The 52,504-nt window shown below is 73.5% G+C and carries 67 protein-coding genes (2 of these 67 only partly in view); 37 read left to right on the top strand and 30 right to left on the bottom strand.

All coding sequences use genetic code 11. The features are described from left to right. Positions 1-1,839, bottom strand: the 5' portion of a protein-coding gene (locus ACIRNI_RS15500; protein WP_403551840.1) for a phage holin family protein. It extends 288 nt beyond the left edge of the window; 1,839 of the gene's 2,127 nt are visible here — the first part of the coding sequence; its start codon is at positions 1,837-1,839; its stop codon lies beyond the left edge, outside the window. A gap of 71 nt (positions 1,840-1,910) precedes the next feature. Beyond that, a complete protein-coding gene (locus ACIRNI_RS15495; protein ID WP_355367802.1) occupies positions 1,911-2,315 on the bottom strand; it encodes a hypothetical protein in 405 nt (134 codons plus the stop codon). A gap of 105 nt (positions 2,316-2,420) precedes the next feature. Here ACIRNI_RS15495 and ACIRNI_RS15490 point away from each other — a divergent pair, with 105 nt between their 5' ends. Then, the gene (locus ACIRNI_RS15490) at positions 2,421-3,188 is read left to right on the top strand and encodes an MBL fold metallo-hydrolase (protein ID WP_403551837.1); all 768 of its coding nucleotides are present in this window, start codon (positions 2,421-2,423) and stop codon (positions 3,186-3,188) included. Next, positions 3,185-3,826 (top strand): DedA family protein, encoded by a 642-nt coding sequence (locus tag ACIRNI_RS15485; RefSeq protein ID WP_403551835.1) that lies wholly within the window; start codon positions 3,185-3,187, stop codon positions 3,824-3,826. The genes ACIRNI_RS15490 and ACIRNI_RS15485 overlap by 4 nt, the downstream gene beginning before the upstream one ends. Here ACIRNI_RS15485 and ACIRNI_RS15480 read toward each other — a convergent pair. The 3 genes from ACIRNI_RS15480 to ACIRNI_RS15470 form a co-directional block, all read right to left on the bottom strand. Further along, positions 3,806-4,870, bottom strand: a complete 1,065-nt coding sequence (locus ACIRNI_RS15480; RefSeq protein WP_403551833.1) for an MBL fold metallo-hydrolase — start codon at positions 4,868-4,870, stop codon at positions 3,806-3,808. The two genes, ACIRNI_RS15485 and ACIRNI_RS15480, sit on opposite strands and share 21 nt — an antisense overlap. Before the next feature lie 13 nt (positions 4,871-4,883). Beyond that, on the bottom strand, positions 4,884-6,137 hold the full coding sequence (locus tag ACIRNI_RS15475; protein WP_403551832.1) for an aminotransferase class I/II-fold pyridoxal phosphate-dependent enzyme: 1,254 nt from the start codon (positions 6,135-6,137) through the stop codon (positions 4,884-4,886). Between the two features lie 104 nt (positions 6,138-6,241). Further along, positions 6,242-6,991, bottom strand: coding sequence for an ANTAR domain-containing response regulator (locus ACIRNI_RS15470; protein ID WP_403551830.1), 750 nt, complete (start codon positions 6,989-6,991; stop codon positions 6,242-6,244). Positions 6,992-7,091: 100 nt separating this feature from the next. On the opposite strand from ACIRNI_RS15470, the gene ACIRNI_RS15465 reads away from it, so the two are divergent. After that, positions 7,092-8,291: a PAS domain-containing protein gene (locus ACIRNI_RS15465; protein WP_403551829.1), complete on the top strand. Its 1,200-nt coding sequence runs from the start codon at positions 7,092-7,094 to the stop codon at positions 8,289-8,291. Here ACIRNI_RS15465 and ACIRNI_RS15460 read toward each other — a convergent pair. Then, positions 8,269-9,063, bottom strand: coding sequence for an RNA polymerase sigma factor SigF (locus tag ACIRNI_RS15460; protein ID WP_403551827.1), 795 nt, complete (start codon positions 9,061-9,063; stop codon positions 8,269-8,271). The two genes, ACIRNI_RS15465 and ACIRNI_RS15460, sit on opposite strands and share 23 nt — an antisense overlap. 290 nt (positions 9,064-9,353) lie before the next feature. Here ACIRNI_RS15460 and ACIRNI_RS15455 point away from each other — a divergent pair, with 290 nt between their 5' ends. The 7 genes from ACIRNI_RS15455 (at position 9,354) to ACIRNI_RS15425 (ending at position 16,336) form a co-directional block, all read left to right on the top strand. After that, positions 9,354-11,144 (top strand): thiamine pyrophosphate-requiring protein, encoded by a 1,791-nt coding sequence (locus ACIRNI_RS15455; RefSeq protein ID WP_403551825.1) that lies wholly within the window; start codon positions 9,354-9,356, stop codon positions 11,142-11,144. Between the two features lie 194 nt (positions 11,145-11,338). Further along, positions 11,339-11,701, top strand: a complete 363-nt coding sequence (locus ACIRNI_RS15450) for a DUF2795 domain-containing protein (RefSeq protein ID WP_403551823.1) — start codon at positions 11,339-11,341, stop codon at positions 11,699-11,701. Between the two features lie 84 nt (positions 11,702-11,785). Further along, the gene (locus tag ACIRNI_RS15445; protein WP_403551821.1) at positions 11,786-12,214 is read left to right on the top strand and encodes a CBS domain-containing protein; all 429 of its coding nucleotides are present in this window, start codon (positions 11,786-11,788) and stop codon (positions 12,212-12,214) included. Between the two features lie 67 nt (positions 12,215-12,281). Beyond that, positions 12,282-12,827: a type 1 glutamine amidotransferase domain-containing protein gene (locus ACIRNI_RS15440; protein WP_403551819.1), complete on the top strand. Its 546-nt coding sequence runs from the start codon at positions 12,282-12,284 to the stop codon at positions 12,825-12,827. A 115-nt stretch (positions 12,828-12,942) separates the two neighbouring features. Then, complete coding sequence (locus ACIRNI_RS15435) at positions 12,943-13,515, top strand: TIGR03086 family metal-binding protein (RefSeq protein ID WP_403551817.1); 573 nt, start codon at positions 12,943-12,945, stop codon at positions 13,513-13,515. 51 nt (positions 13,516-13,566) lie between these two features. Further along, positions 13,567-14,730 (top strand): Vms1/Ankzf1 family peptidyl-tRNA hydrolase, encoded by a 1,164-nt coding sequence (locus tag ACIRNI_RS15430; RefSeq protein WP_403551815.1) that lies wholly within the window; start codon positions 13,567-13,569, stop codon positions 14,728-14,730. A 79-nt stretch (positions 14,731-14,809) separates the two neighbouring features. Beyond that, complete coding sequence (locus tag ACIRNI_RS15425; protein WP_403551813.1) at positions 14,810-16,336, top strand: bifunctional phosphatase PAP2/diacylglycerol kinase family protein; 1,527 nt, start codon at positions 14,810-14,812, stop codon at positions 16,334-16,336. Positions 16,337-16,355: 19 nt separating this feature from the next. On the opposite strand, the gene ACIRNI_RS15420 is transcribed toward ACIRNI_RS15425, so the two are convergent. The 13 genes from ACIRNI_RS15420 to ACIRNI_RS15360 form a co-directional block, all read right to left on the bottom strand. Beyond that, positions 16,356-17,108, bottom strand: coding sequence for a hypothetical protein (locus ACIRNI_RS15420; protein ID WP_403552199.1), 753 nt, complete (start codon positions 17,106-17,108; stop codon positions 16,356-16,358). 189 nt (positions 17,109-17,297) lie between these two features. Next, positions 17,298-17,573: a gas vesicle protein K gene (locus ACIRNI_RS15415; protein ID WP_355363134.1), complete on the bottom strand. Its 276-nt coding sequence runs from the start codon at positions 17,571-17,573 to the stop codon at positions 17,298-17,300. Beyond that, entirely contained in the window at positions 17,570-17,806 is a 237-nt protein-coding gene (locus ACIRNI_RS15410) for a gas vesicle protein (protein ID WP_403551811.1), read from the bottom strand. Before ACIRNI_RS15410 ends, ACIRNI_RS15415 begins: the two co-directional genes overlap by 4 nt. After that, complete coding sequence (locus ACIRNI_RS15405) at positions 17,806-18,612, bottom strand: GvpL/GvpF family gas vesicle protein (RefSeq protein WP_403551809.1); 807 nt, start codon at positions 18,610-18,612, stop codon at positions 17,806-17,808. Before ACIRNI_RS15405 ends, ACIRNI_RS15410 begins: the two co-directional genes overlap by 1 nt. Beyond that, a complete protein-coding gene (locus ACIRNI_RS15400; protein WP_355363140.1) occupies positions 18,609-18,926 on the bottom strand; it encodes a gas vesicle protein in 318 nt (105 codons plus the stop codon). The genes ACIRNI_RS15405 and ACIRNI_RS15400 overlap by 4 nt, the downstream gene beginning before the upstream one ends. Beyond that, on the bottom strand, positions 18,923-19,159 hold the full coding sequence (locus tag ACIRNI_RS15395; protein ID WP_403551806.1) for a gas vesicle protein GvpG: 237 nt from the start codon (positions 19,157-19,159) through the stop codon (positions 18,923-18,925). The genes ACIRNI_RS15400 and ACIRNI_RS15395 overlap by 4 nt, the downstream gene beginning before the upstream one ends. A 17-nt stretch (positions 19,160-19,176) precedes the next feature. Continuing rightward, complete coding sequence (locus ACIRNI_RS15390) at positions 19,177-19,893, bottom strand: GvpL/GvpF family gas vesicle protein (protein WP_403551804.1); 717 nt, start codon at positions 19,891-19,893, stop codon at positions 19,177-19,179. After that, the gene (locus ACIRNI_RS15385) at positions 19,890-20,291 is read right to left on the bottom strand and encodes a gas vesicle structural protein GvpA (protein WP_355363146.1); all 402 of its coding nucleotides are present in this window, start codon (positions 20,289-20,291) and stop codon (positions 19,890-19,892) included. The genes ACIRNI_RS15390 and ACIRNI_RS15385 overlap by 4 nt, the downstream gene beginning before the upstream one ends. 26 nt (positions 20,292-20,317) lie before the next feature. Continuing rightward, positions 20,318-20,617, bottom strand: coding sequence for a gas vesicle protein (locus ACIRNI_RS15380; protein WP_403551801.1), 300 nt, complete (start codon positions 20,615-20,617; stop codon positions 20,318-20,320). 43 nt (positions 20,618-20,660) lie between these two features. Then, positions 20,661-21,578, bottom strand: a complete 918-nt coding sequence (ligD, locus tag ACIRNI_RS15375; RefSeq protein WP_403551799.1) for a non-homologous end-joining DNA ligase — start codon at positions 21,576-21,578, stop codon at positions 20,661-20,663. Between the two features lie 104 nt (positions 21,579-21,682). Beyond that, positions 21,683-23,530 (bottom strand): transketolase, encoded by a 1,848-nt coding sequence (locus ACIRNI_RS15370; RefSeq protein ID WP_403551797.1) that lies wholly within the window; start codon positions 23,528-23,530, stop codon positions 21,683-21,685. A gap of 1 nt (position 23,531) precedes the next feature. Further along, positions 23,532-24,929: an NAD(P)/FAD-dependent oxidoreductase gene (locus ACIRNI_RS15365; RefSeq protein ID WP_403551795.1), complete on the bottom strand. Its 1,398-nt coding sequence runs from the start codon at positions 24,927-24,929 to the stop codon at positions 23,532-23,534. A 100-nt stretch (positions 24,930-25,029) separates the two neighbouring features. Further along, positions 25,030-26,205: an SDR family oxidoreductase gene (locus tag ACIRNI_RS15360; protein WP_403551794.1), complete on the bottom strand. Its 1,176-nt coding sequence runs from the start codon at positions 26,203-26,205 to the stop codon at positions 25,030-25,032. A 54-nt stretch (positions 26,206-26,259) separates the two neighbouring features. Here ACIRNI_RS15360 and ACIRNI_RS15355 point away from each other — a divergent pair, with 54 nt between their 5' ends. The 6 genes from ACIRNI_RS15355 to ACIRNI_RS15330 all read left to right on the top strand — a co-directional run bounded on the left by ACIRNI_RS15355 (position 26,260) and on the right by ACIRNI_RS15330 (position 29,715). Further along, a complete protein-coding gene (locus ACIRNI_RS15355) occupies positions 26,260-26,757 on the top strand; it encodes a hemerythrin domain-containing protein (RefSeq protein ID WP_403551793.1) in 498 nt (165 codons plus the stop codon). Positions 26,758-26,811: 54 nt separating this feature from the next. Further along, positions 26,812-27,615: a methyltransferase domain-containing protein gene (locus ACIRNI_RS15350; RefSeq protein WP_403551792.1), complete on the top strand. Its 804-nt coding sequence runs from the start codon at positions 26,812-26,814 to the stop codon at positions 27,613-27,615. Between the two features lie 57 nt (positions 27,616-27,672). Then, on the top strand, positions 27,673-28,032 hold the full coding sequence (locus ACIRNI_RS15345; RefSeq protein WP_403551791.1) for a VOC family protein: 360 nt from the start codon (positions 27,673-27,675) through the stop codon (positions 28,030-28,032). 139 nt (positions 28,033-28,171) lie between these two features. Next, a complete protein-coding gene (locus ACIRNI_RS15340; protein ID WP_403551790.1) occupies positions 28,172-28,531 on the top strand; it encodes a gas vesicle protein in 360 nt (119 codons plus the stop codon). Between the two features lie 9 nt (positions 28,532-28,540). Further along, positions 28,541-28,996, top strand: coding sequence for a gas vesicle protein GvpJ (gene gvpJ, locus ACIRNI_RS15335; RefSeq protein WP_403551788.1), 456 nt, complete (start codon positions 28,541-28,543; stop codon positions 28,994-28,996). Between the two features lie 5 nt (positions 28,997-29,001). Next, positions 29,002-29,715 (top strand): GvpL/GvpF family gas vesicle protein, encoded by a 714-nt coding sequence (locus tag ACIRNI_RS15330; protein WP_403551786.1) that lies wholly within the window; start codon positions 29,002-29,004, stop codon positions 29,713-29,715. A gap of 71 nt (positions 29,716-29,786) precedes the next feature. On the opposite strand, the gene ACIRNI_RS15325 is transcribed toward ACIRNI_RS15330, so the two are convergent. The 3 genes from ACIRNI_RS15325 to ACIRNI_RS15315 all read right to left on the bottom strand — a co-directional run bounded on the left by ACIRNI_RS15325 (position 29,787) and on the right by ACIRNI_RS15315 (position 31,375). Next, positions 29,787-29,960: a hypothetical protein gene (locus ACIRNI_RS15325; protein WP_403551784.1), complete on the bottom strand. Its 174-nt coding sequence runs from the start codon at positions 29,958-29,960 to the stop codon at positions 29,787-29,789. A 171-nt stretch (positions 29,961-30,131) separates the two neighbouring features. Further along, positions 30,132-30,338 (bottom strand): cold-shock protein, encoded by a 207-nt coding sequence (locus ACIRNI_RS15320; protein WP_403551782.1) that lies wholly within the window; start codon positions 30,336-30,338, stop codon positions 30,132-30,134. 272 nt (positions 30,339-30,610) lie between these two features. Further along, a complete protein-coding gene (locus ACIRNI_RS15315) occupies positions 30,611-31,375 on the bottom strand; it encodes a hypothetical protein (protein ID WP_403551780.1) in 765 nt (254 codons plus the stop codon). A gap of 203 nt (positions 31,376-31,578) precedes the next feature. On the opposite strand from ACIRNI_RS15315, the gene ACIRNI_RS15310 reads away from it, so the two are divergent. From ACIRNI_RS15310 to ACIRNI_RS15240, 15 genes are all read left to right on the top strand, one after another. After that, positions 31,579-32,010: an Asp23/Gls24 family envelope stress response protein gene (locus tag ACIRNI_RS15310; RefSeq protein ID WP_403551778.1), complete on the top strand. Its 432-nt coding sequence runs from the start codon at positions 31,579-31,581 to the stop codon at positions 32,008-32,010. A gap of 37 nt (positions 32,011-32,047) precedes the next feature. Continuing rightward, positions 32,048-32,275 carry a hypothetical protein gene (locus tag ACIRNI_RS15305; protein WP_403551775.1) on the top strand — a complete coding sequence of 76 codons (228 nt, stop codon included), beginning with the start codon at positions 32,048-32,050 and terminating at the stop codon, positions 32,273-32,275. Continuing rightward, positions 32,272-32,718 (top strand): Asp23/Gls24 family envelope stress response protein, encoded by a 447-nt coding sequence (locus ACIRNI_RS15300; RefSeq protein ID WP_403551773.1) that lies wholly within the window; start codon positions 32,272-32,274, stop codon positions 32,716-32,718. Before ACIRNI_RS15305 ends, ACIRNI_RS15300 begins: the two co-directional genes overlap by 4 nt. Then, positions 32,715-33,386, top strand: a complete 672-nt coding sequence (locus tag ACIRNI_RS15295) for a DUF6286 domain-containing protein (protein ID WP_403551770.1) — start codon at positions 32,715-32,717, stop codon at positions 33,384-33,386. The genes ACIRNI_RS15300 and ACIRNI_RS15295 overlap by 4 nt, the downstream gene beginning before the upstream one ends. Before the next feature lie 10 nt (positions 33,387-33,396). Beyond that, positions 33,397-33,990, top strand: a complete 594-nt coding sequence (gene amaP, locus ACIRNI_RS15290; RefSeq protein WP_403551768.1) for an alkaline shock response membrane anchor protein AmaP — start codon at positions 33,397-33,399, stop codon at positions 33,988-33,990. Positions 33,991-34,297: 307 nt separating this feature from the next. Continuing rightward, the gene (locus tag ACIRNI_RS15285) at positions 34,298-34,510 is read left to right on the top strand and encodes a hypothetical protein (RefSeq protein ID WP_403551766.1); all 213 of its coding nucleotides are present in this window, start codon (positions 34,298-34,300) and stop codon (positions 34,508-34,510) included. A 3-nt stretch (positions 34,511-34,513) separates the two neighbouring features. Continuing rightward, entirely contained in the window at positions 34,514-34,930 is a 417-nt protein-coding gene (locus ACIRNI_RS15280; protein ID WP_403551764.1) for a GvpL/GvpF family gas vesicle protein, read from the top strand. A 35-nt stretch (positions 34,931-34,965) separates the two neighbouring features. Next, the gene (locus tag ACIRNI_RS15275; RefSeq protein WP_403551762.1) at positions 34,966-35,217 is read left to right on the top strand and encodes a gas vesicle protein GvpG; all 252 of its coding nucleotides are present in this window, start codon (positions 34,966-34,968) and stop codon (positions 35,215-35,217) included. Positions 35,218-35,239: 22 nt separating this feature from the next. Beyond that, positions 35,240-35,854 (top strand): hypothetical protein, encoded by a 615-nt coding sequence (locus ACIRNI_RS15270; RefSeq protein ID WP_403551760.1) that lies wholly within the window; start codon positions 35,240-35,242, stop codon positions 35,852-35,854. Continuing rightward, the gene (locus ACIRNI_RS15265) at positions 35,851-36,957 is read left to right on the top strand and encodes an SRPBCC family protein (protein ID WP_403551758.1); all 1,107 of its coding nucleotides are present in this window, start codon (positions 35,851-35,853) and stop codon (positions 36,955-36,957) included. The genes ACIRNI_RS15270 and ACIRNI_RS15265 overlap by 4 nt, the downstream gene beginning before the upstream one ends. Before the next feature lie 27 nt (positions 36,958-36,984). After that, complete coding sequence (locus tag ACIRNI_RS15260; protein WP_403551756.1) at positions 36,985-37,452, top strand: gas vesicle protein; 468 nt, start codon at positions 36,985-36,987, stop codon at positions 37,450-37,452. Beyond that, positions 37,452-38,276: a GvpL/GvpF family gas vesicle protein gene (locus ACIRNI_RS15255; protein ID WP_403551753.1), complete on the top strand. Its 825-nt coding sequence runs from the start codon at positions 37,452-37,454 to the stop codon at positions 38,274-38,276. The genes ACIRNI_RS15260 and ACIRNI_RS15255 overlap by 1 nt, the downstream gene beginning before the upstream one ends. Next, on the top strand, positions 38,273-38,551 hold the full coding sequence (locus ACIRNI_RS15250; RefSeq protein WP_403551751.1) for a gas vesicle protein: 279 nt from the start codon (positions 38,273-38,275) through the stop codon (positions 38,549-38,551). Before ACIRNI_RS15255 ends, ACIRNI_RS15250 begins: the two co-directional genes overlap by 4 nt. Then, positions 38,541-38,972, top strand: a complete 432-nt coding sequence (locus tag ACIRNI_RS15245; RefSeq protein WP_403551749.1) for a gas vesicle protein K — start codon at positions 38,541-38,543, stop codon at positions 38,970-38,972. Before ACIRNI_RS15250 ends, ACIRNI_RS15245 begins: the two co-directional genes overlap by 11 nt. Before the next feature lie 51 nt (positions 38,973-39,023). Beyond that, positions 39,024-39,197, top strand: coding sequence for a CsbD family protein (locus tag ACIRNI_RS15240; RefSeq protein ID WP_355363182.1), 174 nt, complete (start codon positions 39,024-39,026; stop codon positions 39,195-39,197). Positions 39,198-39,274: 77 nt separating this feature from the next. Here ACIRNI_RS15240 and ACIRNI_RS15235 read toward each other — a convergent pair whose 3' ends face one another. Beyond that, on the bottom strand, positions 39,275-39,841 hold the full coding sequence (locus ACIRNI_RS15235) for a GNAT family N-acetyltransferase (protein WP_403551746.1): 567 nt from the start codon (positions 39,839-39,841) through the stop codon (positions 39,275-39,277). A gap of 102 nt (positions 39,842-39,943) precedes the next feature. Here ACIRNI_RS15235 and ACIRNI_RS15230 point away from each other — a divergent pair, with 102 nt between their 5' ends. Further along, a complete protein-coding gene (locus tag ACIRNI_RS15230; protein WP_403551744.1) occupies positions 39,944-40,183 on the top strand; it encodes a DUF2283 domain-containing protein in 240 nt (79 codons plus the stop codon). Between the two features lie 81 nt (positions 40,184-40,264). Here ACIRNI_RS15230 and ACIRNI_RS15225 read toward each other — a convergent pair whose 3' ends face one another. Next, on the bottom strand, positions 40,265-41,737 hold the full coding sequence (locus ACIRNI_RS15225; protein WP_403551741.1) for an MFS transporter: 1,473 nt from the start codon (positions 41,735-41,737) through the stop codon (positions 40,265-40,267). A 233-nt stretch (positions 41,738-41,970) separates the two neighbouring features. On the opposite strand from ACIRNI_RS15225, the gene ACIRNI_RS15220 reads away from it, so the two are divergent. Both ACIRNI_RS15220 and ACIRNI_RS15215 read left to right on the top strand, forming a co-directional pair. Further along, the gene (locus ACIRNI_RS15220; protein ID WP_361415800.1) at positions 41,971-42,720 is read left to right on the top strand and encodes a GntR family transcriptional regulator; all 750 of its coding nucleotides are present in this window, start codon (positions 41,971-41,973) and stop codon (positions 42,718-42,720) included. Positions 42,721-42,816: 96 nt separating this feature from the next. Further along, positions 42,817-43,914, top strand: a complete 1,098-nt coding sequence (locus ACIRNI_RS15215; RefSeq protein ID WP_403551739.1) for an adenosine deaminase — start codon at positions 42,817-42,819, stop codon at positions 43,912-43,914. A gap of 22 nt (positions 43,915-43,936) precedes the next feature. Here ACIRNI_RS15215 and ACIRNI_RS15210 read toward each other — a convergent pair whose 3' ends face one another. The 5 genes from ACIRNI_RS15210 to ACIRNI_RS15190 all read right to left on the bottom strand — a co-directional run bounded on the left by ACIRNI_RS15210 (position 43,937) and on the right by ACIRNI_RS15190 (position 49,447). After that, entirely contained in the window at positions 43,937-44,221 is a 285-nt protein-coding gene (locus ACIRNI_RS15210) for a hypothetical protein (protein WP_361415804.1), read from the bottom strand. Between the two features lie 80 nt (positions 44,222-44,301). Further along, positions 44,302-45,231: an LD-carboxypeptidase gene (locus tag ACIRNI_RS15205; protein ID WP_403551737.1), complete on the bottom strand. Its 930-nt coding sequence runs from the start codon at positions 45,229-45,231 to the stop codon at positions 44,302-44,304. Beyond that, positions 45,228-47,207 carry a prolyl oligopeptidase family serine peptidase gene (locus tag ACIRNI_RS15200; RefSeq protein ID WP_403551735.1) on the bottom strand — a complete coding sequence of 660 codons (1,980 nt, stop codon included), beginning with the start codon at positions 47,205-47,207 and terminating at the stop codon, positions 45,228-45,230. Before ACIRNI_RS15200 ends, ACIRNI_RS15205 begins: the two co-directional genes overlap by 4 nt. Positions 47,208-47,259: 52 nt before the next feature. Further along, complete coding sequence (locus tag ACIRNI_RS15195; protein WP_403551733.1) at positions 47,260-48,621, bottom strand: M20/M25/M40 family metallo-hydrolase; 1,362 nt, start codon at positions 48,619-48,621, stop codon at positions 47,260-47,262. Further along, positions 48,614-49,447, bottom strand: coding sequence for a M55 family metallopeptidase (locus ACIRNI_RS15190; protein WP_403551730.1), 834 nt, complete (start codon positions 49,445-49,447; stop codon positions 48,614-48,616). The genes ACIRNI_RS15195 and ACIRNI_RS15190 overlap by 8 nt, the downstream gene beginning before the upstream one ends. Positions 49,448-49,700: 253 nt before the next feature. Between ACIRNI_RS15190 and ACIRNI_RS15185 the strand changes: the two genes are divergently transcribed. Genes ACIRNI_RS15185 through ACIRNI_RS15175 form a run of 3 tightly spaced genes read left to right on the top strand, consistent with a single transcriptional unit; the run spans position 49,701 to position 51,817 of the window. Then, a complete protein-coding gene (locus tag ACIRNI_RS15185; protein WP_403551729.1) occupies positions 49,701-50,378 on the top strand; it encodes a dienelactone hydrolase family protein in 678 nt (225 codons plus the stop codon). A 16-nt stretch (positions 50,379-50,394) separates the two neighbouring features. Next, the gene (locus ACIRNI_RS15180; protein WP_403551727.1) at positions 50,395-51,075 is read left to right on the top strand and encodes a phosphoribosyltransferase; all 681 of its coding nucleotides are present in this window, start codon (positions 50,395-50,397) and stop codon (positions 51,073-51,075) included. Then, on the top strand, positions 51,068-51,817 hold the full coding sequence (locus ACIRNI_RS15175; protein WP_403551725.1) for a 2OG-Fe dioxygenase family protein: 750 nt from the start codon (positions 51,068-51,070) through the stop codon (positions 51,815-51,817). Before ACIRNI_RS15180 ends, ACIRNI_RS15175 begins: the two co-directional genes overlap by 8 nt. A gap of 24 nt (positions 51,818-51,841) precedes the next feature. Here the strand turns inward: ACIRNI_RS15175 and ACIRNI_RS15170 are convergent, their stop codons facing one another. Beyond that, positions 51,842-52,504, bottom strand: the 3' portion of a protein-coding gene (locus tag ACIRNI_RS15170) for a glutamate--cysteine ligase (protein WP_403551723.1). Its footprint extends 474 nt past the window's final position; 663 of the gene's 1,137 nt are visible here — the last part of the coding sequence; the start codon falls outside the window, past its right edge — the gene reads right to left on this strand; the stop codon is at positions 51,842-51,844.

Raw genomic sequence — 52,504 nt, 5'->3', positions numbered from 1 at the left:
CGGCTCGTACATCGAGTTGACCATGATGTCCGCGACGTGCGGGAACGAGTCCGTGCGCCGCACGGCGTCGGCCGCGCCGGGGCCGAAGGCCGCGAGCGGGCCGGCGTCGTCGTCGGTGAGGTCGTCGAGCGGCGCCTCCTCGCCGTCCGGGCCGATCACCACCGAGCCGTGCTCCTCGCTGCGCACGAGCAGGAAACCGATGCCGGGGTGGCGGGCCAGGGTCTGCAGCAGGGCGGGGTGGCGCCGGTCGATCTCCTCGCGCGACAGCCGGTACGGCCGGTCCGGGAAGGAGATGAGCCCGAGGTTCCCGGAGGCGAGCACCACCGGGTCCGAGCCGCGCGGCGGACGCACCTCGGCCGGCTCCTCCACCGGGCGGTGCAGGGCGCTGCGCAGCGCGCCCCGCGCCTCCGCGCCGGTCTGCGTGCGCCGGGCGCGGCGCGGGACGGGCAGCCCGCAGGCGACGCGGACCAGGTCCTTCAGCGTCAGCCCGTACCTGCTCCGGAAGGTCTCGCCGGGGCTCTGGCCGTGGTCGGAGAGCAGCACGATCCGGTACGGGCGCGGCGCGTGCTGCGCGACCTCGGCGATGAGCGCGATCGCCCGGTCCAGCCGCTGGAGCACCTTGGCGGCGTCGCGGCTGTACGGCCCCGAGTGGTGGGCGACCTCGTCGTAGGCGACGAGGTCGGCGTAGACGGCGGGGCGGCCGGCGAGCACGTCGCCCATGACGGCCGCGACGACGACGTCCCGTTCGACGACGGTGGCGAACGCGCGGATGAAGGGGTAGAGCCCGCCGCGGCGGACCCGGGGGGTCTCCCGGCGGATACGGGCCCGGGTGGACTGGCCGATCTCGCGCGCCACCTCGGCGACGAAGGAGAGGGCGGTGCGGACGGCGTTGGCCGGGTCGCTGAAGTACGCGAAGTAGCCCGCGCGGGAGCGGTTTCCGCGGCCGCGGCGCGCGGCGACGGAGAGGACCAGGGCGAGTTGGCCGGCGCCGCCGCTGAAGAGGTTGCCGCGGCTGGCTCCGCCCGGGGCCAGCAGGCCGGGGTCACCGGTGCGCGCGACGGCGCGGCGCTGGAGTTCGGCGGCGCTGGCGGGCCGGTTGCTCACCATCAGCTGGCCGGTGTCCTTCTCGTACCAGCGGAAGGCCGGGACGTCGTGGTTGGAGCCGTGCAGCAGGGCGAGCTGGCTGGACCCCGTCTGACTGGACCAGTCGGTGCGCCACGGGGCGAGCCGGTGGCCGGCGCCCGGGCCGTGGAGCCAGGACGCCACCGTGGGCATCAGACCGTCCTGGGTCGCGCGGAGCAGTACGTCGTGGCCGACGCCGTCCAGTTGCAGGAAGACCACGCCCGGCGAGGAGGCGCCGGCGCCGCGCGCGGAGCGGGGGCGGCGCCGGTCGGTGAGCCGGTACAGCCTGCGGCGGTAGGCGTCGTCGTCGCGTACGGCGACGGCGGTGGAGGTCGCGGAGGCGACGGCGGACATCACGGCGGCGACCACGACGGCGTTCTCGGGGTCGGCCTCGCCGCGGCCGTCGGGGATCAGCCGGAGCGCGAGGAGCAGCAGGGAGCCGTTGAGGAAGAAGACGAGCAGCCCGAGGACGAAGGCCGGGACGAGCAGCAGGGCGCGTACGACGAGGGGCCACACGAGCGCGCTCAGCAGGCCGAAGACCCCGGCGCCCCAGGCGGCGGTGACGGCGGTCCGGGTGATGGTGTCGCCGTCGTCGGACTGGAGCCGGAAGTCGGGGAGCAGCGCGGCGAGCGCCAGCATGGTGAGGCTGGACACCGCCCAGACCGCGACGACCCGCACGCCGGCGCCGCCGGCCCTCCGCCATCGCCTCTCCGCCACGCCGCCAGCCTTTCCGCCGAGCCTGGATCCAGCGTGGCACACGGGAGGTGGACGCCGTCCGGCGAGGAAGGTCAGCGGCCGTCGTAGCCGGCGGTCGGCATGGACAGCCTGCGGTGCACGTGGGCCTTCATCGCCGCGTCGTACGCCGGCTCGTCGAGCCCGGCCGTCTCCAGGCGTACGCCCCGGCGTTCGCACTCGGCGGAGAAGGCCCGCGCCGAGGTGACCGCCCGTTCCAGCACCCGCTCGTTGGGGGCGACGAACAGGTCAACGGCGCCCGCCTCGATGTCCGCCCACAGCATCCGGTGGTCGGGGCGCAGCCCGTAGAGCAGCAGCTGCCGGCTGACGACATAGCCCTTGTCGGCGGCCCATCGCTCACACATCGCGTGCTGGCTGCGCGTATCCACCAGGAACGGGTCGTGCTCGAGCTCCTCGAGCGGCGTCAGACTGGCGATCGCCGCCACGCGTACGTCGTCCATGGGCCGACCCTACTCCGATCTCCTCCGCGTGAGGAGGCGCGGACTTACGCTCTAGGAAGCGTTCCGGTGAACGAGGACGAGCGACGAGGAGGAGGTGGCGGGCCGGTGGAGGTCACCTGGTGGGGTCATGCCACCTGCACGGTCGAGGACTCCGGTGTGCGGGTGCTCACCGACCCGTTGTTCGTGCGCCGGCTCGCCCATCTGCGCCGTCGGCGGGGCGCGTTGCCGCCGCGCGAGGCCGCGCGCGCCGACGCGGTGGTGGTCTCGCACCTGCACGCCGACCATCTGCACCTGCCGTCGCTGGCCCGGCTCGCGCCCGGCACCTCGCTGATCGTGCCGCGCGGCGCGACCCGCGCCGTGCCGGGACTGCGCAGGCTCGGCGGGCTGCGGATCACCGAGGTCGGGCCCGGCGACGAGGTGGTGGTGGGGCACCTGGTCGTCCGGGCGGTGCCGGCGCTGCACGACGGGCGGCGGCTGCCGGTGGGGCCGCACCGCTCCCCCGCGCTCGGGTACGTGGTGAGCGGCGAGGCGCGCACGTACTTCGCCGGGGACACCGGGCTGTTCGAGGGGATGGCGGACGCGGTGGGCGAGGTGGAGGTGGCGCTGCTGCCGGTCGGCGGCTGGGGGCCCTTCCTGGGCCACGGGCACCTGGACGCGCGGCGGGCCGCGCAGGCGCTCGCCGCGCTGCGGCCGCGCGCGGCGGTGCCGGTGCACTACGGCACGTACTGGCCGATCGGGCTGGACGGGGTCCGTCCGCACGAATTCCACGCGCCGGGCGACGAGTTCGTACGGCAGGCGGCGCGGCTCGCGCCGGGGGTGAGGGTGCACCGGCTGGGGCACGGCGAGCGCGTCCGGCCCGAGGTGCGGCCGTGATCGCCGGGCTGGGGGCCGGGCTCGGGGCCGGGGTGGCGGCCGGGCTGCCGACGGAGCCGACGCAGCAGGCGGTCGGCTATCCGACACTGTTCCTGCTGGTGGCGCTGGGGGCGCTGGTTCCGGTGGTGCCGACGGGGGCGCTCGTCAGTTCGGCGACGGTGGTGGCGATCCACCAGACGGCGCCGTTCTCACTGGCGGCGGTGTTCGCGCTGGCGGCCGGCGCGGCGTTCACCGGGGACGTGGCGCTGTACTGGCTGGGCCAGCGGGGCGTGCGCTCCAAGAACGGCTCGCGCCTGCTGGGGGCGCTGCGCGACCGGGCGGCGCCGGACCGGCTCGACCAGGCCAGGGCCAGGCTGCGGACGCACGGGGTGTCGGTGCTGGTGCTGTCCCGGCTGCTGCCGGCGGGCCGGATCCCGGTGATGCTGGCGTGCCTGCTCTCCGGGATGCGGCTGGCCGGTTTCGTGCGCGGCGACATCCCGGCGTGCCTGGCGTGGGCGGCGACGTACCAGCTGATCGGCGTGCTGGGCGGCTCGCTGTTCGCCCGCCCCTGGGAGGGCGTGGCGGCCGCGGTGGCCCTGGCGCTGCTGATCAGCGCGGTGCCCGGGCTCTGGCGGCGGCTACGGCGCCAGAATCCGTGAACCGCCGACCGGGAGGTCCCAGAGGCGGTCGCGGGGCAGACCGGCGGCGGCCCAGGCCGCGTGCAGGCGGGTCAGGGGTTCCAGGACCGGTTCGGAGGAGAGGACGAACGTGGCCCAGTGCATGGGGACCATCGCGTCGGCCCCGAGGTCCTGGAAGGCCTGGACCGCCTCCTCCGGGTCGGTGTGGACGTCGCGGAGCCACCAGCGCGGGGCGTAGGCGCCGATGGGGAGGAGCGCCAGGTCGATACCGGGGTGGCGGCGGCCGATCTCCGTGAACCAGTGGCCGTAGCCGGTGTCACCGGCGAAGTACACGCGCCGGCCGGTGGGGTCGGTCAGCACCCAGCCGCCCCACAGGGAGCGGCAGGTGTCGGTGAGGGTGCGCTTGGACCAGTGGTGGGACGGTACGAAGTCGAATTGGACTCCGTCGAGTTCGGCGGCCTCCCACCAGTCGAGCTCGGTGACGCGGGTGAAGCGGCGGCGGCGGAACCAGCGGCCGAGCCCAGCGGGGACGAAGACGGGCGTGTCGGGGGGCAGGCGCTTGAGGGTGGGGGCGTCGAGGTGGTCGTAGTGGTTGTGGCTGATGACGACCGCGTCGACGGGCGGCAGGTCCTCCCAGCGCACGCCGACGGGGGTGATGCGGGCGGGGGTGCCGAGGATGCGGCGGGACCAGACGGGGTCGGTGAGCACGGTGAGCCCGCCGATGCGGACGACCCAGCTGGCGTGGCCGGCCCAGCTGACGGCGACGGTGCCGGTGTCGACGGCGGGCAGCGGCTCGGGGGTGTACGGCAGGCGGGGGATGTCGCGCAGCCCGTCGGGGCCGGGGCGGACGGCGCCTTCCCTGGCCAGCCGGGCCATGGCCCGTACGCCCGGGAGGGGCGCGGTGAGCCGGTCGGCGAAGGATCTGGGCCAGGAGCGCACCTCGCCGAGGGGACGGAGGGCACCGCCCGCCACGGGGCCCGTACGGCCCGCCGGGGCCGCCGAGGTTGCCGGAGCCGTCCGTACGGTGGCGGTCGTGGGGGACGTGGGTGACGTCTGTTCCGTCATCTGCGCGCTCCGTTCACCGTGGTCCTTGGAGATCGTGGAAAGCGGCTGTGAGCGTGTCCAACGCTCGTGCGACATGCGGCACTTGCAGGGGCCGCTCCGCCATGAGGGCCTCCATGCGCTCCTGCGCCGTGGCCCCGAGGAGCGGCCCGGTCGACAGCCGTACGCGCAGGGCGCCCAGCTCGTCGCCGAACCGGTGGCCACCGGGTGCGGGCGCGCCCAGCCGGGCGGTGAGGTAGTCCTCCAGCTCCATCGAGTCGTTGACGCCCCGCTCCGCGAGGCGGCCGCGCAGCGGCCCGAGGTCGACGTAGAGGTGCCGCCCGGCCTGCGGCGGCAGGGCGAGCGCTCCGGCGGTCAGCACGGCGTGGTGCGCGGCGGCGGCCACGCGCGCGTGGAGCGCGGTCGCGGCGGCCGTCCGGGCGGTGACCGCCTCCGGTTCGCCGAGCGCGTGGGCGGCGGCCGCCGCGACGGGTCCGGCCACATGGGCGCCGAGTGCGGCGAGCAGGTCCAGGACGCGGGCGCGGCGGGCGACGCCGGCCGGGGTGGGCGGGAAGCGGGCGATCGCGGCGGGCCAGGCCGGCGGGGTCAGGGCGCCGGCGAGGTCGCAGAGGACGGTGACGTCCTCGGGGCACATCTCGGCGGGGCTGACGAGCACGGTGTCGTGCGGCCGGTGCAGCGTGTCGCGCCAGGTCTCGTCGCTGACGATGTGCAGGCCCTCGCCGACCGCCGCCTCGCACGTCTCGCGCACCAGCTCGGGCGGCGGGACGGTGGCGGTGGGGTCGTCGGCCGCGCACAGCAGCAGCAGCGCCGGGTGGCCGCCTTCGGCGCGGACCCGCCGCACGGTCTCCAGGAGGGCGTACGGATCGGGCACGCCGCCGCATTCGGCGGGCGTGGGCACGTAGTACGCGGGTCTGCCGAGGAGCCGGGCCTGCGGCGCCCAGCCGGAGGGGCAGGGCCGGGGCAGCAGAACGTCGCCGCCGTGCGCGGCGATGAGCGCGGCGAGCAGCGGCTGCGCGCCGGGCGCGGCGGCCAGGTCCTCGGGGTGGCAGCGCAGGCCGCGCCGCCACCAGTAGCCGCAGGCCGCGTCGCGCAGGACGGGGCCGCCGCCGGGCGGTTCGGCCTCGGTGCGGTCGGCGGCGGCGGAGAAGACGGCGACGAGCTCGGCGACGGTCGGCAGGCCGGACTCGGGGGCCCCGGGCGCGTACCGCACGGGCCCCCGCCCCTCGGCGGGCGAGGGGGCCTCGGGGCTGTCCGGTGCCGGTTGCCGCATCCTCGTCTCCGCCCTGGCGTCGGTGCCGTCGTAGGTGCCGCTGTGGTGGGTGTGTGCGGGGACCCTGCCCGTCCCCGGAGCCCGCTATCCGTCCCCAAAGCCCTTTATACGGAGGTTCCCGGCAAGTCGCCGCTCCGGGCGGTGGCGGTCTTCGCCGGGACCAGCCGGGCCAGTTCCTTCTCCAGACCGCGGCCCCGGGTGCGTACGACCCCGGCGGCGACGTCCGCGAGCTTGCGGTTGGTGAGCTGCGAGACGCGGCGCAGCACGGAGTGGGCCTCGGCGGCGTCGCAGCCGAGGACGTGCATCACGATGCCGCCGGCCTGGTCGATGACGGGGCGTGAGCGCAGGGCGGTGGAGAGCTGGCCGACCTCGGTGAGCGCGGCGCGGTAGCGGCGGTCGCGGGCGAGGCCCGCGGTGATCTCCTCGCCGAGGATGGCGGCGGGTCCGTGCGCGGCGTCCGCCAGGGAGCCGGCCCGGAAGCCGTAGAGGTTCAGGGTGATGTCGATGCCCGCCCGGTGGAAGGGGAGGGTGACGCTGGCCCGGACGCCCGAGCCGAGGGCCATGGCCCGGTAGTCGGGCCAGCGGTCGTCGGTGAGGAGGTCCTCGGCGTCGACGGGTTCGCCGGTGTCGAGCGCCGTCCGGATGGGTCCGTCGCCGGAGTCGAGCTGGACGGCGACGAGGGCCGCCAGGTCCGGATGGGTGGCGCTGGTGCGGCGCTCGGACTCGCCGTCGCCGAGGGTGGCGACGGCCCCGCAGCACGCCGGGACCGACCGTACGCACTGCTCGGTGAGTTTCTGCAGTCTGCGGACGGTGGAGGCCGGTTCCGGGCCTTCGTACTCGTGCTCGGGCAGCATCGCGAGTCCTCCTTCCTCCGTGCGGCTGCCCCGCGCCCGGCGCGCGAAACGGACCCGCCGGCCCGGGCCGCCGCGCGGCCTCGGCGGTTACGGTGCTCCTATGACGGAGACCGACGCGTTCGGCGATGACCTCTCGGATTTCGTGCGCCGGGTCGGTGAGCTCCGCACCGCGCGGGCGCTTCCGGCCGACGAGCAGCAGGGCGTGCTGGACGCCGCCCTCTTCGAACTCCAGCATGCGGCAGAGTCGCTCTGGCCGCGCTACGAACGGCTGGTGGCGCGGGCCCCGGACGGCACGCCGGCCGACCGGCACGAGCGGCAGCTGCTGAAGACGCTGTTCCAGCGGCTGCCGCTGCCGGTGGTGCTGGTCGACCGCGACACGGTCGTACGGCGCATGAACTTCGCCGCGACCGGCGTGACGGGGGTGCGGGCCGGTTACGCCACCGGCCGGCCGCTCGCCGGGCTGCTGGTCTCGGCGGACCGGGCCCCCTTCCGTACGCAGGCTGCGGCCGCCGCGCGCGGGGAGGGCGGCCGCAGTCTGAGCGTGCGGCTCCAGCAGCGGCCGCACGAGCCGGTGCGGGCCACGCTGGTGTCGCTGCCGTTGCCGGGCGAGCCGCAGCCGGCGGTGGTCGTGGTACTCCAGCCGGGTGTGTCCGGCACGGCCTCCCCGGTGGGGGCGGGCGCGGGCGCCGCGGGGCGGCGGCTGACGCCGCCGGACCTCGCGGTGACGACGCAGCGCGCCGAGATGCTGGACCTGGTCGACGCGATGGCGAGCGCCCTGCTGGGCAGCCCGCCGGGGGACGCGGACGCGACCGTGGAGGCGGCGGGACGGGTGCTGCACGGGCGGTTCGCCGACTGGGTGGTGATCGACACCGCCGGCTCCGGCGCGGACGGGGGCGTCGGCCGACGGCCGCCGCTGCGCCGCGCCGTCGTGCTCGGCCCGCCGACCCCGGACGATGTCGCGTGCGACGGCGGGCCGCTGCTGAAGGCGGTGGCGGAGCAGGATCCGGCGGACTGCCCCCTGGTGGTGGAGGCGGCCCGCGGCGGGGGCCCGGCGCTCCGGGTGCGACCCGAGGACGTCCTCGCGTTCGGCGAGGACGCCTCGGGCGCCGCGGTCCTGGCGCGGGCGGGGGTGAGCTCGCTGCTGTGCCTGCCGCTGTCCGACGGCCACGCGGGCGGCACGGCGGGCGTGCTGACGCTGTTCCGTACGGGGGCGCGGCGCGCGTTCTCGATGGCCGAGGCGCAGGCGGCGGACGTGATGTCCCGCCACGTGGCGCTGGCTATGCGGCGACGTCCCGCATGATGTCCTCCCGCAGCCGGGTGCAGCAGCGGCTGATCAGCCGGGACACGTGCATCTGGGAGATGCCGAGGTCCTCGGCGATCCTGCTCTGGGTCATGTCGCGGAAGAACCGCATGTAGAGGATCTTCTGCTCGCGCTCGGGCAGTGTGCGCAGCCGCGGCTTGACCGACTCGCGGTCGATGACGACGTCGAGGGCCGGGTCGGGGCCGCCGAGCGCGTCGACGAGGGTGTAGCCGTCCTCGGTGCCGGGCAGCTCGGCGTCCAGGGACAGCGCGGTGAAGCTGTCCAGGGCCTCCAGCCCGGCCATGGCCTCTTCCTCGGTCATGCCGGCCTTCTCGGCGATCTCCGCCACGGTGGGGGCGCGGCCCCCCACCGAGTGCGAGAGCTCCTGATAGGCGGCGCGGACGCGGCCGCGCAGGTCCTGCACGCGGCGTGGTACGTGGAGCGTCCACATGTGGTCGCGGAAGTGGCGCTTGATCTCGCCGGTGATGGTCGGCACGGCGAAGCTCTCGAAGGCGGCGCCGCGCGAGGGGTCGTACCGGTCGACGGCCTTGACCAGGCCGAGGGCGGCGACCTGCTTGAGGTCCTCCAGTGACTCGCCGCGGTTGCGGAAGCGGCCGGCCAGCCGGTCCGCCATGGGCAACCAGGCGCGCACGATGTCCTGCCGGACGGCTTCCCTCTCCTCTCCCTCCGGCAGCGAGGCCAGGCGCTGGAACGCCTCGGCGGTGTCGGGGGCGTCGTCGTGCGGATGCTTCGTGTGGGCGAGGGTAGGCATTTGCTTTTCAGCTCCCTGTACGGTGCTGACGGTTGGTGTCACCCCGAGGAAGAGCTCCCTTTCCGGGCACGCGGACACGCCCGGAGCGGTAGGCCGCTCCCACGGACGTGCCTCCGGTCCGAAGCACGAGATGCGCATGCCCGGGGCCTGCCCGAGCAAACGCGTCGTTGCACTGATTCCACTGTCCTCGCGTTTCCGCGGATCGGCACCCGGTACCCGGGGCTGTGCTGCCTGAACGGCGGCGATGGCTACCCGGCGGTTCGGTCCGCTCCGATTCGGGAGGTACGCAGATGAGCAAGGACGTCGCCGACCAGATTCTGGCGCGGCTGCGCGACTGGGGCGTCGAGTGCGTGTTCGGCTATCCGGGTGACGGGATCAACGGACTGATCGCCGCCTGGGGGCGCGCGGAGGACCAGCCGCGGTTCATCCAGGCGCGGCACGAGGAGATGGCCGCGTTCCAGGCGGTCGGCTACGCGAAGTTCGGGCACCGCCTCGGGGTGTGCGTGGCGACCTCCGGACCGGGCGCGATCCATCTGCTCAACGGGCTGTACGACGCCAAGCTGGACCACGTCCCGGTGGTCGCGATCGTGGGGCAGACGCACCGCAGCGCGATGGGCGGCTCGTACCAGCAGGAGGTCGACCTGCACGCGCTCTTCAAGGACGTCGCGTCGGACTTCCTCGCCGAGGTCAACGTCCCGGAGCAGATCCCCAACGTGCTGGACCGCGCCATCCGCACGGCGTACGGCCGCCGCTGCCCCACCGTGATCATCGTGCCCGGCGACGTACAGGAGCTGCCGTACAAGCCGCCCGCGCACGAGTTCAAGATGGTGCCGTCCAGCCTCGACCGCAGCGCCTGGACCGCGGTGCCCGCCGACGAGGCGGTGGAGCGGGCGGCCGAGGTCCTCAACTCCGGGGAGAAGCCCGCGATCCTCATCGGGCAGGGCGCCGCGGCGGCCCGCGCCGAGGTGCAGCAGGTCGCCGAGCTGCTGGGCGCGGGCGTCGCCAAGGCGCTGCTCGGCAAGGACGCCCTGTCGGACGAACTCCCCTACGTCACCGGGTCGATCGGTCTCCTCGGCACCCGGCCCTCCTGGGAGCTGATGCAGGAGTGCGACACCCTGCTGACGATCGGCTCGTCCTTCCCGTACAGCCAGTTCCTGCCGGAGTACGGGCAGGCCCGGGCGGTGCAGATCGACATCGACCCGCACATGGCGGGGATGCGCTACCCGTACGAGGTGAACCTCATCGGCGACGCGGGCGCCACCCTGCGCCGACTGATGCCGCTGCTGCGGCGCCGCAAGAAGCGGGCCTGGCGGGAGCAGGTGGAGAAGTCCGTACGCCGCTGGGAGGAGGTCATGGAGCGGCGCGCCGCCCTGAGCGCCGACCCGGTGAACCCGGAGTACGTGGCGCGGGCCCTGTCGCCGCTGCTGCCCGACCGTACGCTGCTGACCTCGGACTCCGGCTCGGTCGCCAACTGGTACGCGCGGCACATCAGGATGCGCGGCGACATGCGCGGCTCGCTGTCGGGGACGCTCGCCACGATGGGGTGCGGGGTGCCGTACGCGATCGGCGCGAAGTTCGCGCACCCGGACCGGCCGGTGGTGGCGCTGGTCGGGGACGGCGCGATGCAGATGAACGGGCTGGCGGAGCTGATCACGGCCGCGAAGTACCGCCACCGCTGGGAGGACCCGCGGCTGGTCGTCGGCGTCTGGAACAACCGGGACCTCAACCAGGTCACGTGGGAGCTGCGGGCGATGGGCGACGCGCCGTCGTTCCTGCCCTCGCAGGAGCTGCCGGACGTGCCGTACGCCGCGTTCGCCGAGTCCATCGGCCTGACGGGCATCCGGGTGGAGAAGCCGGACGAGGTGGTGAGCGCCTGGGAGGAGGCGCTGGCGGCGAACGGCCCGGCCGTCGTCCAGTTCGTCACCGACCCGTCCGTACCGCCGATCCCGCCGCACGCGACCTGGCAGCAGATGGAGTCGACCGCGGCGGCGCTGCTGAAGGGGGACGCGGAGCGGGGCGCGGTGGTGAAGCGGGGGCTGAAGGCGAAGGTGCAGGAGTTCCTGCCGGGTGGGAAGTCGTAAACCCGGAACGACGGTCTTCGGGCGCGGACCGTGGTCTGCGCCCGAAGCCCTGTCACCCCATATTCACCCCGCGGCCGCTCGGCCGTCCCGTCGGGTACCCGCGCCGCCGGAGCCAAACCCCGGGTTTGCGGACGGCCCGCCGGGTACCCGCCGGGCGTCCGAAGAGGCACATCGTTCAGAAGGTGGAGGGTGCCATGGAGCGAGGGAGCGGCGGGCTCAGCCGTCGACGCGACGACGAGATGAAACACCAGCTCCAGGGGCTGCTGAGGTCGGGGCACCCCACGAGGACCGAGGAGTGGCACGACCCGGAGCCGGAGGCCGAGGACGATCCGCACGTCCCGTCGAGCAGGGTCACCTCCGACCGGTTCGAGGCGCTGCGTCTGGAACTCGGCCGGTATCTCGCGCGTACGCCCTTCCCGGCCCACCGTGGCGACCTCCTCCGGGTGCTGCGCGAGCGGCACGCCCCCGACCGCCTGGTGGAGCTCGTGACCGAGCTGCCCGATGACCCGACGTACCACAGCGTCCAGGACGTGGCGGTGGCCGTGCAGCGTACGTGACCGAGGGGCATGGGGGTGCGTCCGCACGGGTACTCCGGGCGGCGGCACACGCGAAGGGCTCAGGCAGGGAAGGCGGACAGGCACATGGCACAGCGGGCGCGGCGCGTGAGGGACGTCATGACGCCGGGCGTGGCGGCCGTACGGCCGGACGCCTCGCTCGTCGAGGCGGCGCAGCTCATGCGGGCCCAGGACATCGGTGACGTGCTGGTGGCGGACGGGGACCGCGTCGTCGGCATGGTCACGGACCGCGACATCGCGGTCCGCGCGGTGGCCGACGGCGCCGACCCGCTCACCGTCAGCGCCCAGTCCGTGTGCACCCCCGACCCGGTGTGCGTCACCCCCGACGACGACGCGGCGGAGGCCGTGGAGCTGATGCGGCGGCACGCCGTCCGGCGACTGCCGGTCGTGGAGGACGGGCGGCCGCTCGGCATGGTCGGCATCGGTGCCCTGGCGAGGAAACACGACCCGGGGTCCGCCCTCGCCGACATCAGCCGGGCCGAGCCGAACGCGTGAAACGAGCCGAGGTCGTGAAATTCGTGAAATCCATGGAATTCGTGAAAGAGGAAAGGAGCGGAGAACCGTGCGCGTAGCGTTTCTCGTGGCGCCGGAGGGCGTCGAGCAGGTGGAACTGACCGACCCGTGGCAGGCGGTGGCCGACGCCGGTGACACGCCCGTGCTGGTGTCGACCGAGCCGGGCAAGATCCAGGCGTTCAACCACCTGGACAAGGCGGACACGTTCCCGGTCGACGAGACCGTCGCCGACGCCTCGGCCGACGCCTTCGGCGCGCTCGTCCTGCCCGGCGGCGTCGCCAATCCCGACTTCCTGCGGATGGACGAGCGGGCAGTCGCCTTCGTCCGCGCGTTCTTCGACGCCGGGAAGCCGGTCGCGGCGATCTGCCACGGTCCGTGGACCCTGGTGGAGGCCGATGTCCTCCGCGGCCGGACCCTGACGTCCTGGCCGAGCCTGAAGACCGACATCCGCAACGCGGGCGGCGAGTGGGTGGACGAGCAGGTCAAGGTCTGCGAGGCGACGCCCAGCACCCTCGTCACCAGCCGCAAGCCGGACGACCTCAAGGCGTTCTGCGAGGCGTTCACCGAGGTGTTCGCCAAGGTTTCGCGGGGCTGACGCCCACGTCCCGGCCGGCTCCTCGTCCCGCGCGGCGGACGAGGAGCCCCTTATTCGGAACGATGCGGATCCGGAGGGTCCGGATCCGTTATCCGATTCGTGGAGGTGAGTCCCCATGGCGAACAGCCTGCTCGCACGGCACGCCGAGTCCCTGGAGGTCTTCGGCGCGCGCGTGCACGCGGTCCGCGACGACCAGTGGGACGCCCCGACGCCCTGCACCGAGTGGACGGTGCGCGACCTCGTCAACCACCTCACCGGCGAACAGCTGTGGGTGGTGCCGCTGATCCGTGACGGGCTGACGATCGAGGACGTCGGCGACCGCTTCGACGGCGATGTCCTCGGCGACGACCCCGTCGGGGTGTGGGACCGGGCGGCCGCCGAGGCCGTCGAGGCCTTCCGGGAGGAGGGCGCCCTCGGACGCACCGTCCACCTGTCGTACGGCGAGACGCCGGCCGAGGACTACTGCCGCCAGATGGTGGACGACGCCGTCATCCACGCCTGGGACCTGTCCCGGGCGATCGGCGCGGACGAGCAGCTGCCCAAGGCGCTCGTCGACTTCGCCACCCGGGACATCGCCCCGCAGGCCGCCGGGCTGTCCAAGAGCGGTCTGTTCGCCCCGCCGGTGAAGACGCCGCCGGGCGCCGACCCGCAGACGAAACTGCTGGCCATGGTGGGCCGCAGGGCCTGAGGGCCGGGGGTACCCGATCACGACGCATATTCCGGCCTCTCGGAGGGAGCCATGCAACTCTCGTTTCTGACCGCCCTCTTCGACCGCCCCGGGCCGTGGGCCAGCGTCTACCTCGACACCTCACGGGTGGACGAGTCCACCAAGGAGCGGCGCGCGCTCCAGGCCGAGGAGGTCTGTCACGAGCTCCGCTCCCAGGGGTGCGATCCGGAGACCGAGCGGGCCGTGTACGAGGCGCTGACGGACGACCCGCGCCCGCCGGGCGAGGCCGGGCGCGCGGTGTTCGCCGCGCACGGCGAGGTCGTCCTCGACCCGCCGCTGGGCGTACGGCCCCCGTGGCCGTCCGAGGTCACCTGGTCGGCGCTGCCTCACCTGGGCCCGCTGCTGGACCTCGCGACGCAGGAACCGGTCTGCCTCGTCGCCTACATCGACCGCGCCGGCGCGGACCTGGAGCTGCGCACCCCCCACGGCGGCCGTCCGGCCGGCCATGTGGAGGGCCGCTCCTGGCCGTTGCGCCGCCACGGGGCCGCGGACTGGTCCGAGCGGCACTTCCAGCTCGAGGTCGAGAACACCTGGGAGGAGAACGCCGCCGAGATCACCGAGGCCCTCACCGCCTGCCAGCGCGAGACCGGCGCCGACCTGATCGTGCTCGCCGGTGACCCGCGCGAGCGGCGCTCCGTGCACGAGCGGCTGGCCCCGGACCTCCAGTCGCTCACCGTGGAGAGCGACCACGGCGGACGGGCCGCCGGCGCGAGCATGCGGCTGCTGGACGAGGACGTGGAAGCCGCCCGCCAGGAACACCTGCGGCGCCTGGCCACCCAGGAGCTGGACCGCTTCCGGGCCGCCCGCTCCACCGGCGGCGGCCGCCCGGAGGGCGCGGCCGAGGGCGTGCCCGCACTCATCGAGGCGGCCCGCGAGCACCGGATCGCCGAGCTGCTGATCCGTACGGAGGGCCCGGACGCGCACCGCGAGGTGTGGGTGGGCACCGAGCCCGACCAGATCGCGGTGCGCCGCAACGAGACGCAGTACCTGGGCGAGACCGAGCCCCTGCCGGCCCGCGCCGACGACGCGCTGATCCGCTCGGCGGTGATGACGGGCGCCGAGGTGCTACGGGTGCGGCCGGAGATCGAGGACGAGGTCCCGGTCGGCGGCCTGGGCGCGCTGCTGCGCTGGCCGTACGACGAGAGGGAACGCGTGCGGGAAGCAGAGCCTGCGTAATTTTTGAGGCTCGGTTCGCCAAGCCGCGTCCATACCCCCGCGCCCGCTTCGTACGCCCCGGAAGGGGTACGTGCGTCCCATGTCCGCAGATCAAGCCGCCGCCCACGCCGCAGCCCACGCCGCCGCCGATCCCGTCCGTTCCCGTGTCGCCGCGCTGCTGAGCGCCTGGGACCGGGACGTCTTCCACCGGGTGGCGACCCGTCACTGGCCGGGGGCCGAGCCGCTGCTCCCCCGGCTGAGCCGCAGCGCCAACCACGGGCTGCTGTGGTTCGGCGCGGCAGCCGGGATCGCCGCGCTCGGGCGTGGGGCGGGTGCGCGGCGGGCGGCCGTGCGCGGGGTGGCGTCGCTGGCGGTGGCGTCCGCCACCATCAACACCGTCGGCAAGCGGTCGGTGCGGCGGGCCCGGCCCGTGCTGGACGCCGTGCCGATGGTGCGGCGGCTGAAGAGGCAGCCCTTCACCACGTCGTTCCCCTCGGGCCACTCGGCCTCGGCGGCGGCCTTCGCGACCGGCGTGGCGCTGGAGTCGCGGGGCTGGGGTGCGGCCGTGGCGCCGGTGGCCGCCGCCGTGGCCCTCTCCCGGATCTACACGGGCGCGCACTACCCGAGCGATGTGCTGGTGGGCGCGGCCCTCGGGGTGGGCGCCGCCTTCGCCGTGCGGGGCGTGGTGCCGACCCGGTCGCAGCTCCCGGCGCCGGGACGGCCGCACGCGGACGCGCCCGCGCTGCCGGGCGGCGCGGGCCTGGTGGTCGTGGTCAACGAGGAGTCGGGCTCGGACTCCTCGGCCGCCGCCGCGCTCGTCCGGGACGCGCTGCCGCGCGCGGAGGTGCGCACGTGCGCGCCGGAGGCCGTGGAGGAGGAGCTGGAGCGGGCGGCCGGGTGGTGCCGGGCGCTGGGGGTGGTGGGCGGCGACGGGACGGTCAACCGCGCGGCGGCGGTGGCGGCCCGGCACCGGGTGCCGCTGGCGGTCTTCCCCGGCGGGACGCTCAACCACTTCGCGTACGACCTGGGCGTGGAGTCCGTCCACGACACCTGCCGCGCGCTCGCCGCGGGCGACGCCGTACGGGTCGACCTGGGGCGGTTCACGCCCGGTCCGGGGGGCGCGGACCACGGCTACTTCGTCAACACCTTCAGCCTGGGCGTGTACCCGGAGCTGGTGCGGTTGCGCGAGCGCTGGGCGCCGCGGATCGGCGGCTGGCCGGCCGGGGTGCTCGCGGCGCTGCGGCTGCTGCGCGGCGAGCACCCGCTGGAGGCGGAGCTGGGCGGCGAACGGCACGCGTTGTGGCTGCTGTTCGCCGGCAACTGCCTGTACCGGCGGATGGGCCCCACTCCCGGCCACCGCGCCGAGCTGGCGGACGGCCTGCTGGACGTCCGGGTGGTCCGGGCCGGCCGGCTGCCGGGGCTGCGGCTCCTGGCGGCGGTCTTCGCCGGGCCGCTGAGCCGCTCCCCCGTGCACACGGCGGTCACGCTGCGGCGGCTGCGGATCGCGGGGCTCGCACCCGGCACCGTCCTGGCGTACGACGGCGAGGTGAGCCAGGCGCCGCCGGAGCTGCTGGTCGACAAGGAGGACGAGGCGCTCACCGTCTACCGGCCCCAGGTACGCGCCTGAGCCCACCGGGCGCCGTGTCTCACCGGGCCAGCGCGGCCGCGTGGCCCATCACGATCACGGGCTCCTTCGCGGGGTCGAGCGCGAGCAGCAGCTCCCGCATCCGCTCCAGCGGCAGGGAGACGCAGGCCCGGGTGGGGCCGCCGTGGTCGACATGGATCCACACGCCGCCGCCCTTGGCGAGACCGAGCGGGCGGGTCTTGTTCAGCGGAGTGGTGCCGGGGACGCGGTTGTAGTCGATGGCCACGACGTGGTCGAAGGAGCCTTCGAGCGGCTCCCCGAGGAAGCCGGTGCCGGACATGTTGAACTCCTCGTCCTGGTCGTAGGGCAGCCGGGTGCCGGGGTCGGGCAGGCGGCCCCCGGCGTCGCCGATCCGGAAGACGCCGATGGGCGTGCGCAGGTCGTCGGCGTGGTGGTCGTCGGTCCAGCCGCGCAGCGCGTTGTGCGCCTGCCACGGCTCGCTGACCGAATGCCAGCCGCGGGTCGGCTCGTACGCGTACAGGACGACGGTGGAGCGGGACGAGTCGGGGCCCTCGCCCGTGACGACGAGCGCCTGCCGGGTGGCGGCCGGGATCCGCGCCCGGGTGAGCGGCCCGATGCCGGGGAGCTCGGCCGGACGGGGTGCGGTGGCGGGCGCCGGGTCGGCGGGGGGTCCGGGCGCGGGCTCGGTCGAGGCCTTCGCGGGGCGGGCGGCGGGTCCGGTGGACGGCTCGGCGCATCCGGTGAGCAGGAGGCCGGCGCAGACCGTGGTCAGCAGCGCGGCGCGGAGGGGCATGTCCGATCTTGTGGCCATGAAACACGATGATCGGGCGATCGCCCCGCTCCCGCACGGCGGTGGCGGCAGACGGGCGGCACCCCGACCTGCACCGTGTACGCGTTCGAATCCGAGGAACCCGAAAAGCGGAGGTGCATGGCTCCCCTCCTGCTGGTGCTCGCTGGTAGGGGGGTCACGACCGGGGGCGGGTCACAGCAAGGGGCCGAGCGGTCCCAGATCGATGTTCAGGTCCTCCGGCGCGAGTCCGAACCTCGTCCGGAGGACCTCCATACGGTCCTCCAGCAGCATCAGCGTCAGGCCGATGCGCTCCTCCTGCTCCTCGGTCAGCTCGCCGCCCTCCACGCGCCGCAGCGCCTGCCGCTCCATGAGCTGGCGCAGGAGCTCGACGACGGTGAGGACCAGCCGGGCGAGGTCGCGCTCGACGGTGTCGGGGTCGAGTTCGACGCGGCGGCGCGGCTCGCTCATGCCCGCTCCCCCGCGATCCCCCTCGTGATCTCGCCCGTGATCTCCCCCGGCAGGGCCGTGCCCCAGGGCGAGGGCACCTCGGCGCTCACCGAGCTGACCAGCGCCTTCAGGTCGACGCGTACGAGGTCGACGTCGGCGATGCTCAGCGTGAGGTCGCCGCTGATGACGACACCGCCGGCGAGCAGCCGGTCGAGCAGGTCCACGAGCGCGATGCGCCGCTCTTCGATGGGCATTACGCGTCCTCCGCGATGCCGGCGAAGGAGTACGGCGCCCAGGGCCCGGTCAGCTCCACCCGGACGCCCTCCTCGGACACCCCGCGCACCAGCTGGACGAAGCCCTCGCCGCTCTCCCGATCGACCAGGTAGGCGGCGTTGAGGACGTTGACGCCGCCGGCGCCGGACAGCTTGGCGTCCTGCGGCGGGTGGACCGTGCCGGCCTCCGCGTGCCGGGAGAGCTCCTCGTGCAGGCGGCGCGCCAGGTCCTCGGCGTGCCGCAGCCCGGCCTCGTGGCCCCGCCGCTCCTTGAGCCTGCGGCGGAGGTAGTCGCGGCCGCCGCCGGTGGCGGGCGCCGCCGCGGGCTCGGGTTCCGGCCGGGGCTTCGGCTCCGGCTCGGCGTACACCTTCACGCCCCACTCCACCCGGCCGTCCAGCCGCTCCAGCGCGCGTACGAACCGGTCGTGGCCCTCCTCCAGCAGCCGCCGCACCCCGCTGTCGTCGCGGCACACGGTGGCGAGCCGCAGCGGCAGCGGGCAGGTCACGGTGGTCAGTGCGGCGATCACCGCGTCGTGGGCGCGCGCGGTGGCGGACAGCCAGTCCAGGTCCTCCAGGTGCGCGCGCAGCGGGGCCTCGTCGAAGTCCTCGGCGGGGACGGCGCCCACCACGGCGACGAGGTCGCCGTGGCGGACGAGCCGGGGCGGCTGGTCCCCGACGGCCCGGAGCCCTTCGGGCAGGACGCCGTCGAAGGGGCGGCACACGGCGTAGACGTACCGCAGCCGCGGCGTACGGGGGGTGGCGGGCACGGGGGTGGTGGCGGGGATCATGTGGTGCGCTCCTCCAGCTCGGCGATCCGGCGCTGCAACTCCTCGTTCTCGCGGGCCAGTTCGCGCTGGCGGGCGCGCGAGGAGAGAGCGGGGTCGCTCTCCCACCAGTCGATGCCCATCTCCTTGGCGCGGTCCACGGACGCGACGACGAGACGCAGCTTGATGGTCAGCAGCTCGATGTCGAGCAGGTTGATCTTGATGTCGCCGGCGATGACCACGCCCTTGTCGAGGACGCGTTCGAGGATGTCGGCGAGGTTGGCGCTGCTGCCCTCGGAGGCGTACGGGCTCGGAAGGCCCCGGCTGGGGGTCGTCATGTCGGTCTCGTGCCCTTCTCCAGGCGGTCGAGGAGCTCGTCCTCCCGGCGGTCGAATTCCGCCTCGTCGATCTCGCCCGCCTCCAGCTGTTCGGCCAGCCGGGCGAGTTCGCGCTGTACGGCGGCGGGGTCGTAGTACTGCCGCTCCGCCTCCGCCACCACCTGCCGCAGCACCCAGGCGGTGCCGCGCAGGGGGGCGGCGGGCAGGAGGAGCAGCTCACCCAGCAGGCCCATACCCGGAGCCCCTCCCCTCACTCCACGAAGCTGTAGGGCGGCAGCGGCCCGTTCAGGTGCAGCTGGAGGTGGCCGTGGTGCTTGGCGAGGGCCTCGCAGGCGGCGACGAAGCCGTCGGCGGCGTCCCGGTCCACGAGGAAGGAGATGTTCGTCAGCCAGCCGCTGCTCTCGGGCCCGGGGCGGATGTCCACCGCCTCGCCCTGCAGCGCCTCCTGGACGAGCACCGCGTCGCGCGCCTCGCGCTGCTTCACGGCGGCCGCCACCCGCTCGCCGAGGGCGATCTTCTGCTCGTACGTGCCGCCGCCCGCCGCGCGGTTGGCCTCGCTGAGCGCCCGCAGGTCCGGGTCGTCGGCGAGCACCTGGTGCAGGACGGCGTCCTGGTCGTGGGCGGCCTTGACGTTGTACTCGACCTTGTTGTCGAGGGCGTCGAGCCGTTCGAGGTAGTGGTCCTGGCGTTCGCCGAGGACCGCGAGGACCGTGTCGTCGTCGGGCGAGACGCCGCCGAAGCGCATGGGCAGCACCGGGCCGTCCGCCCCGGCCGCGGCGAGCACGTTCTGGTGGGCGAGCAGGTCGCGCCGCTTGGGCCGCAGCTCGTCGGGCGCGTCGCTCACCAGCGCCGCCAGGTCGCCCGTCGTGAGGACGCGGACGGGCCGGGGCGGATCGCCGATGCCACAGGTCCCCTTGGGGAGGCCTGGGTGTGAGCTGCGTGTGATGCCGTAGACGTAGGTGCTCACTGCTCCTCCTCCTGCTTCTTCCGGGACGACGAACGGCTGGACGAACGGCTGAGGGTGTCGGACAGGGTCTCCGCGGCGCCCTGGAGGGCGCCCTTCGTCTTGCCGCGCGCTCCGGACTCGGTCATGTCGTTGACCAGCTCGGGCAGGCCCGGGTTCTTGCGGGGGCCGGCCTCCAGGTCGAGGCGGTTACAGGCCTCGGCGAACCGCAGATAGGTGTCGACGCTGGCGACGACGACACGGACGTCGATCTTCAGGATCTCGATGCCGACGAGCGAGACGCGGACGAAGGCGTCGATGACGAGCCCGCGGTCCAGGACCAGTTCGAGGACGTCGTACAGGCCACTGGTACCGCCGGAGCCGCCTCCGGCCGGTCCGCCCGTCTGTGTAGCTACAGTCATGGTGTGGCTCCCTCCCTGAGGGGTTGTCAGCGCTGCCGGTCGGCCCGGCCGCGCTCGTAGCGGCGCACGCGCCGGTAGCCGGTGAGCTCGCCGTCCTCGTCGAGTTCGAGCTCGTACGAGGCGAGCAGGCTCATCGTCTCGGGGACGCGTGCCAGTTCGAGGACTTCGACGGTCAACTGCCATCCCTCATCGGTTCTCTGGAAGGACGACACCGACTCGGCGGTCAGCCCGGTGAGTTCGGCGAGCTGTTCGCACGCGCGGCGCAGGGTTTCTGATGTGTTGGCCATGACTTCATGCGGGTTGCCGCCCCCGGGGCTCGCAAACACGGGAACGCCGATCCCGCAACTCGGGGCCGCACCTCGTGCCTGGTCAGCGCAGGGATGCGAGACGCCTGCGGACCGCCGGGCCGAGAGCGCGCGGGCGGGCCGCCTCGGCGTCCCAGGGCCGGGTGCGGGCCTGTTCCAATGCGTCGCGCACGGACCAGCGGCGGGCGTGCGTGGCCGGCTCGTCGAGCTGTTCCCACGTCAGCGGAGCGGCGACCGGGGCGCCCGGCAGGGCGCGCACGGACCAGGGCGCGACGGCGGTCTGGGCGTAGCCGTTGCGCTGCACGTCGAGGTAGAGCCGGCCGCCGCGGGCCTGCTTGCGGGCGGCGGTGGTCAGCGCGTCGGGGTGGCGGGCGGCGAGGACGTCCGCGAGGTCCCGCGCGAAGGCGCGGACGTCGTCGTGGTCGGTGCGCCCGGCGAGGGGCACCACGACGTGCAGGCCCCGGGAGCCGGTGGTCATCGGCACGCCGGGCAGGCCGACGGCGTCGAGCAGCTCGCGCAGCGCGTGCGCGGCGCGGCGTACGGCGTCGAAGTCGTCACCGGCCGGGTCGAGGTCGAACACCATGCGGTCGGGCCACCGGGGCCGGTCTGCCTTCGCCGGCCAGCGGTGCAGGGTGAGGGCGGCCTGGTCGGCGAGGTGGAGGAGCGTGGCGGTGTCGTCGCACACGGTGTGGGTGACGGTGCCGCCCTCCTTGGGCAGCTCGGCGCGGCGCACCCACTCCGGGTAGCCGGCGGGCGTGTCCTTCTGCATGAAGCGGGGCCCGCCGACACCGTCGGGGTGGCGCTCCAGCATCAGGGGCCGGCCGCGCAGGTGCGGCAGCATGAACGGCGCGACCGCGCGGTAGTAGGCGGCGAGGTCGGCCTTGGTGAGCCCGTCGTCGGGGAAGAGGACCTTGTCGGGCCGGTGGACCTCCACGGTCCTGCGCCCGGCCCGCAGCCTGATGGTGCGGGTGTGCGTGCTCATCGAGGGCCCGTACCCGGCACGCCGCCGCGTACACGGACGCCCCGACCGGTCGCCGCAGGATGCCGACCGGTCGGGGCGTCACAGGGGTGGGTCAGGGCGTCAGGTCAGGGCGTCACGCCGCTCTCCACCACCAGCTGCACCGCCGCGGCGATCGAGTCGGCGTCGATGCCCGCCGCGTGCAGCTGCTCCTCGGGGGTCGCCGAGGTCGGCATGGCGCGGACGCCGAGGCGCACCAGGCGCGGCGCCGGGCGGCCGTCGGAGAAGGCCTCGGCGACCGCGTCGCCCAGGCCGCCCTCGGGGTGGTGGTCCTCGACCGTGATGAGGCAGCCCGTGGCGGTCGCGGCGGCGGTCAGCGTCTCGGTGTCGACGGGCTTGACCGAGTAGAGGTCGACGACGCGCACCGGGATGCCGTGCTCGGCGAGCAGGTCGGCCGCCTTGAGGGCCTCGTGGACCGTGATGCCGGCGGCCACGATGGTGGCGCGGTCGTCGTCGCCGCCTCCGCGCAGGACCTTGCTCCCGCCGACCGGGAACTCCTCGTCGGGTCCGTACAGGACCGGTGTGTCGCCGCGCGAGATGCGCAGGTAGCGGATGCCGGGCAGGTCGGCCATCGTGGCGACGAGCCGCGCGGTCTGGTTGGCGTCGCAGGGGTACAGCACGGTGCTGCCGTGGACCGCGCGGAGCATCGCCAGGTCCTCCAGGCCCATCTGGGACGGCCCGTCCTGCCCGATGGCCACGCCCGCGTGCGAGCCGACCAGGTTGATCCCGGCGCGGCTGACGGCGGCCATGCGGATGAAGTCGTACGCCCGGGTGAGGAACGCCGCGAACGTCGACGCGTACGGGACGTACCCGCGCGTCTGGATCCCGACGGCCGCCGCGACGAGCTGCTGTTCGGCGATGTAGCACTCGAAGTACCGCTCGGGGTGGGCCTTGGCGAAGAACTCGGTGCGCGTGGAGTCGCTCACCTCCGCGTCGAGCGCCACCACGTCGCCGCGCGCCGAGCCGAGGGCCTCCAGGGCGTGCCCGTACGCGGTGCGGGTGGCGACCGTGTCGCCGACGTCGTAGCGCGGCAGCTCGACAGCGCCGTTGCGGGCGGGCCGGGGCGCGCTCATGTCCGGCGGGCTCTGTACGGACACGTGGTGCGGGTGCGGGCCGCCCAGCTCCTCGATGGCGGCCTCGGCGTGCTTAAGCGGCTTGCCGTGGAAGCCCTCCCGGTCCTCGACGGCGGTGACGCCGCGCCCCTTGCGGGTGGCGGCGAGGATCGCGGTGGGCTGCCGGACGGTGGAGCGGGCCTCGGCGTAGGCCCGGTCGACGGCCGCGACGTCGTGCCCGTCGACCTCGATGACGTGCCAGCCGAAGGCGTGCAGGCGGCGCTGGTAGGCGCCCAGGTCGTGTTCGTGGCGCGTGGGCCCGCGCTGGCCGAGGCGGTTGACGTCCACGATGAGCGTGAGGTTGTCGAGGTGGTTGTACGCGGCGTGCTCGACCGCCTCCCACACCGAGCCCTCCGCCATCTCGCTGTCACCGGACAGGACGTAGACGCGGTACGGCGCCTGGTCGAGGCGCTTGCCCGCGAGCGCCATGCCGACGCCGACCGGCAGGCCCTGGCCGAGGGAGCCGGTGGCCACGTCGACCCAGGGCAGCCGGGGCGTGGGGTGCCCTTCGAGGCGGCTGCCGAGGGTGCGGTAGGTGGCGAGCTCGTCGTCGTCGACGGCGCCGGCGGCCCGGTACATGGCGTAGAGCAGCGGTGTGGCGTGGCCCTTGGAGAGCACGAACTTGTCGTTGCCGGGGTGGTCGGGCCGGTCGAAGTCGTAGCGCAGGTGGTGCGCGAGGAGGACGGCGCCGAGTTCGGCGGCGGACATCGACGACGTGGGGTGTCCGGAGCCCGCGGCGGCGGAGGCCCGGATGGCGTCGACCCTCAGCTGCTGGGCGAGGGAGGCGAGTTCTTCGTAGTGCATGTCACTCCTTGCGAGCGCCGGAACCGGTCCCGGCGCTGCTCTTGGCGCCGTTCCCGGCGCCGCTCTTGGCCAGTTCGGGCGAGGCGGTGTCCAGCGGTACCTGCCAGGAGCGGACCAGGCCCAGCTGGACGGCCTGCCGGGGCAGCGCCGCGTCCAGCAGCCAGTCCGCGGCGACCCGCACCCTGTTGCCCGGCATGGCGGCCAGGTGGTAGCCGCGGGTGACGGCTCCGGCGACGGGCCCGGACAGCGGGACGCCCATCGGGTTGGCGGCCGCCTTCACACCGCCGAGGTCGACGGCGAAGCCCATGTCGCTGTGCCGGTACGGGGCGGCCTCGCCGACGCCGAGCGACGCGGCGACGTTGCGGGCGGCGGTCTTGCCTTGCCGGGAGGCGTGCTGGGCGGTCATGGGCGTGTACTCGCCGGGCCGGTTCAGGTCGGGTACGGCGGCGGCGTCGCCGCACGCGAAGACGTCGGGGTGGCCGGGCACGCGCAGCTCGGGCGAGACGACGAGCCGGCCGCGTTCGACGGGCAGGCCGAGCTCGGAGACGAGCGGGTCGGGGCGTACGCCGACGCACCAGATGAGGGAGCGGGTCTCGACGAACTCGCCGCTGTCGAGGAGGACGCCGTCGGACGTGGACTCCTTGACGGAGGTGCCCATCCGCACGTCGACGCCCCGGTCGCGCAGCACCTGGTCGGCGGTGTCGGACAGCCGCTTGTCCAGCCCGGGCAGGACGCGGTCGGCGACGTCGAGGAGCATCCAGCGCGGGCGTACGCCCTTGGGCCAGGCGGGGTACTTGCGGGCGAGCGCGTCGGTGAACATCTTGCCGTGGGCGGCGACCTCCGTGCCGGTGTAGCCGGCGCCCACCACGACGAACGTGCAGCGGGAGGTGCACTCGGCGGGGTCGCCGGCGGACGCGGCGAGCTCTATCTGGCGGGTGATGTGGTCGCGCAGGTAGAGCGCCTCGGGCAGGCCGCGGAAGCCGGTGGCGTGCTCGGCGACGCCGGGGACGGGCAGCAGCTTGCTGACGCTGCCGACGGACAGGACGAGCCGGTCGTAGCCGAGTTCGCCGGTGGTGCCCTCGGGGTCGGTGTAGTGGACCTTGCGCCCGTCGAGGTCGATGTGGTCGGCCTCGCCCAGCACCAGCCGGACGTGCCGCAGCGTGCCGGGCAGCGAGACGGTGACCCGGCGGGGCTCCAGGATGCCGGCGGCGACCTGCGGCAGCAGCGGCAGGTAGAGGAAGTAGTCGGTGGGGTTGAGCAGCACGATCTCGGCGCGACCGCGCAGGCTCTTGCTGAGGCCGCGGGCGGTCTGGTAGCCGGCGAATCCGGCGCCGACGATCACGATGCGCGGTCGGCGGCGGGACGGCGTACCGGCGGGCGGATTGACGGACGGGGTCACAGCGCCTCCAGCGTCAGGTCGGGTGCTTCCATCGGTGCTATCGGTGCTATCGGACTAGCGGTGCTTCACGTCGGACGGTCGGGTCGGTCGGTGGGCCGGGTCACGCGCCGGCGGGTCCGGTCGAGTGCCGGCGGGTCGCCGTCCGGCGTCGCACGAACCTTCCCGGTGCCCGTGGGGCCGCGTGCCAAACGCCGCCACCGCCCCCGCCACCGCCGCCGCCCCGGCGGCGCAGCACCGCGCCGGCGCCCGCCGCCACCCCGGCCAGCGCTCCGGCCGCCGCGGTGGCCAGCACGGCCGGGTGGCGCAGCAGCACGGTGTCCGCGTACAGGTCGCGCGCCTCGGCGTCGAACCGGCCGTGGGCGCCGAAGTCCTGGCCCAGCGGCCCGTCGACCGGCGCCCACAGGTTGCTGGGGGCGGGCTCGTCCGCGTGCGGCGCGGCCCCGTCCCCGGCGCCGTCCCACGGCTCCTGCTGGGCGCGGTATCCGGTGCGGGCCAGGTAGCGGTCGAGCAGGGCGGGCGCGAGCGCGTTGGCGGCGAGGGTCAGCGCCGTACGGGCGCCGACGCGGTACTCCCGGCGGCCGGGGTGGTCGGCGGCGTGCACGACGGCGCGGGCGGCGACCTCCGGCTGGTAGACCGGTGGGACGGGGCGGGCGCGGCCCGGCATGCGGGACAGCACCCAGTCGAACTGCGGGGTGTTGACGGCGGGGAGCTGCACCATGGTGGTGCGTACCTTGCTGCCGGCGTGCAGCAGTTCGCAGCGCACGGACTCGTTCCAGCCCTGGATGGCGTGCTGGGCGCCGCAGTACGCGGACTGGAGCGGGATGCCCCGGTAGGCGAGCGCGGAGCCGACCTGGACGACGGTGCCGTGGTCGCGCGGCACCATGCGGCGCAGGGCGGCGCGGGTGCCGTTGGCGTACCCGAAGTAGGTGACCTCGGTGACGCGGCGGAATTCGTCGGGGTGGATCTCGGTGAAGGGCGCGAAGACGCCGACGAAGGCGTTGTTGACCCAGACGTCGATCGGGCCGAGCTCGCGCTCCACGCGGTCGGCGGCCTCCTCGACGGCCCGGGTGTCGGAGACGTCGACGGACACGGTCAACGCGGTGCCGCCGGCCGCCCGTACGTCGGCGGCCGCGCCCGCGAGCCCCTTCTCGCCGCGCGCGAGCAGCGCCACGCGGTCGCCGCGCGCGGCGAAGGCGCGGGCCGTGGCGCGGCCCACCCCGCCGCCGGCCCCGGTGATCACGACCGTGCGGGCGGCCTCCGGAAGGTTCGCGTTCATGGGCGGCGGGTACCCGGGCGTCCCGGGGGATAACGCCGGAGGGAGGAGGCCCGCATGCCCATGCCCGAGGCGCCCGGCGGTAGGGGTGGTCAGGACGTCGTGGAGCTCCTGGAGGAGCAGCACGCACGGCTGCGCCGCCTCTTCGACGAGGTGGTGCGGAGCGAGGGCGCGGCGCGCGAGGAGCGCTTCGGTGAACTGGCCGGGCTGCTCGCGGCGCACGAGGCCGCGGAGGAGGAGATGCTCCACCCGTTCGCGCGCGGCCGCATCGAGGACGGCGAGCGCATCGTCGGGGAGCGGCTGGAGGAGGAGAAGCGCGTCCGGGCGGGGCTGCACGCGCTGGAGGAACTGGGTGTGGAGGCGCCGGAGTTCGCGGAGCGGTGCGCGGCGCTGCGGGACGACCTGCTGGCCCACGCCCGGGCCGAGGAGCGGGAGGAGTTCGCCCGGCTGCGGGAGACCTCGGAGCGCGACCAACTGGAGAACCTGGCGAAGGCGGTGAAGGCGGCTCAGGCGGTGGCGCCCGCGCGACCGGGCGGCCGCCGAACACCCCGGTGATCACATGTCGAGACGGGGGTCTCACGATCCGACACATCAGCGTACCGTGACGGCATGACGGATGCTGTGTACACCCATGGCCACCACGAGTCGGTGCTGCGGTCCCACCGGTGGCGTACGGCCGCCAACTCCGCGGCCTATCTGGTCGACCGGCTGCGGCCGGGCCTCGATGTCCTGGACGTGGGCTGCGGCCCCGGCACCATCACGGCGGACCTGGCCGCACTGGTCGCCCCCGGACGGGTAACGGCGGTGGACGCCGCCGGGGACGTCCTGGACCAGGCGCGCGCGGTGGCCGCCGAACGGGGCCTGGACAACGTCGAGTTCAGCGTCGCCGACGCGCACGCGCTGGACTTCCCCGACGACTCCTTCGACGTGGTCCACGCCCACCAGGTGCTCCAGCACGTGGGCGATCCGGTGGCCGCGCTGCGCGAGATGCGGCGAGTGTGCCGCCCCGGCGGTGTCGTCGCGGCGCGCGACAGCGACTACGGGGCCTTCACCTGGTTCCCCGAGGTGCCGGCCCTCGACGGCTGGTTGCGGCTGTACCGGCGCGTCGCGCGCGGCAACGGCGGCGAGCCGGACGCCGGACGCCGACTGCTGTCGTGGGCCCGGCAGGCCGGCTTCACCGACATCACCGCCACCGCCTCGACCTGGTGTTACGCCACCCCCGACGAGCGCGCCTGGTGGAGCGGGCTGTGGGCGGACCGTACGACCGCCTCGGTGTACGCCCGGCTCGCGGTCCAGGGCGGGTACGCGACCGAGGAGGAGCTGGCCGCGATCGCGGACGGCTGGCGCGCGTGGGGCCGGGAGGAGGACGGCTGGTTCCTGGTGCCGCACGGGGAGGTGCTGTGCCGCGCGTGACGTGACGTCGCGGCGAGCGGACCACACCCCCCGGTGCCGTCAACTACCCTCGCCCGCATGGAGATCCTCGGCGCCACGCTGCGCATCTGCCTCGACGACCCGAAGACCCTCGACGAGTCGGTCCTCTTCTACGAACGGCTCACCGGCAGCCGCGCGCTCCGCTTCGAGCGCGGCGGCGTGTCGGTGGCGGCCGTGGGGTGCTTCCTGCTGATGACCGGCCCGGAGCCGGAGCTGGAGGTGCTGCGCAAGGTGGCGGCGACGATCGCGGTGGACGATGTCGACGTGGCGCGGGACAGGCTCGCCGAGGTGGGTGCGCGGGTCGTGGCGGGTCCGGTGCCGACCCCGGTGGGGCGCAACCTGATCGCCGCTCATCCGGACGGCTCGGTCTTCGAGTACGTCGACCGTCGGCGCCCGTAAGCACGCTCCGTGTGCGCGGCACCGGCCGCCTCGCCCGGCCGTTCCGACGGATCCCCGCCGGGACGGCCGGACCCACCCACATGTCCTATATGATTCATTTGATGCTTTTGTGCAGCTTTAGCAGTGGGTGAGGAGCGCGATGCCTTCCGAGCGACCGACCCGCGAACCCGACCCCGACGACCCGCGCGACGAGCCCCGTGCCAGCGGGCGCCGCGACGGAAGCGAAGGGCCTCGTAGGCGACTGTCCGCTCCCAAGGCGATGCGTTCCGCTACCGACCAGCTGACGGAGCTGCTGGGAAGGGCCCCGGAGTCCATCTCGGCCCTCCGGCCCACCGAGGACGGGTGGGAGGCCGAGGTGGAGGTCCTGGAGCTCGAAAGGATCCCCGAGACCACCAGCGTGCTGGCCAGCTACCGGGTCACGCTCGACGCGGACGGCGAGCTGATGGCGTACGAACGGGTCCGTCGCTATACGCGGGCGCAGATCGACCCACGAATGTGAGGAGGCACCATGACCGTGGTGCCACAAGGCGGCGGAGGTGCCGTCGCACGCGGCGGGGGCGGTAGCTCGTCATCGCTCTACGACGTGCTGGAACTGATTCTGGACCGGGGCCTCGTCATCGACGTCTTCGCCCGCGTGTCCCTGGTGGGCATCGAGATCCTCAAGGTCGACGTCCGTGTCGTGGTGGCCAGCGTGGACACGTACCTCCGCTTCGCCGAGGCGTGCAACCGCCTCGACCTGGAGACCGGACGGAAGGCCCCGGCCCAGCTGACCGACGTGGTCGGCGAGATCACCGAGGGCGGCGCCCGGGGCAAGAGCAAGGGAGCGCTGACCGGGGCCGTGGAGGCGTTCTCCGAGTCGTTCCGCAAGGGCCGCGACGAGCAGTCCGAGCGAGAGCCCGAACCGGTCGAGGAGCGTGAGAGGTCCCGGCCCGAACGCAGACCCCCCAGGCACCGGGAAGAGTGAGCCCCATGTCGGTCTACGTCTACGCGCTCATGGCGGCCACGCACCCGCTCCGGCTCGACGGACTGTCCGGGGTGGGAGACCCCCCGCGGCCGCTCCGCGTGGTGCAGGGGTCGTCGGTCGCCGCCGTGGTCAGCGACGCTCCGGACGGGCTGCGCGCCAAGCGCCGCGACGTGCTCGCCCACGAGACGGTCCTCGAAGAGCTGATGGGCCAGGCGACCGTGCTCCCGCTGCGCTTCGGCGCCCTCGCCCCGGACGACGAGTCCGTCCGCGACACTCTGGAGGAGCGCGCCGACGCCTACCAGGAGCGGCTCGCGGCCCTCGACGGCTGCGCCGAGTTCCACCTGAAGGTCTCCTGCGACGAGGACGTACTGCTGCGCGAAGTGCTGCGGCAGTCCGACGACGCGCGCCGCATGAACGACGAGATCCGGGCCGGACGCGGCGGACAGGAACTGAAGCTGGCGCTCGGCGAGCTCGTCGCCCGCGAGGTAGAGGCCCGCCACGCGTCGTTCGGCTCCGGCATCGTCGAAGCGCTGCGCCCGCTGGCACGCGAGACCAGGGTGTCGGAGGCGGCCGGGGACGACTTCCTCGGCGCCTCCTTCCTCGTCGAGCGGCCCCGGCAGCAGGAGTTCACGGCCCGGGAGGCCCGGCTCGCCGAGGAGTACGGCGAGGACTTCGACTTCCGGATCCACGGACCCCTTCCCCCGTACAGCTTCGTCTAGGCGCAAGTGAGCGGGGCCCGCTGCTTCACACACCGAGCCCCGTTCCTCCCGCGCCCCTCGGGGGGACGTGATCAGTGGCGGAAGCCGTCCTTCGCGCCCTCCTTGGCGGCTCGGGCCTTGCCCCGTGCCTCAAGTGCGGCGCCCTTGGCGGCGGTGGTGTCCTTGCCCATCGCGTGGGCCACCTTCCTCACAGCCTTCCCGACAACCTGCTCGGTCGTGCCCTTGGCCTTCTGCCCGGCGCTCATGTCGGTCCCTTCGTCGACGCTCTACGATGCGCCTGCCCCTTGAGGCCGGACGGAAACAGTGCCCCGCTTGTCACGAGGCCCCATGCCGGCCCTGAGGTGAAGCCGGGGACCTGGACATTGCCGCTCGACGTCGATCCGGATCTTCGTCACGCCAGCCATCCCGGCCGGCGACTAGTCGGGGAGACGGTGGATGTTGTCCGCCCGACGCCCTGCGGCATCGAAGGTGATGTCGAACAACACCCTCTCGCCCTGGACCAGTCGGCGGGCCGGTCCGCGAACCGCAGAAAGCTCGGCCAGAACCTCTGGCTGATCGCGCCCTGGGCAGATCATTCCGACACCCTGGTCGGAGTCGAACCACTTGACGACACCACTGGGCAATGGACGTCACCTCCCGTTCAGCTCGGAGTCAGTACCAGACCTGAACCGTCCGCCCGATGCCGACCGCCCTTCAAGGCGTGTGAAGGGGCGCGAAGCAGCAAACACGACATGCCCGCCGCGCAAGGCGCCTGGTGTTACGGCCCCTGCGCCGGGGGAGATAGGCCACCTGTCGCAGCAGGCAGGCCCAACTCTCGCCGAAGGGGACTCCGGTGGTTCAGGGCGTGGACACCGCTGTGCGGGATCTGGGGGATGGTGCGCCAGAGCCTGGCCGGCTAGGCCGCGGTTTCCGTGATGAGAACGGCGGCGGTGACCGGACCCGAGGTGTCGGTGGAGGCTGCGTCGGCTACGGCGGCCCGGACGGCGCGGGCGACTTCCAGTGGATGGTGTCCGGGGGCGACCGCGAGGTGGACTTCGATGCGTCGGCTGGGTGGATCGTCATGGTCGTCCACCTTGACCGGGCGGCTTCCCAGCACGGTGGTGAGGCGGGCGACGCCCCGAACAGCCGTCGCGACGTCAGCCAGCTCACCGGCGGGGCCCCGCATGGGTCGTGGTCCGGACCCCGGGGCCGGGCTTCGTGCGGGTGCAGCTTCCGGCGCGGGCCTTACGGCCTCCGCCGCGGGCCGCGACTCCACGACCGCCTGCGGGCCCTCATGGAGATCCGTCACACGCAGGTCAGCCGTGACGGTGGGCAGGCCGAGCCGTTCAGCAGCCGCATTGAGCAGGGCGCTCCTCAACCGGTCGGCACTCTCAGGCAGCGGCTGCCCGAGGGATGCCGTGAAGGTGGCTTCGATCCTGAGCGGGCCAGGCGGTAGCGCACTGGTCGGCGGACGGACGGTCGGCTCGGAAACAGGCTCGAGCGGTGCCGAACCGATGCGCAGAGACTCCAGCCGAACACCGGGAATCTCAGCCGCAGCGCGCCCGAGGACCCGGACGGCCGCTTGCTCAGTGATCCATGTCCCGTCGTCGGGCCCGCCGAGCGGGAGCAGCCGGCCCAGGCCGAGCTGTTGCCGTGCTGCCTGCTTCCACGCCTCAGACACCGGTCTCGCACCCTCTTTCTTTCTTGGCCGCCGTTCTCTTCCTGCCGCGCTGCGCCCGGAGTGACCGCGAGGGCGTCGCGCAGGAACGCTCAGGCCACGCGTTGCCACCCCCGCCTCACACTCCATATCTGGAATAAAGGTACTAAATCGAATATAATGCAGATAAATAGTGCAGAGTTACTTCTTTAGGGAGGAACTCCCTGATGACTGAGAACGCCGGCATACGGCACGGCAGTGTGCCCGGTTCTCGCGGCCGGACGGACATCGCCGATGTGGTGGTGGAGAAGATCGCCGGAATGGCGGCGCGGGACGTGCGCGGCGTCTATGCCCTGGGCAGCGGTTTCGCTCGTTCGATGGGATCGATGAGGGAGCGGATGCCCGGCGCCGGTGCCGGCAAGTCCGTCACACGCGGGGTCAGCGTCGAGGTCGGAGAGGTGCAGGCGGCCATCGACTTGGAGATCGTCGTCTACTACGGCACCTCCATCACGGACGTGGCCGGGGCGGTCCGGGAGAGCGTGATCTCCGCAGTGGAGCGGCTGGTGGGTCGGGAAGTCGTGGAAGTCAACATCATGGTCAGTGACGTGAAGCTGCCGGAGGAGGAGGACGACGAAGAGGAAGGGCAGCGGGTCCAGTAGCCGGGCGCGAGCTGCTCTTTGAGCGAAGGAGCACGTGATGAGCAGGGCCGTGGTGGGCTTGATCGCCGGAATGGCGCTGGGTTTCGCGGCATATTTCGGTGACTTCTGGTGCTTCCTGCTGGTGCTGGGGCTCGGCGTCGTCGGCCTGGTGATCGGGCGCCTGCTGGAAGGCGATCTCGAACCGGGCGACTTCGTCCGTCGGCGAGACCGGCAGGAGCGGATTCGCGATGACCGGCGACGGACTCGGGGAGACTGGCAACGGTGACCGGTGAAGCCGTACAGCGTTCGGGCGTCCCCCGCGGCGAGCGCGGTGCGATCACCGTTGCCGACCGGGTTGTCGCGAAGACCGCTTCCCGGGTGGCGCGCGAGGCGCTCAGCCGGTTCACCGAGTCGACTGGCCACGTACCACCTGGGCGCCGGACGCCACGCGTGACCGCGTCCGTGCAGCAGGCACCGGAGCGGAGTGCCGCAGGACGAGACGCCGAGTCTGCCGCCGGGCGGCAGGCGGTGCTCGGGGAGGTGCACATGCACATCACCGTCGAGCTCGGCTATCCGTCCGACATCGGGGCGCAGTGCGCCGCAGTGCGCCGGGAGGTTACCGAACGGGTCAGGACCTGGGCCGGCATGAAGGTGTCCGACCTCGTGGTGTCGGTCGAGAGGCTGCACTCGGTGCATACGCGGCACACGGACCAGGGGAGGGTGAGATGAGCGCGAACGCCTGGCGGCAGCCGAGCACCCCACCCTCCGAATCGGGACAGGCAGCTCCTTCTGCCGATACCCCGGGCGCGGGCACGACAGCGGTGACCGAAAAGGAAGGCCGGTCGCCGCATCGCTTCTGGTCTGCGCGGAGGATTGCCGCCGCCGTCGTAGCCCTACTGTCCGCTGCGGCCACCGGCTTGCTCCTGTACGACGTCATTTCGGTTCGGGCAGGCGGGTCTGCGATGCGATGGCGCCGGCGACTCGCCGAGGAACTGGCCCAACGGCCGCTGGAGGACACCTGGATGATCGTCGGGGCCGCCCTGACGATGGCCCTCGGCCTGTGGCTTTTCCTGCTGGCGGTGACACCGGGTCTGCGCAGGCTGCTGCCCATGCGGCAGCCCACCGGTATCCCCGAGAACAAGGAGGTCCGCGCCGGCATCGACCACCGCGCGGCCGCCCTGTTTCTGCGTGACCGTGCCCTGCAGGTGCCCGGTGTGCAGTCGGCACAGGTCGCTGTCGGCCGCCGGAAGGTCAAAGCACGGGCACAGGCCCATTTCCGCGATCTCGAGGAGGTCCGCGCGGACCTGAAGGCCGCGCTGGGCGAAGCCGTGACGTCCTTGCGACTTGCCCGGCAACCCACGCTGACCGTGCAGGTCCGGCGCCCGAAGAAGGGCTGAGGAGATCTCGATGCTCAAGACAGGGAACCGGGTGCTGCTGGGGCTTTGCGGCCTTGGACTGTTCGCCCTGGGTGGCGGCGTGCTGCTGGGCGGCCTGGATCTGCAACGCCGCTGGGGTTTCCGCATGCCGGACTGGTGGCCCTTCCGTGGGCCGGCCGACGTGCTGCTGGGCACCGAGGGACGCACCCGGTGGCGGGACGAAGGCTGGTGGTGGCCGACCGTCATCGCGGTACTCGCCGTACTGCTGGCCCTGCTGCTGTGGTGGCTTCTTGCGCAACGCAGTCACCGCCTGGGCCGGGTCCTCGTCAACAGCAAAGACGGCGCGGCAGCACAACTCAACGGCCGCACGCTGGAGAAGGTGATCGAGGACGAGGCGCAAGCCCTCGACGGAGTCTCGCGAGTCCATGTACGGCTGACAGGCCGACCTACTGCTCCCACCGCCCGCGTGCGACTGTTGCTGGAGCCTCACGCGGATCCAGCGCGGACCGTGGAGCGATTGAGCCGGGAAACACTTGCACACGCCAGAGTCTCGGCCGGCCTGGACCGCCTCCCGTCGAAAATCCGACTCCGGGAAGCCCAGCACTCCGCCCGGCGCGTCGCCTGAGATCCCCCGAACCGCAATTCCGGGGTAGCGGCGAGGCTTTCCGGGCGGCGTCGCGCGGCCGCGACAGTGGGCTTGGCTGCACGGGGCGCGACGGCGCCGGGGAGATCCCGGTGATCCAGTTCTCCCACACCCATCGCCGACGGCACCACGCCCCCGGGCCTGGGCGGAGCCCATGCACGGCAGCGCCTTCGAGGCTGCGCATCGTTCTTGCGCGCGAGGCGGCCGTGGAGATCAGGCTAGAACCGGCCTCGTCCTATATGATTAATTTAATGCTTTTGTGCACTTTTGGCAGTGGGTGAGCAGTGTCATGCCTTCGGAGCGACAGACCAGCGGACGCCACCCCGACGTACTCGAACTGAGCCTGGACCGCGGCCTGCTGGCCGGCGTGGACACACCCACGGACGCGGTGGAGGCGTTCTCGGAATCCTTCCGCAAGAGCCGTGACGACGAGCCCGAACCAGTCGAGGAACGGCAGCGGGAACGGCCGGAGCGCCGCCCTCCCAGGCGCCGGGAAGACTGAGCCATGCCGGTCTACGTCTACGCGATCACGGCAGCGACGCATCCACTGGGGCTCGACGGCGGCGGGGTCGGGGATCCACCACAGCCACTGCGCGTAGTCCGGGACACGATGGAGGAGCGCGCCGGCGCTTACCAGGAGCGGCTCGAGGCCCTGGAGGGCTGCGCCGGGTTCCACCTGAAGGTGTCCTGCGACGAGGAGGCCCTTCTCCGGGAGGTGCCGCGGGAGTCGGACGACGCGCGGCGGATGAACGAGGACCTGCGCCGGGGCCACGGTGGTCAGGAACTGAAGCCGGCTCTCGGCAAGCTCGTCGCCGACGAGGTCGGAAGGCGTCATGAATCCTTCGCGTCCGGAATCGTCGATGCGCTGCGCCCCTCGGCGCGGGAGGTGCGGCTGTCGGAGGCGGCCGGGGAGGTTTCCTGAGACTCCTGTGTGAGTCGGGAAGGAGCCATACGGACATGGGCGTACTGGTTCAACTGCTCACCTTCCCCCTCGCCCCGCTACGAGGCGTCGGATGGGTGGTGCAGCGCGTCACCGAGGTGGCGGAAAAGGAGTACTACGACGAAGGCCCGGTCCTCCAGGCGCTCACGGAGCTGGAGCGGGAGCTGACGTCCGGCCGGATCGATCAGGAGACCTTCGACAGGCGTGAGGACGAGCTGCTGGACCGGCTCGACGAGATCCGCCGCTTCTGGGAAGGAAGCAGGCCATGAGGTGTCAGGAGGACCCCCGGCGATGACGAACATGATGACGGGCGCGGCCCTGGTCGGCGGTTACGTGCTCGGACGGACCAAGAAGGCCAAGGTCGCGATCGCTCTGGCGACCTGGGTCCTCAGGAAGAAGATCGACCCCAAGAAGGTGGCGTCTCTGGTCACGGATTCACCCGCCCTGGACGCCCTGGGTGAACAGATCCGCGAGGAACTGGTCACCGCCGGCAAGGAGGCCGCCGCCACGGCCGTGGCCGCCCGGGCCGACCGGTTGGCGGATTCTCTCCACGAGCGCACGCTCAGCCTCCGTCAGGAGATACCCGGGGTCGCCAAGGACGAGGCGGATGACGGTGCCGACGTGGACGACCAGGAACCCGGGAGGGACGAGGGAGACACGGACGGCGCTGAGCACCTGAGGGGCGAAGAAGAGGGTGGTGACGGGGAAGAGCCGGAGCGCAGCCCCGGCCGACCGGCTGCCAAGCGGCGCGCGGAAGTCCGTTCGGACAAAGCAGCCAAGGCGGTACTGCGTCCCCGCATGCGGGACACGGGCGGTGAGTCAGGTCGGCCCCGACGTCCGGGCGGGGAGCGGGGGCGGGATCGTGAGACGGGTGAGGAACGTGCCCGGAGGAGGTTTGGAGCATGACCGACAGCGGACGCACGCGTCTGGCCGGCGATGCCGGCGACCGGCTCAAGGAAGAACTCCAGAAGTACCTGGAAGCTCGGGCACAGAAGGCCGTCACCGGTATGGGAGAGCGTCTCGGTGAAGCCACCCGGAACCTGGGCGACCCTGGCAGTTCGCTCGGTAGTGCGTTCGGCGCGCTGTCCAAGGGCGGTGAGGCACTCGGCAAGGGCAAGTCGCCCCGCCGCGCCATGGCCTCGATGGCGATGTCGCACATCACCAGCGGCGTGAAGGAAAAGGTGGCCGGCCTCTTCGGAAAGATCGGAAAGGGCGGCGGCAAGGGCGAAACCAAGGGCAAGAGCGTCCTGGTCGTCGAGGACATCGACGTGGGCGTACCCGTCCGTCAGGCGTACGACCAGTGGACACGGTTCCAGCAGTTCAGCCGCTTCGCCAAGGGTGTGGTCAACGTCGAACAATCCGACGAGACGACGAGCCAATGGCAGGTGAAGGTAGCCAAGTCCAATCGCAGCTGGAAGGCGAAGATCGGCGATCAGATCCCGGACCAACGCATCACCTGGACGTCGGAGGGCGCCAAGGGCACCACCAAGGGAGCGGTCACCTTCCACCCGCTGGGCGACAACCTGACCAAGGTGCTGCTGGTCATGGAGTACTTCCCCAAGGGGCTGTTCGAGAAGACCGGGAACATGTGGCGCGCGCAGGGCCGACGGGCCCGCCTGGATCTGAAGCTGTTCCGCAAGTTCGTCACTCTCCAGGAGGAGCCCGCTGATGGCTGGCGCGGCGAGATCCGCGACGGCGAGGTGGTGAGCGACGCCGAGGAGGAGACGGGTAAGCCCCAGGACGGGCGCGAGAACGAGGATGAGGACGAGGACCTGGACGAAGCAGAACCGGCGGACGACACCGAGGACGCGTACCACGAAGACGAGGCCGAGGGCGAGGAGGAGTACGAAGAGGACGAGGACGACGACCGCAGTGAGGGCGGGCGCTCCGAGGCGCGCGAACCCTACAAGGAAGACATAGAGGACGAAGGTGAAAGGGCGTACGAAGACGAGGACGAAGAGCCGTACGAGGACGAACGTCCAGGTCGCAGCCCCTCGGCCCGGCGCTGAACTGCCCCGAATCGAGGTCGAACCGCCGTGAGCGAACCCGTCTCCAGCAACCTCGGCTCCTTCCCGTCCCGGGCATCACCGTCCTACGGGCAGGGTTCGTCGGCCAACCTGGCCGACATCCTGGAACGTGTCCTGGACAAAGGCATCGTCATCGCAGGCGACATCCGCATCAACCTCCTCGACATCGAGCTCCTCACCATCAAGCTCCGGCTGCTGGTCGCATCGGTCGACAAGGCCAAGGAGATGGGAATCGACTGGTGGGAGCACGATCCGTCCCTGTCCTCCCGCGCCGTCGAACGCCCCGGACTCGCCGAGGAGAACCGGCGCCTGCGCGAGGAGATCGCCGCCCTGAGGGACGCCCGCGCTCTCCCGCCCAGGAGGCGCCTGGAGGAAGAGGCCCCGGCACCCCGGCGGCGCACAGCCGGCCGGGAAGATTTCGAAGGCCGGGAAGGCAGGGGAGGCAGAGACGTGCACCGGCCCTCCGGAGACGGGTGATGAGCGCGACGGTCGACTATCTGTACGCGATCGCCGCCGCGACGACGGAGCTGCGTGAGGCGGTGGCAGCCCTGCGGGGCGTCGGCGACGCGCCCGTCCGTGTCGTGACCGACCGGGACGTGGCCGCGGTGGTCAGCGATGTGCCCTCCGCCGACTTCGAGGAGGCGCCCCTGACCGCCCACCTGGAGGACTTGGGCTGGCTGGAGACAGTCGCCCGTGCCCACCACGGTGTGATCGACGCCGTGGCGGCCAGGACCGCCGTGCTTCCCCTGCGGCTCGCCACCATCTACCGCGACGATGACGGAGTCCGCACGATGCTGGCGGCCGGCCGGGACGACTTCCTCCCCCGGCTCGCGCGGCTCGCCGGTCACGTGGAATGGGGCGTCAAGGTCTTCTTCGCCCCCGACCCCGCAACGGACCCGGGCACGGGCACCGCGGCCGCACCGCCCGCGCCGGAGCTGAGTCCCGGCCGGGCCTACTTGCGCCACCGCCGCCAGGAGCGGCGCACACGGGACACCGCGTACCAGGAGGCACTGGAGGCCGCTCAGCGCATCCATGTCGCCGCCCGCGGCCGGGCCGTCGAGCACACTCGTCATCGTGCGCAGCAGGGTGCGCTGGTTGAAGGGCCGTTCGAGAACATCGCCAACGACGCCTATCTCGTGCCCTCCGACCGGTCCGAGCCCTTCCTCGCGGCCGTCCGGCAGGCGGCCGAGGGCGAAGACACGGTCCAGCTCGAAATCACCGGTCCCTGGGCGCCGTACTCGTTCGCGGCAGCCGCTCCCGCGCCCGAGAACCAGGAGGGCGAGGAGGCGACCGCGGGATGACGGCACCCGGCGTATCCCCGTACACCAGCGGCGGCCAGGCTCCTCTGCCCGGTCGGCAGATCGCCCTGATCGACCTGTTGGACCGCCTGCTCACCAGCGGCGTCGTGGTCACCGGCGACATCACCCTGTCCATCGCCGACATCGACCTCGTACGGATCTCCCTGCGCACCCTGATCGTGTCCATCAGCGCGGAGAATCCGTCCCCCTTCGCGGAGCTCGCCCTGCCGGAGGTCCGAGGCGTCCCGGCTACCGGGCCGGTGCGGGATGTCCGCTGACCCTCGCGGCGGTGTCCCCCACGGGCCCGTCGACCGCTACCAGGAGCTCGCCGACGCGGCGGCGCGCGCCTTCCGGCTGCTCCCCGCAGCGCCGCGCGAGCTGCACCGGTCCGGGCGCGGGCGCCCGTCCGCGCCCACGCACCGGATCAACACCGATCCCGACACGGTGGAGCGCGACCTGATGAAGCTCGTCCTGACCCTGGTCGAGCTGCTGCGGCAGCTCATGGAGCGGCAGGCCCTGCACCGGGTGGACGCCGGTGACCTCACCGAGGACCAGGAGGAGCGCCTCGGGACGACGCTCATGCTGCTGCACGACCGGATGACCGAGCTGTGCGCGCGCTACGGCCTGACCATGGCGGATCTGAATCTGGACCTGGGCCCGCTGGGCAGTCTGCTCCCGCCCACGGAGGATCCCTTTTGACCGGAATGGACAGCGCCGCAGCGGGCAGAAGCGTGACTGGAGGTGACAGACATGGCCACTGGAAAGAAGGCGAAGAACGCCGGCCAGACCGCCAAGGGGAAGGCGAAGGAGGTCGCCGGCAGGGCCGTCGGAAACGAGCGCCTGGAGATGGAAGGCCGGGCGGAGCAGGCCAAGGGTGACGCGAAGCAGACGGCCGAGAAGGCCAAGGACACGTTCAAGCACTGACCCCTGTCCCACCCCTTCCGGTCGCCGGCCGGCGGGAGACCGACCGCTCCTCGCGGTCCTTCTCCCGCCGGCCGCTTCTATGCGAGCGTGTCGACCATGTCCGCGGTGATCGCCCAGCGCTCGTGGTCGCGCCACTCCCCGTCGACGAAGAGGAAGGCGGGCGAGAAGCCCTCCAGCCGGAAGCCGGCACGGCGTACGAGCGCGAGGGAGGCGGCGTTCAGCGGCTGGATATTGGCCTCCAGCCGGTGCAGGCCCAGCGGGCCGAAGGCGTACCGCAGGACCAGCCCGAGCGCCTCGCTCATCAGCCCGCGCCCGGCGGCGTGGGCGAAGACCCCGTATCCCAGTGCGCCGCTGAGGAAGCCGCCGCGCACGATGTTGTTGATGTTGATGAACCCGGCGATGGCTCCGCCCGCCTCCCGCTCGCAGACCAGGAAGGACTCGCGGTCGCCGCTCTCGATGAGGGGCTGGGCGTAGCGGGCGTACGCCTCGGCGCTCACGGGCGGGAAGAGCCAGGGCTTGTGGAGGTCCCGGCTCTCCCCGGCCCGCGCGACGAACTCGTCGGCGTCCTCGTACGTCAGGTGGCGCAGGCCCACACGCGGGCCCTCGATCAGATACGGAGAGGCGGAAGAACGGGTGCCGTGCATCCGCTCAGGCTAGCCGGGCGATCAAGGGCCCGGGGGTGACGCCCCCTGGTCGGGGGCCGTCGATATTCGCTTGCGCGCTCCGGTCACACGGGCGAACCTCGCGTGACCCCTGACGAAAGCGAGAAGATGCGAGTCGAGTACGACGCCACGGCCGACATGGCCTACCTCTACCTCGTCGACGGCATCGGCCCGGGCGAGGCGGTCCGGCAGGTGCCCGTCGGCGAGGACATGATCGCCCTGGTGGATCTGGACGCGCAGGGGCGCTTGCTGGGCGTCGAGGTGTTCGACGCCCGGGCTCGGCTGCATCCCGAGGTGCTGGCTCGTGCCGAGCGGATCGACTGAGGCCCGGCCGAGACGGCGTGGCCGCCCGCGTACCCGGCGGGGTGCCGGGCAGGCGGGCGGCCACGTGCGCCGCGCGGGTGCTCAGTGGTGGGTGAGGACCACCTGGCGCTCGCCGTCCGCGTCCTCGGACTCCGCCGGGTCCGGGCGCTGGATGAGCAGTGCGGTGACGACACCGATGGCGAGCAGCGCGAGCGCCGCGTACATCGCGTGCTGGTAGCCGGCCTCGGTGACGCCGCCCGCGTCGCTGCCCGCCGTGATCATGGCGGAGGCGAGGGCGATGCCGAGCGAGGCCCCGATGCCGAAGCAGGCGCCGTTGAGGCCCGAGAGGGAGCCGGGCTTGTCCTTGGGGGCGGTGGTGACGGCGAGGCCGTTGAGGCCGGTGAGCATGAACCCGCCGTACGTGACGCCGAGCGCGGCGAGGGCCGCCACCAGGATCCACTCGGTGTGCAGGAACAGGGTGGCGAAGACGAAGATCGCGAAGTTGGCGATCGCGCCGGCGACCACCACCGTGCGCCAGCCGATCTTCGGGCCGAGGCGGCCGGTCAGCGGGGCGGAGACCACGCCGATCAGCTGGATGGGGGTGAGGAACAGGACGGCGGCGGTGACGGCGGAGAGGCCGAGGCCGACGCGCGCGTCCTGGGAGAAGAGCGGGATGGTGAGCGCGATCGCGCCGAAGGCGCCGCCGAGGGTGCAGATGGTGGTGAGCAGCAGGGGCCAGGCGCGGCGCGAGGCGAGGACGTCGAGGTCGATCACCGGGTTGGCGGCGCTCTTCTGCGAGACGACGAAGAAGACGAGGGAGGCGACGCCGCCGAGCAGGAAGCCGAGGGTGAGGGCGGAGGTCCAGCCCCAGGCGGCGCCCTGGGCGAGGCCGACGAGGACGCCGGTCAGGCCGAGGGCGAGGGCGGCGATGCCGCGCGAGTCGAAGCGGGCGTCGGCGTCGGCGGTGGGCGGGACGTCGGGGACGTACCGGCGTACGCCGAGGAGGCCGGCGACCGCGATCAGCGTGGAGCAGACGAAGATGCCGCGGAAGCCGATGGTGTCGGCGATCTGGCCGCCGGCGATGGCGTCGACACCGGCGAGGCCGCCGTTGACGGCGGTGATGATGCCGGCGGCCTTGCCGAAGCCGGCCGGGGTGAGCAGCTGGTTCAGGGTGAGGAAGGCGAGGGTGAACATCGCGGCGGAGACGCCCTGGAGGACGCGGCCCGCGATGAAGATCTCGATGTTCGGCGCGAAGACGCAGAGCAGGTTGCCGACGATCAGGACGACGGCGCAGAGCAGCATCATCGGCTTGCGGCCGCGCTGGTCGCTCAGGCGGGCGAGGGTGACCTGGCCGATGGCCGCCATGAGGAAGAACAGCGTCTGGGAGAGGCCGGCGGCCGCGGTGGTGGTGCCGAGGCGCTCGATGACATCGGGCAGTGCGGGGCTGAGCATGGTCGCGTTGATCTGGTAGCCGAGGACGGCGAGGACCATCGCCAGCAGCATGGGGCCGCGCCCCGCCAGATCGGATGTGGCCGCTTCGGCTCCGGAACGCGTCCGGCCGAACGAGATGGACATGTCGGCCCCTTTGCCTTGGATGTCATGTCATGTCGGGAGATCGAACAAGCGATGCACACGCTTGTCAGACAAGCATTGCTGACACAGCCTGAGATCTACGCGCGTCGACGTCAAGACCTCCGAGCAAACTTTTGCTGTTTTCCCAGCTCACATGAGAGCGGCCGGGAGGGTACGGCATTGCCCGCCCGGGGCGGCTCGGCATAACTTGCTGACAAGTGAGCCGAGGAGGGGCAGTGGTGGTCAGCGCAGAGCAGCGGAGACCGGTCGTGGTGCTGTACGAGCGGATCGTGGACGCGATCCACGCCGGCACCTATCCGCCCGGCTCCACCCTCCCCTCCGAGCCGAAGCTCGCCGCCGAGCTGGGCGTCAGCCGCCCGGCCCTGCGCGAGGCCCTGCTGCTGCTCCAGGAGGACGGCCTGCTCTCGGTGCGCCGCGGAGTGGGCCGCACCGTCAACGACAGCCCGCCGCGGCGCGGCTTCGAGCACATCCAGCCCCTGGAGGAGCTGATCGGCGCGGGCGCGCCCGTACGCGTACGGGGCCTGCTGCGCACGGTCGAGGAACCGACGGACTTCACCACCCAGCACCTGCTGGCGCCCGCCCGGGCGGAGCTGCGGTTCTGGGAGTCACTGCTGGCGGCGGACGGTACGGCGGCGGCGCTGAGCCAGGAGTGGGCGGCGGCCGAGGACGTCCTGGAGCGCGTGCACCCGGCCTTCGCCCGAGCCCTGGAAACCCAGCCCGACCCGGTCGGCACGTCGATGCTGGCGGTGCTGACCGGTGCCTCGCGCGGCGTGCCGCTGACGGCCCACAGCACCGTGACGGCGACGCTCGTCGGCCAGCGGCGGGGCGAGCAGCTGGCCCGCTCGGCCGACACCCCGGCGGTGCTGGTCACCCAGGTGGTGCGGGTGAACGACACCCCGGTCATGGCGGCCAAGCACATGCTCCCGACGGGCGCGGCGGCGCTGCCGGTCCTCCAGTCGTCCTGAGAGCAACCGGGCACCCCCGCCCGGCCGCCCGGCGCCGGCACCGCTGTCACCCGCGTCACGGCGCCGACCCGCCCTCGTGGCGTACACTCCCGCCCCATGCACTTGTCTGACAACCTCCCTGCCGCCGCCCCCGCTCCCGCCGACTGGATCGTGCGCGCCCCCAAGGCCGTCCTCCACGACCACCTGGACGGCGGCCTGCGCCCCGCGACGATCATCGAGCTGGCCCGCGACTGCGGCTACACCGGCCTGCCGACCCAGGACCCGGCCGAGCTGGCCGTGTGGTTCCGGGACGCCGCCGACTCCGGGTCGCTGGAGCGCTATCTGGAGACCTTCGCCCACACCTGTGCGGTGATGCAGACCCGCGAGGCGCTGTTCCGCGTCGCGGCCGAGTGCGCCGAGGACCTGGCGGCGGACGGCGTCGTCTACGCCGAGGTGCGGTACGCCCCGGAGCAGCACCTCGCCGCCGGCCTCACCCTCGACGAGGTCGTGGAGGCGGTGAACGACGGCTTCCGCGAGGGCGAGCGCCGCGCCGGCGGCCGCATCACCGTCGGCACGCTGCTGACCGGCATGCGCCACACGGACCGCTCGCTGGAGATAGCCGAGCTGACCGTCGCGCACCGCGAGCGCGGCGTGGCGGGCTTCGACATCGCGGGCGGCGAGATCGGCAACCCGCCGGCCCGCCACCTGCCCGCCTTCCAGCACCTCAAGCGGCACAACTGCCACTTCACCATCCACGCGGGCGAGGCCGTCGGCGCGGAGTCCATCCACGAGGCGGTGCAGGTCTGCGGCGCCGAGCGGATCGGCCACGGCGTCCGGATCACCGACGACATCGCCGAGGACGGCACGCTCGGCCACCTGGCCGCGTACGTCCGCGACAACCGCATCGCCCTGGAGGTCTGCCCGACCTCCAACCTCCAGACGGGCGCCGCGAAGGACTACGCCACGCACCCCATCGACCAGCTGCGCCGCCTCGGCTTCCGCATCACGCTGAACACCGACAACCGCCTGGTCTCCGGCACCACCATGAGCCGGGAGTTCCAGCACATGGCGGACGCCTTCGGGTACGGCCCGGAGGTCTTCGAGGAGTTCACGGTCGCCGCCGTCGAGGCCGCGTTCCTGCCGCTGCCGGAGCGCCGCCGCCTCATCGACGAGGTGATCCGCCCGGGTTACGCCGCCCTCGCGGCGAGCCGCTGATCACCGGGTCACCGGCGCGCGCTCAGACGTCGTAGCCCTGCGCGGCGAGCCACCGGTGCACGGCCGCCTTGTCGGCGACGCTGACGTGGGGCGGCCCGTGCCGGGACGGGCCCTCGTCCCGGTTGAAGGCCGTCTCGGTGACGCGCGCGGTGACCCAGTCGGCCAGTTCGCGGGCGGCGGCGGGCGACAGCCGCCCCTGCTCCCAGCCGCGCCGCGCGTCCTCGGCGGCGCGCGGCTCGAACCGCGCGGCCTCCTCCAGCCATACGGGTACCAGGCGCTCGGCGACCTCTTCGTCGGTTTGGCTCATGGTGACAGGGTGACCGCCCGGCCCGCCGGTCATACCCGGGTGCGCCCGAACGGAGTCCCGCGAGGCAGCCCCGCGAGGCCTCACCGCAGCGCCGGCACCTCCAGCGTCAGCGTGCCCGCCTCCGCGTCGAGGACGGCGGGCACGCCCAGCGGCACCGTCAGGTTCGTCGGGCCGTGTCCGAAGCCCAGCTCCTCGACGACCGGCACGCCGAGCCCGGCCAGCCGGTCGCGCAGGGTCGCGCGGACCGCTGCGTACGGGCCGCAGTCCTGCCAGGAGCCGAGGGCGACGCCCGAGACGCCGTCCAGCCATCCGGCGCGCAGCAGCTGCGTGAGCGCGCGGTCCAGCCGGTACGGCTCCTCGCCGGTGTCCTCCAGGAGCAGCAGGCCGCCCCGCGCGGACGGCCGCGCCCCGGGCGTGCCGAGCTCGGCGGTGAGGAGGGTGAGGCAGCCGCCCAGCGTCACACCTCGCGCCCGGCCCGGCACCAGCGGGCGGGCGGTGTCCAGCCCCAGGGTGCGTACGGAGTCGGGGTCGAAGAGCGTGGCGCGCAGCGACTCCTGGGTGCGGGCGTCCTCGAGGAAGGTGACGGCGGCGGCCATGGGGCCGTGCAGCGTGGCGAGGCCCCGTGCGGCGAACGCCTCGTGGAGCGCGGTCACATCGCTGTAGCCGACGAACACCTTGGGCCCGCCCGCGCGCATCGCCGCCCAGTCGACCAGGTCCACCATGCGCTGGGCGCCGTAACCGCCGCGCGCGCAGATCACCGCCGCGACGGACGGATCGCACCAGGCCCGCGTCAGGTCGCGGGCGCGTGCGGCGTCGTCCCCCGCCAGGTAGCCCAGGTGCCGGTCGAGGACATGAGGCGCCACCACCGGATCGAGGCCCCAGCCGCGCAGGATGTCCAGCCCCGCCCGGAGCCGCTCCTCGGCCACCGGACCGCTGGGCGCGACGATCGCGACGCGGTCCCCGGGCCGCAGCCGGCGCGGCCGCTCCAACGCCCGTACCCGGTCCGTCACTTCCGCAGCTCCAGCAGCGGCACGTCGAAGCGGGTCACGCCGAAGACCTGGACGTACAGCGCGAGTTCCGACTCCAGCGCCCGCGTCATGGTGTCGGCCCGCCTGAAGCCGTGCCCCTCCCCCTCGAAGGCGAGGTACGCGTGCGGCACGCCGCGCCCCGCCATCCGGGCCAGGAAACGTTCCGCCTGGGCGGGCGGGCAGACGGCGTCGTCGAGCCCCTGGAGCAGCAGGAACGGCGCGGTGATCCGCTCGGTGAGCTCGATCGGCGCGCGCTCGCGGTAGCGGCCGGGCACGTCACCGGGCGGGCCGATCAGCGACTCCAGGTAGCGCGACTCGAGGTCGTGGGTCTCCTCCGCCCAGCCCTCCAGGTCGAGGACGGGGTAGAGGAGCGTGCCGCAGGCGTAGACGTCGGTGACGGCGAGCGAGACGGCGGCGGTCCAGCCGCCCGCGCTGCCGCCGCGGATCGCGAGGCGGGCCGGGTCGGCGGTGCCCTCGGCGGCGAGCGCCTCGGCGACGGCCGCGCAGTCCTCGACGTCCAGCACGCCCCACTGCTCGTGCAGCCGCTCGCGGTAGGCGCGCCCGTAGCCGGTGGAGCCGCCGTAGTTGACCTCGGCGACGCCGATGCCGCGCGAGGTGAAGTACGCGATCTCCAGGTCGAGGACGAGCGGGGCGCGGTCGGTGGGGCCGCCGTGCGCCCACACGACGAAGGGCGGCAGCTCGTCGTCGGGGGCGCTGCGGTCCGGGTTGTGCGGCGGGTAGATGTGGGCGTGGATCTCGCGGTTGTCGGGGCCGGTGAAGGTGCGGATCTGCGGTTCGGGGTAGTACGCGGGGTCGACGGGGTCGTCGTGGGCGGAGCCGATGACCCGGGCCCGGCCCGTGCCGGTGTCGAGCTCTACGACCTCGTAGGCGCTGCGCGGGCTGGCCGCGACGCCGATGACGCGGCTGCCGTGGGCGGCGAGGGTGGGCGCCCACTCCGTCCAGGGCCCGGCGGCGTCGACGAGTTCGCCGGTCTCGGGGTCGAGTATGCCGAGGGCGGTGTCGCCCCTGCCGTGGATGACGGCGACGAGGCCGCTGTCGAGCGGGTGGAACCAGCTCAGGCCCACCTTCCACAGCGGCCCGCCGAACTCCTCCGCGCGGCCGGTGCACAGGGCGACCGGCTCCGACGAGCCGGACCGCAGCCGGTACGGCTCCCACCAGCCGCGCCGGTCGGAGACGTACAGCAGCGACCCGTCGGCCGCCCAGTCGGCCTGGCAGACCGACTCGTCGCCGCCGCCCGCGACCTGCCGTACGCCCGTGAAGGGCCCGCCCTCGCCGACCTCGCCGGTCATCAGGAGGGTGCCGTCCCACGGCATCCGGGGGTGGTCCCAGGCGAGCCACGCGGCGCGCCGCCCGTCCGGCGAGAGGCGGGGTCCGGTGACGAACCGGTGCCGTCCGTCGGTGAGTTCGCGCACGGCGGTCCGGTCGCCGGCGGCCGACCCGTCGAGGGGGACGGCCGCGACGACGCGCCGCACCTCCCCCGGTCCCTCGCCGGTGAACTCCTCCAGGACGCACCACACCTCGCCGCGCTCCGGGTGGACGACGGGGTCGGCCCAGCGCAGCCCGCCGCCGACCGGGGAGAGGGGTGTGAGGGGGCGCGGCGGGGCGTCGCCGTCGGGTTCGTACGCGTACAGCCGCTGGTCCGGGAAGTGGCTGAAGACCACCAGCGGCCCGGTCTCCCGCACCGTGCCCGCCCAGGGCCGGCCGCCGTACTCGACGACCCGGGTGCGGACGTTCCAGGGGGCGGGCAGCACCGGCTGCTCGGTGCCGTCGGCGCGCCTGCGCACCAGGGCGCGCCGGCCGCCCTCGGTGGGCCGGGGTTCGGTCCACCACACCTCGTCGCCGACCACGCCGACGTACTCGGGACGGCCGTCGTGCGCGGCGGCGAGCGAGGCGTCGATGGGTGACGGCCAGGTTCCGTAAGCCCCCGTGGGTACCATTCCGGGTGCTCCCCCTCACATGTTCTTGTCGCGCGGTCTTGCCCGTCGGGCGTTACGCGGTCTGCAGGTAGCGGTCGAGGACGCGGATGCCGAAGTGGAGCGCCTCGATGGGGACGCGCTCGTCGACGCCGTGGAAGAGCGCCTGGTAGTCGAAGCCGATGGGCAGCCTCAGCGGTGAGAAGCCGTAGCCGGTGATGCCGAGGCGGGCGAAGTGCTTGGCGTCCGTGCCGCCGGACATGCAGAACGGCACGACGTGCGCGTCCGGGTCGAAGTGCAGCAGCGCGGCGCGCATCTTGGCGTAGGTGGGCGAGTCGACGGGCGCCTGGAGGGCGATCTCCCGGTGCTGGAACTCCCACTCGACGTCCGGGCCGGTGAGCCGGTCCATGGTCGCGGCGAACTCGTCCTCGCCGCCGGGGACGAACCGTCCGTCGACATGGGCGGTGGCGGTCCCCGGGATCACGTTCACCTTGTAACCGGCGTGCAGCATCGTCGGGTTGGCGCTGTTGCGGACGGTCGGCTCGACGAGGGCGGCGGCCCGGCCCAGCTTCGCCAGCAGCGCGTCCGCGTCGAAGTCGGGCGCGTCGACGTCGGCCTCGATGCCGTACAGGGCGGCGATCTCGGTGAGGGCCGCGCGCACGGTGGGCGTGAGCCGTACGGGCCACTGGTGCTCGCCGATGCGGGCGACGGCCGCCGCGACACGGCTGACGGCGTTCTCCCGGTTGACCTTGGAGCCGTGGCCGGCCCGGCCCTCGGCGGTGAGCTTCACCCAGCCGGTGCCGCGCTCCCCCGCCCCGATGGGGTAGAGGGCGAGGTCGGGCCCGGCGTGGAAGGTGTAGGCGCCGGACTCGCCGATGCCCTCGGTGCAGCCCTCGAAGAGGTGCGCCTGGTGGCGGGCCAGGTAGCCGGCGCCGTCGATGGCGCTGGCCTCCTCGTCGGCGGTGTACGCGATGACGATGTCGCGGCGCGGCCGGATGCCGTGGCGCGCCCACTCGCGGACGACCGCCAGGATCATCGCGTCCATGTTCTTCATGTCGACGGCGCCCCGGCCCCACACCAGCCCGTCGCGGACCTCGCCGGAGAAGGGGTGCACGTCCCAGTCGTCGGCGTCGGCGGGGACGACGTCGAGGTGGCCGTGGACGAGGAGAGCGTCGGCGGACGGGTCGGTGCCCTCGATCCGCGCCACCACGTTGGTGCGGCCGGGCGTGCGCTCCAGCAGGGCCGGCTCCAGCCCGGCCTCGGCGAGCTTCTCGGCGACGTACTCGGCGGCGGGCCGCTCCCGGCAGTCGCCGCTGCCCCGGTTGGTGGTGTCGATCCGGATGAGCTCGGAGGTGAAGGTCACCACCTCGTCGAGCGCCTCGGAGTCGGTGTCGAAGGGCCCGTTCGCCGGGGTGCCCTGGGACGTCACGTCAGCCATACTGCTCCTCCACCGCGGCCGAGACGATCGTGGTGACCGCCTTGAAGGCGCGGATGCCCTCGTACATCGTCTCGCTGGTGTACGCCACGCGCCGCTCGCCGCTCACCGCCACGCCGGGTACGACGGTGGCGGCGGCCGCGAGGTGCTCGGCGTCGAACTCCAGCTCCACGGTGAACGGCCCGCCGCGCACCGGTTCGTACCGTACGGCGAGAGCGGTCGCCTCCTTGGCCGCGGCGCGGATGTCGGCGGCCGTACGGGTGGGGGTGCGGCAGACCGCCGCGTACCGCGACACGTGGTCCTTGACGGCGACCTTGCGGGCCTCGGGCGCGTACCCGAGGGCGTCGTCGCAGGTCAGGTCGTCGCCGGTGACGAGGATGACGGGTACGCCGTACTCGGCGACGACATGGGCGTTGAGCAGGCCCTCGCTCGCGCGTACCCCGTTGAGCCAGACGCCGGTGATGGAGTTGGCGAGGTAGGTGTGGGCGAGGACGCCCTCGCTGCCGGCGCCCGTGTGGTAGCCGACGAAGGCGACGCCATCGACGTCGCCGTGCTGGACGCCCTCCACCATGGACAGCGACTTGTGGCGACCGGTGAGCATCTCGGCGCGCTCGTCGAGCCGTTCCAGCAGCAGGTTGCGCATCGTCCAGTGGGCTTCGTTGATCAGGACGCTGTCGGCGCCGCCGTCGAAGAAGCCGAGGACCGCGGCGTTCACGTCGGAGGTGAACAGGGCGCGGCAGCGTTCCCACTGGGGGGTGCCCGGCAGCACGTCGGCCGGCCAGGTGACGCCGGTGGCGCCCTCCATGTCGGCGCTGATGAGGATCTTCAAGCCCACTGGCGTGCCGCTCCGTTCCGTGGTCCGTTCGGTCGTGCTTCCGTGCTGCGTTCCGTCGTGCGTGCCGTGCTGCGTTCCCTGGTGCGTTCCATGGTGCGTTCCGTGCTCCGTGGGGCGGAGAAGTCCGACCCTACCGACCGCCCCGGGGCGGGAAACAGACCCCGCGGGCCGCATGTCACGGGCGCCGGTGGGTACCCCGGGCGGCGGGAGAGGGGCTCGGCCGGGCCGGACGACGGAGGTGTGGGCCATGACGACGGCATCGCGGACCGCCCGTATCGACGCCGGTGACGCGACCCTGGTGGGCGACCTGGCGCTGCCGGCGGACGCGCGGGGCGTGGTGGCCTTCGCCCACGGCAGCGGCAGCTCGCGGCACAGCCCCCGCAACCGGGCGGTCGCGGAGGCGCTCCGGGAGGCGGGGCTCGGCACCCTGCTCCTCGACCTCCTCACGCAGCAGGAGGAGCGCGTCGACATGATGACGGCCGAGCTGCGCTTCGACATCCCGCTGCTGGGGCGGCGCGTGACGGCGACGGTGGACTGGCTGGGTACGCAGCCGGGCACGGCCGGGCTGCCGGTGGGGCTGTTCGGCGCGAGCACCGGGGCCGCCGCGGCGCTGGTGGCGGCCGCCGAGCGGCCGGACGGCGTCCGGGCCGTGGTGTCGCGGGGCGGGCGCCCGGATCTGGCGGGCGAGGAGGTGCTGCCCGCCGTGCGCGCGCCGGTCCTGCTGGTGGTGGGCGGCGAGGACGATGTGGTGCTGCGGCTGAACGAGGAGGCCGCCGAGCGGCTGAGAGCCCCGTACCGCATCCACGTCGTGCCGGGGGCCACGCACCTGTTCGAGGAGCCGGGCGCGTTGGAGGAGGTCGCCGTGGCGGCGCGGGACTGGTTCGGCCAGATGGCCGTGCCGGGTGCCCCGCCGGACGGGCCGTGAGGGGAGTGAGGGAGCCGTGCTTCTGCGGAACCGCACCGAGGCCGGGCGCGAGCTCGCCGTCCGGCTCGCCGGCCGGCAGCGCGAGGGCGGGCTGACCGATCCGGTGGTGCTGGCCCTGCCCCGCGGCGGGGTGCCGGTCGCCGTCGAGATCGCCGAGGCGCTGGGCGCGCCGCTGGACGTGCTCGTCGTCCGCAAGATCGGCGCGCCGTTCAACCCGGAGCTGGGCGTCGGCGCGGTGGCCGGGGACGCGCCGCCGCTGTACGACGAGCGGACGCTGGCCATGCTGGACCTGACGGAGGACCGCCTCGGGCCGACGGTGGCGCGCGAGCGGACCGAGCTGCACCGGCGGGAGGACCTCTACCGGGGCGGCCGGCCGATGCCGGACGTCCACGGCCGTACGGTCGTCGTGGTCGACGACGGCCTGGCCACCGGCGTCACCGCCCGCGCGGCGCTGCGGTCCGCGCGGGGCCTGGAGCCGGCCGAGCTGATCATGGCCGTGCCGGTGTGCTCCCGCGAGGCGGCGGAGCTGGTGGGCGCGGAGGCCGACGAGCTGATCTGGCTGCACCAGCCGCGGCCGTTCTCCTCGGTGGGTCAGTGGTATCTGGACTTCGACCAGGTGAGCGATGACGAGGTGGTCAGGATGCTGACGGCGGCGCGCGCGGATGCGCGGGACCGGGGGTCGTCGGACGATGGATGACGTGATCGGAGAAGACAGGACGACGAGCGCGGCGGCGGCCGTGGACGCGGCCCGGCGGGCCCTGGTGTCGACCGGGGCGTACGCGATGGAGCCGGCCGAGGTGTCGGCGTGCGTCGGGACGGACGGGGACGGCTGGTCGCGGCTCGCCGCCCACTGGGACGACCTGGCGCCGGACCCGTACGCCGCCGAGAGCGGCACGGTGCGCCTGCGCCGCTACGGCACCTTCGCCCTGACGCGCGACGGGCGGCTGACCCCGCGGCCGCACGACGCGTTCGTCCAGCCGGAGGCCTCCAACCCGATGTACGTCGGCGTGGACCGGCACTTCGAGCCGCTGACCGACGCGTTCACCGCCGATCCCCTGCTGGCGTCCCTGATCAGGCTGCTGGGCCGGGTGGCCGGGTGTCTGGACGACCGGGACGAGTGGCAGGTGAAGGTGCACCCGTTCCGCGTGCTCGCCTCCGCCGGGCAGGACGGTCAGCCCACCCCCGAGGGGCGGCACCGCGACGGCGTCACGCTCGTCACCTCGCTGCTGATCGGCCGCGAGAACGCCACGGGCGGCGCCAGCTCCGTGTACGGCGCGGACGGCGAGCACCTCCTGACGACGACGCTCGGCGAGCCGGGCAGCCTGCTGCTGGGCGACGACCGGCGCACCCTGCACGAGGTGTCGCCGATCCGCCCGCTGGCCCCGGAGCGGCCCGCGCGCCGCGACGTCCTGGTGACGACGCTGCTCCCGCCGGGCTGAGGCCGTACGCCTGGGCCCACGGGATCACGCCCCCTCCTCCGGGTCCTCCGGGCACGTCTCGCGGACCAGGCCCTCCACTACCGCGCCCAGGCGCGGCTCGGCGGCGAGGCGGGACCGCTGGCGCTCGGCACCGGACCCGCGCAGCTCCAGCCGCCGCAGGAAGGCCGTGACCTCCCCCTCGTCCCCGTACGCGCGCAGTGCGGGGCGTACGTGCTCCAGGAGGTTGCGTGCCTGGACGGACGAGGGCAGCACGCGCCCGGTCGGCGCGTCGACGCCGTGGCCCGGCCAGCCGTCCCGCGCGGCGCGCCAGTACGCCGCGCGCAGCAGCTCCGCGCCGGTGCGCGGCCCGGGGTCGCCGGCCGCCGCGCGCCGGGCGGCCGTCACGACGAGCGCCCTGATCAGGGCCGTAAGCGCCACCGTGTCGTCCACGTCGGACAGGACGTCCATGGTGCGGACCTCGAGCGTCGGGAGGCGCGGGTTGGGCCGGACGTCCCAGAAGGGCATGCCGGGCTCCAGCATCGCCTCGGTGGCGGCCATGGCGGTGGCGAGCCGCTCGTACGCGGCGAGCGACTCGGCGTACGGCGGCGGGCCGAGGCACGGGAAGCGGCCGCGGATCACGGAGCGCCAGCTGGCGTAGCCGGTGTCCCGCCCCTGGTGGAAGGGGGAGTTCGCGCTCATCGCGACGAG

The organism is Streptomyces sp. NPDC093546 (assembly GCF_044765045.1).
Lineage (GTDB): Bacteria > Actinomycetota > Actinomycetes > Streptomycetales > Streptomycetaceae > Streptomyces.
The sequence above is the reverse complement of the archived record's forward strand: the minus strand, read 5'-3'. Positions and strand labels throughout refer to the sequence as shown.

Coding starts and splice junctions, on each gene's coding strand:
- ACIRNI_RS15200 (WP_403551735.1), bottom strand. CDS start 47,207: ATGGTACCCACGGGGGCTTACGGAACCTGGCCGTCACCCATCGACGCC.
- ACIRNI_RS15245 (WP_403551749.1), top strand. CDS start 38,541: ATGTCCGCTGACCCTCGCGGCGGTGTCCCCCACGGGCCCGTCGACCGC.
- ACIRNI_RS15455 (WP_403551825.1), top strand. CDS start 9,354: ATGAGCAAGGACGTCGCCGACCAGATTCTGGCGCGGCTGCGCGACTGG.
- ACIRNI_RS15310 (WP_403551778.1), top strand. CDS start 31,579: ATGACTGAGAACGCCGGCATACGGCACGGCAGTGTGCCCGGTTCTCGC.
- ligD (WP_403551799.1), bottom strand. CDS start 21,578: ATGAGCACGCACACCCGCACCATCAGGCTGCGGGCCGGGCGCAGGACC.
- ACIRNI_RS15280 (WP_403551764.1), top strand. CDS start 34,514: ATGCCGGTCTACGTCTACGCGATCACGGCAGCGACGCATCCACTGGGG.
- ACIRNI_RS15235 (WP_403551746.1), bottom strand. CDS start 39,841: ATGCACGGCACCCGTTCTTCCGCCTCTCCGTATCTGATCGAGGGCCCG.
- ACIRNI_RS15360 (WP_403551794.1), bottom strand. CDS start 26,205: ATGAACGCGAACCTTCCGGAGGCCGCCCGCACGGTCGTGATCACCGGG.
- ACIRNI_RS15385 (WP_355363146.1), bottom strand. CDS start 20,291: ATGACTGTAGCTACACAGACGGGCGGACCGGCCGGAGGCGGCTCCGGC.
- ACIRNI_RS15450 (WP_403551823.1), top strand. CDS start 11,339: ATGGAGCGAGGGAGCGGCGGGCTCAGCCGTCGACGCGACGACGAGATG.
- ACIRNI_RS15225 (WP_403551741.1), bottom strand. CDS start 41,737: ATGTCCATCTCGTTCGGCCGGACGCGTTCCGGAGCCGAAGCGGCCACA.
- ACIRNI_RS15305 (WP_403551775.1), top strand. CDS start 32,048: ATGAGCAGGGCCGTGGTGGGCTTGATCGCCGGAATGGCGCTGGGTTTC.
- ACIRNI_RS15285 (WP_403551766.1), top strand. CDS start 34,298: ATGCCTTCGGAGCGACAGACCAGCGGACGCCACCCCGACGTACTCGAA.
- ACIRNI_RS15425 (WP_403551813.1), top strand. CDS start 14,810: ATGTCCGCAGATCAAGCCGCCGCCCACGCCGCAGCCCACGCCGCCGCC.
- ACIRNI_RS15395 (WP_403551806.1), bottom strand. CDS start 19,159: ATGGGCCTGCTGGGTGAGCTGCTCCTCCTGCCCGCCGCCCCCCTGCGC.
- ACIRNI_RS15415 (WP_355363134.1), bottom strand. CDS start 17,573: ATGAGCGAGCCGCGCCGCCGCGTCGAACTCGACCCCGACACCGTCGAG.
- ACIRNI_RS15405 (WP_403551809.1), bottom strand. CDS start 18,612: ATGATCCCCGCCACCACCCCCGTGCCCGCCACCCCCCGTACGCCGCGG.
- ACIRNI_RS15295 (WP_403551770.1), top strand. CDS start 32,715: ATGAGCGCGAACGCCTGGCGGCAGCCGAGCACCCCACCCTCCGAATCG.
- ACIRNI_RS15265 (WP_403551758.1), top strand. CDS start 35,851: ATGACCGACAGCGGACGCACGCGTCTGGCCGGCGATGCCGGCGACCGG.
- ACIRNI_RS15435 (WP_403551817.1), top strand. CDS start 12,943: ATGGCGAACAGCCTGCTCGCACGGCACGCCGAGTCCCTGGAGGTCTTC.
- ACIRNI_RS15240 (WP_355363182.1), top strand. CDS start 39,024: ATGGCCACTGGAAAGAAGGCGAAGAACGCCGGCCAGACCGCCAAGGGG.
- ACIRNI_RS15475 (WP_403551832.1), bottom strand. CDS start 6,137: ATGCGGCAACCGGCACCGGACAGCCCCGAGGCCCCCTCGCCCGCCGAG.
- ACIRNI_RS15430 (WP_403551815.1), top strand. CDS start 13,567: ATGCAACTCTCGTTTCTGACCGCCCTCTTCGACCGCCCCGGGCCGTGG.
- ACIRNI_RS15195 (WP_403551733.1), bottom strand. CDS start 48,621: ATGGCTGACGTGACGTCCCAGGGCACCCCGGCGAACGGGCCCTTCGAC.
- ACIRNI_RS15330 (WP_403551786.1), top strand. CDS start 29,002: ATGTCGGTCTACGTCTACGCGCTCATGGCGGCCACGCACCCGCTCCGG.
- ACIRNI_RS15340 (WP_403551790.1), top strand. CDS start 28,172: ATGCCTTCCGAGCGACCGACCCGCGAACCCGACCCCGACGACCCGCGC.
- ACIRNI_RS15445 (WP_403551821.1), top strand. CDS start 11,786: ATGGCACAGCGGGCGCGGCGCGTGAGGGACGTCATGACGCCGGGCGTG.
- ACIRNI_RS15255 (WP_403551753.1), top strand. CDS start 37,452: ATGAGCGCGACGGTCGACTATCTGTACGCGATCGCCGCCGCGACGACG.
- ACIRNI_RS15270 (WP_403551760.1), top strand. CDS start 35,240: ATGACGAACATGATGACGGGCGCGGCCCTGGTCGGCGGTTACGTGCTC.
- ACIRNI_RS15460 (WP_403551827.1), bottom strand. CDS start 9,063: ATGCCTACCCTCGCCCACACGAAGCATCCGCACGACGACGCCCCCGAC.
- ACIRNI_RS15495 (WP_355367802.1), bottom strand. CDS start 2,315: ATGGACGACGTACGCGTGGCGGCGATCGCCAGTCTGACGCCGCTCGAG.
- ACIRNI_RS15420 (WP_403552199.1), bottom strand. CDS start 17,108: ATGCCCCTCCGCGCCGCGCTGCTGACCACGGTCTGCGCCGGCCTCCTG.
- ACIRNI_RS15350 (WP_403551792.1), top strand. CDS start 26,812: ATGACGGATGCTGTGTACACCCATGGCCACCACGAGTCGGTGCTGCGG.
- ACIRNI_RS15470 (WP_403551830.1), bottom strand. CDS start 6,991: ATGCTGCCCGAGCACGAGTACGAAGGCCCGGAACCGGCCTCCACCGTC.
- ACIRNI_RS15480 (WP_403551833.1), bottom strand. CDS start 4,870: ATGACGGAACAGACGTCACCCACGTCCCCCACGACCGCCACCGTACGG.
- ACIRNI_RS15250 (WP_403551751.1), top strand. CDS start 38,273: ATGACGGCACCCGGCGTATCCCCGTACACCAGCGGCGGCCAGGCTCCT.
- ACIRNI_RS15465 (WP_403551829.1), top strand. CDS start 7,092: ATGACGGAGACCGACGCGTTCGGCGATGACCTCTCGGATTTCGTGCGC.
- ACIRNI_RS15210 (WP_361415804.1), bottom strand. CDS start 44,221: ATGAGCCAAACCGACGAAGAGGTCGCCGAGCGCCTGGTACCCGTATGG.
- ACIRNI_RS15325 (WP_403551784.1), bottom strand. CDS start 29,960: ATGAGCGCCGGGCAGAAGGCCAAGGGCACGACCGAGCAGGTTGTCGGG.
- ACIRNI_RS15400 (WP_355363140.1), bottom strand. CDS start 18,926: ATGACGACCCCCAGCCGGGGCCTTCCGAGCCCGTACGCCTCCGAGGGC.
- ACIRNI_RS15185 (WP_403551729.1), top strand. CDS start 49,701: ATGACGACGGCATCGCGGACCGCCCGTATCGACGCCGGTGACGCGACC.
- ACIRNI_RS15410 (WP_403551811.1), bottom strand. CDS start 17,806: ATGCCCATCGAAGAGCGGCGCATCGCGCTCGTGGACCTGCTCGACCGG.
- ACIRNI_RS15175 (WP_403551725.1), top strand. CDS start 51,068: ATGGATGACGTGATCGGAGAAGACAGGACGACGAGCGCGGCGGCGGCC.
- amaP (WP_403551768.1), top strand. CDS start 33,397: ATGCTCAAGACAGGGAACCGGGTGCTGCTGGGGCTTTGCGGCCTTGGA.
- gvpJ (WP_403551788.1), top strand. CDS start 28,541: ATGACCGTGGTGCCACAAGGCGGCGGAGGTGCCGTCGCACGCGGCGGG.
- ACIRNI_RS15275 (WP_403551762.1), top strand. CDS start 34,966: ATGGGCGTACTGGTTCAACTGCTCACCTTCCCCCTCGCCCCGCTACGA.
- ACIRNI_RS15370 (WP_403551797.1), bottom strand. CDS start 23,530: ATGCACTACGAAGAACTCGCCTCCCTCGCCCAGCAGCTGAGGGTCGAC.
- ACIRNI_RS15355 (WP_403551793.1), top strand. CDS start 26,260: ATGCCCATGCCCGAGGCGCCCGGCGGTAGGGGTGGTCAGGACGTCGTG.
- ACIRNI_RS15345 (WP_403551791.1), top strand. CDS start 27,673: ATGGAGATCCTCGGCGCCACGCTGCGCATCTGCCTCGACGACCCGAAG.
- ACIRNI_RS15215 (WP_403551739.1), top strand. CDS start 42,817: ATGCACTTGTCTGACAACCTCCCTGCCGCCGCCCCCGCTCCCGCCGAC.